This window comes from Bifidobacterium santillanense (genome assembly GCF_018555385.1).
GTDB classification, from domain to species: Bacteria; Actinomycetota; Actinomycetes; order Actinomycetales; family Bifidobacteriaceae; genus Bifidobacterium; species Bifidobacterium santillanense.
Genome location: NZ_JAFEJS010000005.1, coordinates 115,343 through 172,465, shown reverse-complemented (window position 1 = coordinate 172,465; position 57,123 = coordinate 115,343). Strand labels below are relative to the sequence as shown.

The window sequence follows — 57,123 nt, the reverse complement described above, 5'->3', positions numbered from 1 at the left end:
GGTTTGCCGGGCATTAACAGTATCCGGCTCCCACGACGTGGCGTCCGCCGGGGCCTGATCGCCGGTGACGATGTTCTTGACCTCGTCGCCCGCGCCCTCCTGACCGGGGAACCACACGTAGGGGATGCCGAGCTTGTCGGCGTACTTGATCTGCTTGCCGAGCTTGGCCGCGGTGGGGGCCACGTCGGCCGCGATGCCGCGCGAGCGCAGCGCGGCGGCGATGCGGTTGGAGCCCGCGCGGTCCTCCTCGTTCCACACGGCGACCAGGACGGACGCCGGGGAGACGCGGTTGGCGTGCGCGCCGGCGGTGTGCAGCATGTAGCTCACCAGTCGGCTCAGGCCGATGGACAGGCCGACGCCCGGGTACTTGCGGTTGCCCTGCGAGGCGAGGTTGTCGTAGCGTCCGCCGGAGCAGATCGAGCCGAGCGACGCGGCGCCGTCGAGGAACGTCTCGTACACGGAGCCGGTGTAGTAGTCGAGTCCGCGCGCGATCTTGAGGTCGGCGATCACCGAGCCGGGGCGGATGGCGGCGGCCTCGTCGACGATCATCGCGAGCGTGTCGAGGCCCTGGCGGGCCAGCGTGTACGCCTCGGAGTCCTTCGCGATGCCGTGCGCGGCGCACAGGGCGTCGAACTTGGAGGCCAGCTCCGCGCCGTCGGCGGCGGTCAGCTCGGCGAGCTCGAGGCAGGCCTTGGCCTGCGCCTCGTCGGCACCGCAGTTCTCGACGAGCAGTCGGGACACCTCGTCGGCGCCGATCTTGTCGAGCTTGTCGATCTCGCGCAGCACGCCCTCGACGTCGGTCAGACCGAGCCCGCGGTAGAAGCCCTCGGACAGCTTGCGGTTGTTCGCGTGCACGGTGGCCTTGGGCAGGCCGAACCCGCGCAGGCGCTCGAGGGCGGAGACCATGACCAGCGGCAGCTCGACCTCGTAGTGGTCGGGGAGCTCGCCCTGGCCGATCACGTCGATGTCGGCCTGGACGAACTCGCGGAAGCGGCCTTCCTGCGGACGCTCGCCGCGCCAGACCTTCTGGATCTGCCAACGCTTGAACGGGAAGGCGAGCTGGCCGGAATGCTCGACCACGTACCGGCTCAGCGGCACGGTCAGGTCGAAGTGCAGGCCGAGCCGCTCCTCGATCGGGGTGTCGGACTCATGACCGACCTCCTGCAGACGGGACAGCAGGTAGATCTCCTTGCTGGTCTCGCCCTTCTTCAGCAGGGATGCACCGGTCTCGACGGCACGGGTCTCGATGCCGAGGAAGCCGTTGAGCTCGAAAACTTCACGGAGCGTGTCGATGACACGCTGCTCCACAACGCGTTCAGAGGGGAGCCACTCTGGAAATCCTGATATTGATGCGCCTTTAGCCACGAAATCAATATAATAGGTGAGGGTTGCGTCAACATCGCGGAATTCTCCATGATGTTGGGCGCACACCGCACATACTTCCAAGCTGTAAGGAGCTGGCCATGGCCGACGAAAACGCCACCGAACCCGTGAACACCACCGAGACGACCGAGCAGGCAGCGAAGCCCGCTGCCCCCAAGCCGAGCGCGATGCCGAAACCGCACGCGCCCTCCCCGGCCGCCTTCGCGAAGAAGGCTCCGGCCGCGCGTGTCGCCGCCCCCTCCCCCGCCGGATTCTCCGAGGCCGACGTCAAGCAGGCCGAGTCCTTCGGCCGCGTGGACGACAACGGCACCGTCTTCGTCAAGGACGGCGAGGGCGAGCGCGAGGTCGGCCAGTTCCCGGACGTCTCCAAGGAGGAGGCGCTGGCCCTGTACGCGCGCCGCTATCTGGACCTCAAGGCGAAGCTCGACACGCTCGAGTCCCGTCTGAAGTCCCGCAGCATCAAGCCGCGCGAGATCGACGACTCGCTCAAGATGCTCGCCGAGGAGACCGCCTCGCCGGCCGTCGTGGGCGACCTCGCCGCCCTCAAGGCCCAGTTCGAGGCCCTGCAGGCCGCCGGCGCCGCGAAGAAGGGCGAGATCGCCGAGGCGCGCAAAGCCGCCATGGCCAAGGCCATCGAGGGCCGCACCGCGATCGTCGAGAAGGCCGAGGCGCTGGCCGCCTCCCTGGGCGAGAACACGAACTGGCGTTCCACCGCCGACAAGTTCCGCGCCCTGTTCGACGAGTGGCAGGCCCACCAGCGCAACAACGTGCGCATCGACAAGAAGGACGCCGACGAGCTGTGGAAGCGCTTCTCCGCCGCTCGCACCACCTTCAACCAGGGCCGCCGCAAGTGGGCCCAGGCGCGCGACAACGAGCGCAAGGAGGCCAAGACCATCAAGGAGGAGATCATCAAGGAGGCGAACGAGCTCAAGGACTCGACCGCCTGGGGTGAGACCTCCCACAAGTTCAACGAACTGATGGACCGCTGGAAGCAGGCGGGCCGCGCCGGCCGCAACGAGGACGACGCCCTGTGGGCGCAGTTCCGCGAGGCCGCCGACGCCTTCTTCAACGCGCGTCAGGCCGACCGCGACCAGATCTCCGCCGACGAGAAGCAGAACCTCGCCGCCAAGGAGGAGCTGCTCAAGAAGGCCGAGGCGCTGGTTCCGGTCTCCGACGAGAAGGCCGCCAAGCACGCCCGTCAGGAGCTGGCGAAGATCCAGGAGGAGTGGGATCAGATCGGCTACGTGCCGCGCGACGACATGCGCCGCATCGAGGGCCGTCTCGACGCCGTCGACAAGCAGATCAAGGCCGTCGAGGACGCCGCCTGGAAGCAGTCCGATCCGGAGGCCGACGCCCGCAAGTCCAGCTTCGAGGAGCAGCTCAACGCCCAGCTGGCCGAGCTCGACCAGAGGATCGCCGCCGAGTCCGACCCGAAGAAGAAGGCCAAGCTCGAGGCCGAGAAGGCCACCAAGGAGCAGTGGCTCAACGCGGTGAAGTGACGAACTGACGCCGCATCGTCGCGCCCCGGCGGCGTGACGGCACACGCGAAGGACCCCGACCCATCCCCATCGGATTGGTCGGGGTCCTCCCGTATCACGGCCGCTCCGCGCGCCCCGCGCGGGTCACACCAGCACGGTGCCGGTCACGGGCGCCGCGATGTCGATCTTCGGATGCCGACCGAGATAGTCGACGAGCGCCTGCCCGTATCCCTCGTCGAGTTCGACGTAGTCGGCGCCCGCGCGGAACGCGGTGTAGCGGTCGCCTCCCTGCAGCAGGAAGGAGTTGGACGCGGCGATCACCAGATCGTCGTCGTCGATCGCCCGTCCATCGATCCGCAGGTCGACGATCGACACGTGGCCGGCGTCCGCGCGCCGCTCCCCCGTGACGAGCGGCGCCCCACCCCCGGCCACGTACCGGTAGGAGACGTTCGACGACACGCCGAGCCTGTTCACGGCGAGTCGGCCTCCGTGCGACCGCCACTGCTGGGCGAGCACGGCCTTGAGCTGGCGGCCGGTGAGCACGCGCTTGGCGACCTTGAACTGCAGCGCCATCATGCTGTCGACCTCGCGCACGGTGATCCTGCCGTCGCCGTTCGCGTCGAGCGATCTCGTGCGCAGACTGCCGTCATTGGAGAAGCCGACCACCGGGATGCGCTCCCCCGCGTAGAACGCGCGTCGCACGGCGTCGCGTTCGGCGTCGGCGACCAGCATGCCGAGCGCGCTTTCGACGCCGTGCGACGGCACCTTGCCGAAGTACGCGTCCCTGGCGACCGTGCCGACGACGCGCGAGCCGACGCGCCGGGCCCGGGCCGAGGCGGTGCGGTAGATGTCCCGCGTGCGCGTGACGACGGGCGCGGTCTCGCCGGCGCCGGCCGACCGCCACGCGGCCTGTCCGACGTGCGCCCCCTCGAGCCCGGCGAGGTCGTACACGCCCGCGGCGTTCGCGTTCTCGACCATGCCGTTGCCGAGGTCCACGTCGCGCACGTCGACCTTCGCCCGACGTCCCGTTCCGGTGATGACGAGGTCCTGCACGGCCATCTGCCGCCCGAACGATCCGGCCTCGATGACCGGCGCGCCGGCGGCGGTGCGCCCGCGTTTGACGGCGTGGCTGTGCCCGGTGTAGACGAGGTCGACGTTGCGGTCGAGCGCCTCGCCGGGTTCGAGCCCCTCGGCCGCCGAGGCGTCGGCGTGCAGCAGAGCGACCACGGCGTCGGCCTCGCCGTTGGATTCGTCGCCGTCGCTCAGGGCGTCGGCCACGCGGTTGATGGCGTGGACGGCGCTCTCCCCCAGATCGGCGTCGCGCGTGATCGCCGGCGTCGCGACCGCGCCGAGCGCGTCGGTCAGCGCGCCGACGAACGCGACGCGCTTGCCGTTGACCTCGCGGATCACGTAGTCCCTCACATGGCTGAGCCGTCCGCCCTTGGCTTTGTTGGCGGCGGCGACGTTCGCGCACAGCCAGTCGATGCCGTTGGCGGGGTCGGCGATGCGCCTGTTGAAGTCCCGCACTCCCCTGTCGAGCTCGTGGTTGCCCATCGCGGAGACGGTCAGTCCCCAGGCGCGCGCCATCGCGAGCGTCGGACGGTCCTGTTCGAAGGCCGATTCGTACGGACTGCCGCCGACCAGATCGCCGGCGGACACCGGCACGACGTTGCCGGGATTGTGCGCGTCGGCGAGCGCGAAGGCGGCCGCGTTGGCCTCGCCGCGTTCGACGTGGCCGTGGAAGTCGGTGATGCCGGCGACGGTCACGGTGCGTGTGTCCTGCGCGCCGACGCCGGAGAAGGGGACGGCTCCCGGGTTCGTCGCCGAGGCGACGGGAACCGCGAAAGCCGTTGCGATGATCGCGATCATGATCGAGATGGCGGCACCCGGCCGCCCGCCGGCCATCGTGCGCCGGCTCGTCTTCATCCTGCTCACGCCTCCCACGCTATGCCCGCCGGTTGAACGCACACGGTGGCGCATGCGGCCCTGAGGTGAACTTCCGCCGACGCGTCGGTGCCCGGAAGATGTGGGACGCAACATACGGCCGTAACATTGTCCGTTTACATTCCCACCCGTGAACGAAACAACTCTCAAGAAGGAACACATCCGCACCGTCGCCGACCTGTTCGTCGAATGTCTGGTCAACGAGGGCGTGGAGACGATGTACGGCATCCCGGGCGAGGAGAACATCCCGCTGATGGAGGCGATCGAACGAGACGGGCGCATCCGCTTCGTCCTGACGCGTCACGAGCAGGGCGCGGGCTTCATGGCGGCCACGCAGGGCCACCTGACCGGCAAGCCGGGCGTGTGTCTGGCGACGCTCGGCCCGGGCGCGCTGAACCTGACGCTGCCGGTCGCGCAGGCGAACGCGAGCACGGTGCCGCTGGTCGCGATCTGCGCGCAGGGCAATGTGACGCGACTGTACAAGGAGTCGCATCAGATCGTGGATCTGGTCTCCGTGTTCCGTCCGCTCACCCAGTGGACGTCGATGGTGATGGAGCCGGCGTCGGTGCCGGAGATGGTGCGCAAGGCGTTCTCGATCGCGCAGCGCAACCGTCCGGGCGCGACCTGTCTGATCCTGCCGGAGGACGTGGCGGAGATGCCGGCGCCCGAGGGTGCGCGTCCGCTGCCGCTGCCGCATCCGATGAGCTTCGCCCCGACCGAGGACACGATCGCCCGCGCGGTGGACATCATCCGCGGCGCCGAGCATCCGATCATCCTCGCGGGCAACGGCGTGGCGCGTGGGCACGCGGAGAATCGTCTGCTCGCGCTGGCCGAGCAGCTGAACGTGCCGGTGGCCACGACGTTCGAGGGCAAGGGCGTGATCTCCGACCGCATCCCGCTGGCGCTCGGCGTGGTCGGCTTCATGCGGCACGACTACGAGAACTTCGCGTTCGACGAAGCGGACCTCATCATCGCGGTGGGCTTCTCGATCCAGCAGTTCGATCCGAAGAAGATCAACCCGAACGACGACAAGACGATCATCCACATCAACACGTTCATCGAGGACACGGACGCGCACTATTCGACCGCCCTCAACATCATGGGCGACATCGACGCGACGCTGAAGGCCCTCATCGCCGCGCTGGAGCGCGACCACGTCACGTTCGGCGTGTCGCATCCGAAGATCCACGAGCTGCTGGAGGGCGAGTACCAGTCCTACGCGGACGACGACTCGTTCCCGCTCAAGCCGCAGCGCATCGTCGCGGACACGCGTCGCGCGATGGAGATGGACACCGACATCGCGCTGGTGGACACGGGCGCGCTCAAGATGTGGATGGCGCGCCTCTACCCCACCTACTATTCGAACACGTGCGTGATCGACAACTCCCTGTCGACGATGGCGTGGACGCTGCCCGGCGCGGTGGCCGCCTCGCTCGAGAACCCGGGACGCCCGGTGCTCGCGGTGATGGGCGACGGCTCGTTCATGATGAACGTGCAGGAGATCGAGACCGCGGTGCGCGTGGGCGCCCGCATCGTGATCCTCGTGTGGGTGGACGAGGCGTACGGCCTGATCAAGTGGAAGATGGACATCCACGACGGCTCCCACGAGTACGTGGACTTCAACAACCCGGACGTGGTGGCGCTCGGCATGAGCTTCGGCGCGAAGGGCCACCTCATCGAGTCGGCCGACGAGCTGTACCCGACGCTGCGCGCGGCGCTGCGCTCCGGATCGGGCATCGACATCATCGCCTGCCCGGTCGACTACTCCGAGAACATGAAGCTCATCGAGAAACTCGGCGAAGTGGACTTCTCCGCCTGAGCCGCCAAACAAACGAAAGGGCCTTACGATTCATGCGAATCGTAAGGCCCTTCATCGTCCTATCGGTGGCCCGGCGGTCACTCCTGCGGGGAGTCGCCCTCCGCCGGAGCGTCGCCGGACGCGTCCGCGCCGACCAGCTCGGGCTTGTCGCCCTCGCCGGAGTCATCGGCCTTGGCCGGCTCCTCGAACGTCTCGCCCTTGAAGGTGAACTCGCCGAGGATGCCCTCGCCCTCCGCGTCGACGACCACGCGCTGACCGTCCTTGAGGTCGCCCATCAGGATCTTCTCCGAGATGGCGTCCTCGATGTCGCGCTGGATCACGCGGCGCAGCGGACGGGCGCCGAGCAGCGGGTCGAAGCCCTTCTGCGCGAGCAGGTCCTTGGCGGCGTCGGTGAGCTCGAGCGACATGTGGCGGTCGAACAGGCGGTCGTTGAGCTGGCGCACGTCGAGGTCGACGATCTGGCGCACCTGCGGCTCGGTGAGCTGCTTGAACACGATGATGTCGTCCAGGCGGTTGAGGAACTCCGGGCGGAACTGCTGCTTGAGCTCGCTGGAGACCTGATCCTTCATGCGCTGGTAGCTGGACTCGGTGTTCGCGCCGAGGTTGAAGCCGGTGTTGGCGGCCTTGGCGATGTCGCGCGTGCCCAGGTTGGTGGTCAGGATGATGATGGTGTTCTTGAAGTCCACCTTGCGGCCCTGGCCGTCGGTCAGATGGCCGTCGTCGAGCACCTGCAGCAGCGTGTTGAAGATGTCCGGGTGGGCCTTCTCGATCTCGTCGAACAGGACGACGGAGAACGGCTTGCGGCGCACCTTCTCGGTGAGCTCGCCGCCCTCCTCGTAGCCGACGTATCCCGGGGGCGCACCGAAGAGGCGCGACGCGGCGTACTTCTCGGAGAACTCGGACATGTCGACGCGGATCAGCGCGTCCTCGTCGTCGAACAGGAACTCGGCGAGGGTCTTGGCCAGCTCGGTCTTGCCCACGCCAGTCGGGCCGGCGAAGATGAACGAGCCGGACGGGCGCTTCGGGTCCTTGAGGCCCACACGCGTGCGGCGGATCGAACGGGACAGGGCGGAGACCGCCTCGTCCTGACCGATGATGCGCTTGTGCAGCTCGGCCTCCATGTTGAGCAGCTTCTTCGACTCGGCCTGGGTGAGCTTGAACACCGGGATGCCGGTGGTCGAGGAGATGACCTCGGCGATCACGTCCTCGTCCACGACCATCTTGGCGTCGGTCTCGCCCTCGTGCCATGCGGTCTGCTTGGCCTTGAGGTCGGCCTGCATCTTCTCGAGGCTGTCGCGCAGCGAGGCGGCCTTCTCGAAGTCCTGGTCCTTGACGGCCTGCTCCTTCTCGGCGGAGACCTTGGCGACCTTGTCCTCGAGCTCCTTGAGCTCCGGCGGCGTGGTCAGACGCTTGATGCGCAGACGCGCGCCGGCCTCGTCGATCAGGTCGATGGCCTTGTCCGGCAGGTTGCGGTCCTGGATGTAGCGCGCCGACAGTTCGGCGGCCGACTGCAGGGCGCCGTCGGTGATGGTGACGTGGTGGTGGTTCTCGTAGCGGCCGCGCAGACCCTTGAGGATCTCGATGGTCTCGGCGACGGTCGGCTCGTGCACCTGGATCGGCTGGAAGCGGCGTTCGAGGGCCGCGTCCTTCTCGATGTACTTGCGGTACTCGTCGGTGGTGGTCGCGCCGATGGTCTGGAGCTCGCCGCGCGCGAGCATCGGCTTGAGCATATCGGACGCGCCGAGCGCGCCGTCGGCCGAGCCGGCGCCGACGATCGTGTGGATCTCGTCGATGAACAGCACGATGTCGCCGCGGGTCTTGATCTCCTTGAGGACCTTCTTGAGGCGCTCCTCGAAGTCGCCGCGGTAGCGGGAGCCGGCCACCATGGAGCCGAGGTCCAGCGAGTAGACCTGCTTGCCCTTGAGGGTCTCCGGCACGTCGCCGGCCTGGATCTTCTGCGCGAGACCCTCGACGACGGCGGTCTTGCCGACGCCGGGCTCGCCGATCAGCACCGGGTTGTTCTTCGTGCGGCGCGACAGGACCACCATCACGCGCTCGATCTCCTTGGAGCGGCCGATGACCGGGTCGAGCTTGCCCTCGGCGGCCTCCTGCGTGAGGTTGCGGCCGAACTGATCGAGGATGGCGGAGCCGGTCTTGTTGGCCTTGTCCGCCACGCCGCCGGCGTTCGCCAGATCGCCCTTGGCGTCGGCGGTGCCGGAGTTGCCGCGGATCATGTCGATGGTGGTCGAGCGCAGCTCGCCCAGATCGACGTCCATCTTGATGAGCACCTGGGTGCCCACGCCCTCGCCCTCGCGGATCAGGCCGAGCAGGATGTGCTCGGTGCCGATGTAGCTGTGGCCGAGCTGCAGCGCCTCACGCAGGCTCAGCTCGAGCACCTGCTTGGCGTGCGTGGTGAAGGGGATGTGGCCGTTGGACGTCGCGTTGCCCTTGCCGATCATCTCCTCGACCTGCTTGCGGGTGGCGTCGAGCTCGACGCCCTTCGCGGCGAGCGCCTTGGCCGCCACGCCCTCACCCTCGCGGATCAGGCCGAGCAGGAGATGTTCGGTGCCGATGTAGTTGTGCTGAAGGGATCTGGCCTCTTCCTGCGCCAACACGATCACGCGCCGAGCACGGTCGGTAAACCGTTCGAACATACTTGTCCTTCCTCAATTGACACTGCCCGCAAGTCTAGCGATTCGCGGTGACGTTGGCGACTTCGGCGCCCATATTCCGCTCAAAACGTAGATGGGCCGTTATGCTGGAGGTACATGCAGTCACACGCATATCCAAAGGAGGCATATGATGACCGCACTTGAGTTCGGCGCAGACATCGTGGTCGGCGTCGATGGGTCCGACGAGTCGTTCGCCGCGCTGAAGTGGGCGATGCGCGAGGCGGCGCTCACCGGGCAGACCGTCAACGCGGTGTTCGGCTGGACGCATTCATGGGACATGGGCGCCGAGCCCGACAGCGAGGAGGGCTGGGCGGAGGTCCGCCGCGGCATCGCCGAGCAGCTGCGCCGCTGGGTCGACGAGGCGAGCGAGGGCATCGACTTCGATCCCGAGCGTCTCAAGCTCACGTCGGTGAAGGCGTCGGGCACGGCCGCGCTGCTGCAGATCGGCAAGGACGCGCAGCAGATCGTCGTCGGCCGTCGTTCGCTCGGCCGCGTGGCCCGCTGGTTCCTGGGCTCGCTCTCCGCCTCGCTCGCCGAGGCCGCGGAGGCGCCGGTGACCGTGGTCAGGCTCGCCGGCGGCGAGGACGAGACCGTGACCGACGACATCGCCAACGCCCTGACGCCGGTCGACGAGAAGATCCACTACGTGCCCAGCGAGGGCGTGGTCGAGGAGTCGCGCCGTCCGGTCGTGGTCGGCGTGGACGGTTCGGAGACCTCGAAGCGCGCGCTGGCGTTCGCGATGCACGAGGCGCAGGTGCACGACTCCCCGCTGCACGTGCTGTTCTGCTGGCAGTTGAAGGATCTGGGCCCGGTGCCCGGATACGAGAACTCGGTGGCGCCGATCGAAGTGGGCCAGCGCCGCGCCGAGGAGCTGCTCGCCGGGCTCATGGCCTCCACCGCCGTGCCGGAGGGGCTCGCCGTGCAGTCGCACGCGTTCCACATCCCGGCCTCGAAGGGCCTGATCGCCGCGTCGCGCTACGCGAGCCATCTGGTGGTCGGTTCGCGCGGCCTGAGCGGTCTCGACGCGCACTTCCTCGGCTCGGTCTCCCGTCAGATCGTCAACTTCGCCGAGTCGACCGTCACCGTCGTCCACTGACGGGACAGTCATGGGACGGTGCGGGGCGCCGCCGGCGCGGGCACCCGCACCGATGCCCGATACGGAAAAATCCCCCATCCGAACCCGGATGGGGGATTTCCTTTGCCTCAGGCGTCAGTCCGCGCTCGGCGGGACCGGCTCATCGCGACGAACGAATCAGTCGCAGGCGCCCACGGTGTGGACGTAGATGGAGTCGGTGCTGCCCGGCTGGTGCTCGCCCTGGGCGGAGCTCAGGATGACGATCTTGTCGCCGTTGACGACCTTGCCGGCGTCGCGCAGGATCTTGTCGGTGAAGATCATCAGGTCCTTGCGGGACTTGTCGTGGTAGTCCTCGTTGAGCAGGAACGCCTCGGTGCCCCAGGACAGAGCCAGCCAGTGGTAGGTGTGCTCGTTGCTGGTGATGCCGTAGATCGGGGCGGCCGGACGCTCGCGGGAGACGCGGTGCACGGTGTTGCCGGTCTGGGTGTAGGCGACGATGGCCTTGGCGTTGAGCTTGTCGGCCAGATCGACGGCGGCGGAGGAGACGGCGCCGGTGGAGGACATGTCGAGGTTCTTCAGGTCCGGGATGCGGTCGAAGCCGTGCTCGGTGGCGAAGCCGGAGATGCGGGACATGGTGGCGACGGTGACGGCCGGGTACTCGCCGACGGCGGTCTCGTTGGAGGTCATGGTGGCGTCGGCGCCGTCGAGGACGGCGTTGGCGCAGTCGGAGGCCTCGGCGCGGGACGGGACCGGGGAGTGGACCATGGAGCCCAGGACCTCGGTGGCCACGATGACCGGCTTGGCGTACTGGCGGGACAGCTCGATGATGCGCTTGGTGGCCAGCGGGACCTCCTCGAGCGGGCACTCGACGGCCATGTCACCACGGGCGGCCATGATGCCGTCGAAGGTCTTGACGATGTCCTCGAGGTTCTCGAGGGCCTGCGGCTTCTCGATCTTGGCGACGATCGGAATGCGGCGGCCTTCCTCGTCCATGATCTCGTGGGCGCGGTCGATGTCGGTGGCGAAACGCACGAAGGACATGGCGATGATGTCGGCGCCGGTGCGGATGGCCCAGCGCAGGTCCTCCTCGTCCTTCTCGGTCAGGGCCGGCAGGGAGACGGCGACGCCCGGCAGGTTGATGCCCTTGTGGGAGGACACGGGGCCGGCGACGACGACCTTGGTGTGGACGTTGTTGCCCTCGACCTTGGTGACCTCGAGACGGACCTTGCCGTCGTCGATGAGGATCGGGTCGCCCGGGTGGCAGTCGCCCGGCAGACCCTTGAAGGTGGTGGAGGTGATGTGCTCGTCGCCCTCGATGTCGTCGGTGGTGATGACGAACTCCTGGCCCTCCTTCAGGATGACCTTGTCCTCGCCCTCGGCGTTCTTCTTGAACCAACCGCAGCGGATCTTCGGGCCCTGAAGGTCGACCAGCACGGCCACGTTGCGGCCGGCGGCCTTGGAGGCCTCGCGAACGTTGTTGTACACGCGGAGGTGGTCCTCCGGGGTGCCGTGGGAACGGTTCAGACGGGCCACGTCCATGCCGGCCTCGACGAGGCTGGTGATGCCTTCGAGGGACTCGGAGGCGGGGCCGATGGTGTCGACGATCTTGGCTTTGCGCATGTTGCCTATTCCTAACTATTGCAACGGACGGAACCGGAATGGCTCCGTTTTCCATGACACAGTGTACTAGCTTCGAACCGTTCGTTCCAGTTTTTTCACCGGTGTGTTGTTAGCGCTCACAATCCAATGGCGCCAATAATGAGAACGCTCACGGCCCCTCCGGTGTACGGAAGGTTCCGTGAGCGTTCTCATACCGTTCACATGACGTCGGCTCACTCGGCCGACTTGGCGGCCTCCAGCTGCTTCATCTTGACGACGGAGGCGAGCGCCGCACCGCCGATCGCGACGACGATGACCGCCAGCGACAGCCAGGTCGGCACCTCGGGCACCCAGTGGACGCCCTCGCCGCCATTGATGAACGGCAGGGTGTTGCCGTGCAGCGCCTCCATGACGAGCTTGACGCCGATGAAGCCGAGCACGATCGACAGACCGACGGGCAGGTAGACGAGCTTGTCGAGCAGGGCGCCGAGCAGGAAGTACAGCTGCTGCAGACCCAGCAGCGCGAACACGTTGGACGTGAACACGAGGAACGGGTCCTTGGTCAGTCCGAAGATCGCGGGGATCGAGTCGAACGCGAACATCACGTCGGTGGTGCCGATGGTGAGGAACACGATGAGCATCGGCGTCCAGTAGCGCACGCCGTTCCTCGTGGTCCTGAGCTTCTCACCGTCGTATTCGTTGGAGATGCGGATCACCTTGCGCAGGGCGCGGATGATGCCGTTCTCCTTGTACTCCTCGTCCTCGTCGCCGCCGATCACGAGCTTGACGGCTGTGTAGATGAGGAACGCGCCGAAGAGGAAGAACACCCACGTGAACCGGCTGATGAGCGCGGCGCCGATGAGGATGAAGCAGCCGCGGAAGATCAGCGCGATCGTGATGCCGACGGACAGCACGTACTTCTGGATCTGCTTGGGCACGGCGAAGTTCGACATGATGATGACGAACACGAACAGGTTGTCGATGGACAGCGAGTACTCGGTGAGCCATCCGGAGTAGAACTCGATGGCGGGCTTGGAGCCGGCGAAGTACCAGATGCAGCCGCCGAAGATCAACGCCATCACCACGAAGAAGGCGATGTGCTGCACGCACTCCTTGGTGGAGGGCACGTGCGGTCGACGACCGATGACGAACAGGTCGACGATGAAGAACAGGGCAAGCACCACGAACGTGGCGATTTCAAATGCAAGAGGGGTTTCGGCCATGATTCCCTACCCTAACCCATCAGCATGACCGGTGCCTGCCCAGTCACTCCCGTCCCCTATTTGTTCGCCTGGGTCATCTGCCGCAGTTCCTTCTTCAGGTCGCGGATCTCGTCGCGTAGGCGGGCGGCGAGCTCGAACTGGAGCTGCTCGGCGGCGGTGTGCATCTGCTCGCTCAGTTGCCTGATGAGGTCGGCGAGGTCCTGCGCGGGCAGGCCCGCCTTGAGGATCTCCTCGTGACGCTTGTCCGCCTCGGTCGGGTCGTAGACCGGCACGCCGAGGTGCGCGTTGCCGGCCTTGCCGGCGTTGCGGTAGCCGCCCTCGAGCAGGGTCTGCGTGTCGACGTCCTCCTTGGCGAGCATGTCGTTGACGTCGCTGATCTTCTTGATGAGGGGCTTGGGGTCGATGTGGTGCGCCTTGTTGTAGGCGATCTGCTTCTCGCGGCGACGCTCGGTCTCGTCGATGGCCTTGCGCATCGCGTCGGTGGTCTCGTCGGCGTACATGATGACGGTGCCGGACACGTTGCGGGCGGCGCGGCCGATCGTCTGGATGAGCGAACGGTAGGAGCGCAGGAAGCCCTCCTTATCGGCGTCGAGGATCGCGACGAGCGACACCTCGGGCAGGTCGAGGCCCTCGCGCAGCAGGTTGATGCCGACGATCACGTCGATCTTGCCCTCGCGCAGCATGCGCAGCAGCTCGACGCGGCGCAGCGTGTCCACGTCGGAGTGCAGGTATTCGACCTTGATGCCGCGTTCGAGCAGGTATCCGGTCAGGTCCTCGGCCATCTTCTTGGTGAGCGTGGTGACCAGGGCCCGCTCCCCCTTGGCGACGCGGTCCTTGATCTCGGCGAGCAGGTCGTCGATCTGCCCCTCGGTCGGGCGCACCTCGACCTTCGGGTCCAGCAGGCCCGTCGGGCGGATGATCTGCTCGACCACGCCGTCGGACAGGCCCAGCTCGTAGTCGCCGGGCGTCGCGGACAGGTACACGGTCTGGCCGACGCGTTCGAGGAACTCGGGCCACTTGAGCGGACGGTTGTCCATCGCGGAGGGCAGGCGGAAGCCGTGCTCGACGAGCGTGCGCTTGCGCGAGGCGTCGCCCTCGTACATCGCGCCGATCTGAGGGACCGTCACGTGCGACTCGTCGATGACGAGCAGGAAGTCGTCGGGGAAGAAGTCGAGCAGCGTGTGCGGCGGCGTGCCGGGCGCGCGGCCGTCGAAGTGCCGCGAGTAGTTCTCGATGCCGGAGCACACGCCCACCTGCGTGAGCATCTCGAGGTCGTAGGTCGTGCGCATCGTGAGTCTCTGCGCCTCGAGGTCCTTGCCCTGCTTCTTCAGTTCCGCGACGCGCTGGTCGAGCTCCTCGCGGATGGTCTTCAGGGCCCGCTCCATGCGCTCGGGGCCGGCCACGTAGTGCGAGGCCGGGAAGATGTGGACCTGGCTTTCGTGCGCGATGACGTCGCCGGTCAGCGGGTGGAGCGTGGAGATGCGGTCGATCTCGTCGCCGAAGAACTCGATGCGCACGGCGAGCTCCTCGTACACGGGGATGATCTCGACGGTGTCGCCGCGCACGCGGAACGTGCCGCGCGTGAACGCGATGTCGTTGCGCTTGTACTGCATCGCGACGAATTTGCGCAGCAGCTGGTCGCGGTCGATCTGCATGCCCTCCTTCAGGAGCAGCATGCGCCCGGCGTACTCCTCGGGCGTGCCGAGGCCGTAGATGCACGAGACGGTGGCGACGACCACGCAGTCGCGCCTCGTGAGCAGGTTCGCGGTGGCGGCGTGGCGCAGACGCTCCACGTCGTCGTTGATGTTGGAGTCCTTCTCTATATAGGTGTCCGTCTGAGGAATGTACGCCTCGGGCTGGTAGTAGTCGTAGTAGGAGACGAAGTAGCTCACGGCGTTGTCCGACATGAGCTCGCGGAACTCCGCGCACAGCTGCGCGGCGAGCGTCTTGTTCGGCTCGATGATGAGCGTGGGGCGCTGGAGGCGTTCGATGAGCCACGCGGTGGTGGCGGTCTTGCCGGTGCCGGTCGCGCCCATGAGCACGACGTCGTTCTCGCCGTTCTCGATGCGCTCCGCGAGCTCCTCGATGGCCTGCGGCTGGTCGCCGGACGGCTTGTACGGCGACTTGACGACGAACGGTCTGTCCGTGCGTTCGATGTTGAATCCCATCACTGCCCCTTCCGACCGGTCCAATCCGCATACAGCCTATCAACCTCGTCGAACATACGTTCGACAGGCCGGGTGGAGTCGATGACGATGTCGGCGATCGCCTCGCGTTCGGCGCACGTCGACTGGTGGCGGATGCGCGCCTCGGCCTGCCCGCGCGTCATGCCGCGCGTGGCGATCATGCGCGCGATGCGCGTTTCGACCGGCGCCTCGACGGTGACGATGCAGTCGAAGCGGAACGGGATCGAGCCGATCACCTCGGCGAGCAGCGGTACGTCGTGCACGACGACGGCCGCGTCCGGATGTCCGCATTCGAGCCGCGCAGCCTCGGCGTAGATCAGCGGATGCTCGATGGCGTCGAGCCGTTCACGCGCGCCCGGCGCCGCATCGCGTCCGAAGACGTGGTCCGCGATCCACGCTCGGTTCATCGTGCCGTCGGGGTTGAGCGAGTCTGGACCGAACTCGCGCGCGATCGCCGGCAACGCCGCTCCCCCGGGCTCGACGACCCGACGCGCCAGCGCGTCGTAGTCGATGTGCAACGCCCCCAGTTCGGCGAGCCGCGCCGCCACCGTGCTCTTCCCCGCGGCGATCCCGCCCGTCAGTCCGATTCGTATCACTCCGAATCTCCCATCACGTCCAGCCATCGTAGACCTTTAGCCTACATCACCTTGTGCGTAAGCCCCGGAACGCCTACATTCTGCACACGAGGAGGTAACAACATGAAAATCATGAGCACGATATGCGCCATTGCATTGGCCCTCAGCCCCAGCACCATAGGCAATACTCCGATAGCATCAGTCGCCACTCCGCAGACCGCGAACTTCAAACCATGTCCGCCTCCCCTGGAATGGCTCTGCGGCCACAAGAAGTAAGGGGAATCCTTGCATACAACATCCAAGCCCCATCCTCACGCGCATACCTAAGTTCACCATTCAGCATTCCAATACACTCAGCATGCAGCCGCAGCCCCATGCCAAGACCCAAGGAAACACCGTTTGATGACCTGCGCACACAATTGTTCTGAACAACAGTGAAACACTCATCAACATCGACAATTAAATCATAGCTCTCTGTGCTATCGCCGTAACGTTCAATGTTGGTAAAAATTTCATCCAGCAATGACAGGCATTCACCCATGACCTCGGAGGAACATTCACGCACCACATTGAAATTGAAATCCACATCACCATGGAAACCTTTTGAAGCCAAATCACTTGATCGACTACCAATCATTTCTCCGATGGATTTCTCGAAAGAGTAGTTATCATCCACAGAGACACCCAAATCACGATACCCACCGGTAGACGCAATCACGGTACGCACATTTTCCAAGGCCTGGCCACAGAGCTCTTCAATCTGCAGCAACACATCACGATAGTCCTTCAATTCTCTATCATGATCGCGATCAGCAAGCAAAAGCAATGCGGAAGACAAATCGGATGATACAGAATCATGCAATCGCCTCGACAGCAGAAGAGACCTCTCCCTATTGTCCAACTCATTATCCTTAAGCTTTTGACGATATCTTTCTTCAAGAACCTCTTTGCTATCATCATACAACCTGAATGACATTCCGATACAGTATACAATACAGTTAATTGAAATCATGGCTACAGCAGCCAATGCATTCGGATCGGAGACATTCCAATCATACGAAATCTCATTACAAAGAAAAGCCAGACAAGCCGATACCAATACCCAAAACGAGAACTTGAAAGCATAGGTATATGCTATTAGGCCAACGGAAAGCCAAACGCCAAAATACAACACATAATTGGCATCAAAATATACAACAGGAATTAAGATACAGTACAGGACAATCTCGGCAAGTCTGAACACCAAAGGATTGATCATCATTACGGACATCAATGCAAGGTGAACGGACAGTACTCCCCATTGCCATATCTCCGCCGGCGGAGAAGACGCAACACAGCATACCGAAACAGCGATACCGATAATCAACCAAATCTGTGCCCCGTATTTGGATGCATATCTCAATACGGATGACCTGACATGCGGATACGCCGAGCTCATATCCCAACCTTCCGAGCCCACAAGGCAATCGCCTCTCTCTTGTTGGCAACGCCGAACTTCGAGACGATGCGAGCAACATAGGTCTTGACCGCGGACTCCGAAATGTTCAATGCCCCGGCCACCTGTTCTGCTGAATATCCACGCACACTCATTTCCATGATCTCCCTCTCGCGTTCGGACAACAGCAGTATGAACGGCTTTCCTCCATGCACCATACGACGATGGGCATCCACCGGACTCTCAAAAACATCATCCAAAACGAACTTCGAACTCAACAGCCTTACATAGTCACTCATTTCCGCAATGCATTCCTTTGCCACGATCCCCTGCATGCCGGCCCTGATCCCCTCCTCTTTATAGGAGGCGGGATCATACGAAGTGATACCCAGAAGAATCACCTCGCCATTCTCATAACGGACAGCCTCGCACAAATCGATACCCGACATGCCCCGCATCGACATATCAACAAGCAGGATATCGGGAACCGCATCGATGGAAGACATATTACGCCTAAAGTGATCAAAGGCAGCTTGACCACTTCGCTCCATCCAATAGACAGATACGCCGTCTATCCTACCGACGACCGACGTAAGACAACGCAAAGACAGGATATCGTTATCGACAATTGCGATCCTTTTTTCACGCACGGCATCACGATGCAAAACCCGTTTTCCACGAAAACTCATAACGTCGTCCTTTAGCCTACACCCAATATATCTTGTATGCATAAGTTTATTACAATGAATCCGACGTTGCAACAGCGTCACAAACACCAACCCACTATACGAAGGAAATATTTCACACATGATTAATCTTAAACAAAAAAGCACTGGAACAGCATTCGCAATATTATTCAGCATAATCACCATTCTATGCATTACTTCAATCGCTCAGGCATACGGAACAGCGTTCACATATAATGGAACAAGAATTCAATTCAAATACTCCATAGGATCAACATCCGTCAATGCAGGGCAAACAATTACCGTCAATCATCACCAGAAAAGAGACTATCCAGCAAACTATGGAATGACTGTATCCGTGATGAGGAATACTGGATGGGGATATAAATCGGTCGGATCCAAAACTTTTCAAAACGACAATGGAGGCGTATTTAGCGTAAAGGCACCAATATCAGGAACATACAAGCTGTACTTTGAATCTACCTATACACATGGATACACTTTCCATGTGTATGGAACGGTACTCAAATAAATTCAATACATCAGCTGGGAGGCTGATGTGCATCTAAACCACCAACCTCCCAGCGGGAATTCTCACAAAGAACATCAATGAGCAATACAGTCAAGAACATTATCATTTCCGGTATCGCGGGGATTGCGACCTTTCTGATTCTTCGATTCCTTATCGTCGATGTCACTTCCGTATGGGCAACCTTGACCATACTCCTCGGACGATATGAGTTTCTATTGCAATATCCTCTCGTCATCATCTCATTTCTGACACTCAACGCACTACTGGTGGCACTGTTCACATATCAGCTCTTGAGCAAACATATCCTTAAGCCGTATATCCACGGACTTTTTGCATACTATTGTCTGATCCTCATCGTCATCGTGATGTTCAAAAGTCCAGGAATCAGCGGATACAACTTCAATCCATTGAGTATATGGGATCAGATCGGCAACGACTGCTCCGCGGTCTTGTTCAACATTCTGTTGTTCATTCCACTGGGATGTTTCCTGCGGTTCTATACGGCAAATACCACAACGAGCTCCCTGTGCTGCCTCGGCCTGATTCTCGCGTGCGAGATCCTTCAGCCTCTGCTGCATCTCGGCATTTTCGACGTCGTCGACATCATCTGCAATCTCGTCGGCTCCGTAGCCGGGTGTCTCCTCATTGAGCTGATTCGTTCCCATAGGAACCCACGGAACAACTGATCCGAACGACGTATCCACCGGATGAACCGTTCGATGCGCGCGACGGAAACAGATGAGCCCGACCGCAAGGTCGGGCTCATCTGTTTCAGATCAACGAAGAGACAAAGCTAGTCGCCGATCCAAGGGAACTCACTTGCCAAGCAGCTGGTCGCGCAGGGCGGCGAGCTGATCGGAGTCGGCGAGAGTGCCGTTGGAGGTGGACTCGGAGGAGTAGTTGGACACCTCTTCGACCTTCTCTTCCTTCGGGCCCTGGCCGTCGGCGGCAGCGGACTCCTCCGCGTGCTCGAGCTCCTTGGCCACGAACTCCTTGTGCTCCTCCCACAGCTGGTGGGCGGCCGCGTACTGGGACTCCCACTCCTCGCGCTGCTTCTCGTAGCCGGCGATCCACTCGTTGGTGTTCGGGTCGAAGCCCTCCGGGTACTTGTAGTTGCCCTGCTCGTCGTACTCGGCCGGCATGCCGTAGATGGCCGGATCGAAGTCCTCGGAGTTCGGGTCGACGGAGTCGTTGGCCTGCTTGAGGGACAGGGAGATGCGGCGACGATCGAGATCGACGTCGATCACCTTGACGAAGACGATCTCGCCCGGCTTGACGACGGTCTCCGGGTTCTCGACGTGACGGTTGGCGAGCTCGGAGATGTGCACCAGACCCTCGATGCCGTCCTCGACGGAGATGAACACGCCGAACTGGACGATCTTGGTGACCTTGCCCTTGACGATCTGGCCGGGGACGTGGGTGCGGGCGAAGCGCTGCCACGGATCCTCCTGGGTGGCCTTGAGCGACAGGGAGATGCGCTCGCGGTCCAGATCGACGTCGAGGACCTCGACGGTGACCTTGTCACCGACCTTGACGACCTCGGACGGGTGGTCGATGTGCTTCCAGGACAGCTCGGAGACGTGGATGAGGCCGTCGACACCGCCGAGATCGACGAAGGCGCCGAAGTTGACGATGGAGGACACGACACCCTCGCGGATCTGGCCCTTCTTGAGCTGGGACAGGAAGGTCTCGCGAACCTCGGACTGGGTCTCCTCGAGGTACTGGCGACGGGACAGGACCACGTTGTTGCGGTTCTTGTCGAGCTCCAGGATCTTGGCCTGGATCTTCTGGCCGATGTACGGGGACAGGTCGCGCACGCGACGCATCTCGACCAGGGAGGCCGGCAGGAAGCCACGCAGACCGATGTCGACGATGAGGCCGCCCTTGACGGCTTCGATGACGGTGCCCTCGACAACGCCGTCGGCTTCCTTGATCTTCTCGATGTCGCCCCAGGCGCGCTCGTACTGGGCGCGCTTCTTGGACAGGATCAGACGGCCTTCCTTGTCTTCCTTGGTGACGACAAGGGCCTCGACGGTGTCGCCGACCTTGACGACCTCGTCGGGATCGACGTCCTTCTTGATGGAAAGCTCGCGGGAGGGGATGACGCCCTCGGTCTTGTAGCCGATATCCAGGAGGACCTCGTCGTGATCGATCTTGACGACGGTACCCTCGACCAGATCACCATCATCGAAGTTCTTGATGGTGGAATCGACTGCCTTGATGAAGTCCTCTTCGGTGCCGATGTCGTTGATGGCGACCTTGGTGACCTCAGTGTTGTTCTCTGCCATGTAAATATATGGTTTCTAATAGATGGATGGATAATTACTCGGTATTCAGTTATGCGCGCGTGCCCCTTCAGGCATACAAATAGCCACTGTACCGCCCCCCATGCCCAAAATATCCGGCGTGTCGCGCGTCCGGTTCCGCCCTCGGCGTTGCGGGAGGACGTCGGGGATTGCGGGGTGGCCGCGGGGGTCGTCGATGCGCATGTCGAGACACGCTCCGGGCCGCTCTGGCCAAGTCTTCACGGTCTCGACATGCGCATCGACGACCCCCGCTCATTTGCGTACGTACGTCACGTGACGTCAGAGACCAAGTGAGCGGGGAGTCGGGATATTCGTTTCGCGACCGTAGGCTTGGCCGAACGGCCTTGAGTGTGTCGCGAAACGAATATCCCGACTCCCCGCGGCCGCAGGCGCAAAAAGAGGAACCGAACCCGAACGTCAGTGGAGCTGGCGTTCGGCCATCTCGACGACGTTGGCCAGGAGCATGGCGCGGGTCATCGGGCCGACGCCGCCGGGGTTCGGCGAGTAGGCGGAGGCCTTCTCGTGGCAGGCCTTGTCGATGTCGCCCCTGACGCGCCAGCGGCCGGCCTCCTCGTCGAAGACGCGCGAGACGCCGACGTCGAGCAGGATCGCGCCGTCCTTGATCATGTCGGGCTTGACGAAGCCGGCGGAGCCCATCGCGGCGATGATCACGTCGGCGCGGCGCATGTGGTCGACGACGTCGCGCGTGCCGGTGTGGCACAGCGTTACGGTGGCGTTGACGGCGCGGCGGGTGAGCATCAGGCCGACGGTGCGGCCGATGGTGATGCCGCGGCCGAGCACGCACACCTCCTTGCCGTCGAGGTCGATGTCGTAGGCCCCGAGCAGCTCGATGCAGCCGCGCGGGGTGCACGGCAGCGGGGTCGTGACGTCCTCGCGCACGTGCAGGACGAGCTCGCCCAAGTTGTACGGGTGCATGCCGTCGGCGTCCTTGGCCGGGTCGATCAGGTCGATGATCGCGTTCTCGTCGATGCCCTTGGGCAGCGGCAGCTGGACGATGTAGCCGGTGCAGGCCGGGTCCTCGTTCATCTCGCGCACGACGGCGGCGATGTCCTCGAAGCTCGCGTCGGCGGGCAGCTCGTGCTTGATCGAGCGGATGCCGACCTCGGCGCAGTCGGCGTGCTTGCCGGCCACGTACTTGACCGAGCCGGGGTCCGATCCCACCAGCAGTGTGCCCAGTCCGGGCTCGATGCCGGCGGCCCTGAGCCGCTCCACACGCTCCCTGAGCTCGCCCTTGATCTTCGCGGAGACCGCCTTGCCGTCGAGTTTCGTGGCCATGTTCTCATTCACCTCTTGTCGGGTTGGTTCGGATTCTTCGGCAGGGCCTGCCGAATATGGAGTCGGATGCTATTACGATTAAGTATCGAATCGGTTTCGTCGAGGCGGGCGGTGGACGAAGGACGTCCGCGCCCGGCCGCGCGCGTCGGAGAAAGGGCGGCATCATGACCACGGATCATCGCACCAGGGCTTTGAGGGGCGGCCTCGCCGCGCTGCTCGCGTCGGCGCTGCTGCTGGCGGCGGGCGCGTGCGGCGTCACGAACGACACGGACGATCAGCAGGACTCCCAGACGAAGGTCCAGACCAAGACCGGCGTGATCACGGTGGTCTCGTCGGTCAACCAGTGGGGTTCGCTCGCCGAGGAGATCGGCGGGTCGGACGTGAAGGTCACCTCGATCCTGAGCTCCACCGGCGTGGACGCGCACGACTTCGAGCCGAAGACCTCGGACCTCGCCACGCTCTCCAAGGCGGAGATCGTCGTGGCGAACGGCGCCGGGTACGACACGTGGGCCACGAAGTCGCGCTCCGCCGACTCCACGCTCGTCTCGGCCGCGCAGATCGTCGGCGCGATGGACGGCGACAACCCGCACCTGTGGTTCTCGAAGGACGCGCGCAGCGGCATGGCCAAGGAGCTGGCCGACGCGTTCTCGAAGGCCCGCCCCAAGAAGAGGAAGGCCTTCGCCAAGCGCCTCAAGGAGTGGCAGGCCAACGAGGACGAGCTCGACGCGGCGATGACGAAGTTCGCCAAGGCCCATCCGGACGCGACCTATGGGGCGACCGAGGCGGTGGCCTACTACCTGATGAGCGACATGTCGCTCGAGGACGTGACGCCGAAGGGCTACGCGCAGGCGGTGGCCAACGGCGGCGAGATCGCGCCGGCCGATCTGCAGACCTTCCAGAAGCTCATCGAGGGCAGGAAGCTGGACGTGCTGGTCAACAACACGCAGGAGGCCACGGACGCGACGAACATGCTCACCGGTGCCGCCGGACGCTCCGACGTGCCGGTCGTGGACGTCAGCGAGCAGATGCCGTCGAAGTACGACTCCCTCGACGACTGGATCGAGGCGCTGGCCGAGCAGATCTTCGAGGCCGTCGATCCGGACTACGACGACGACTCCAATGACGGGCAGACCGATCCGGACGCCCCCGACGCCGATGCGACGGGCGACGACGCGTCGGCCGACCAGTCGGACCAGTCGGCGGACTCGGGCGACGCGACGACCGGCTGCTCGAACGGCGACGGCACGGGCGACTGCACCGGCGCCAACGACGGCTCCAACGCGGGCCAGCAGGATCCGGGCAAGTGACCGTCCGCGCGGTCACGCGCAATCGATATTGAGAACGGTTGTCAACATCATTTGCGATAATCCCCTCCGGTAACAGGCACGGGGCCGCGCACGAGCCGTGACGCGATCCCCCTCACCCGTACGGGAAGGAATCGGCATGGGCGCACAGACGCAGGACCCGCAGGACGGGCGCGACGCCATCGTGTTCCGCGACGCCGCGGTCAGACGCGGGGAGAAGGTGATCTGGCAGCACGGCAACTTCGCCATCCCCGCCGGGTCGGTCACCGCGATCGTCGGCACGAACGGCACGGGCAAGACCACGATGATGAAGGCGGAGCTGGGACTACTGCCGCTCGCCTCGGGCTCGGTCACGGTGCTCGGACGCCCGGCCGGCGAGGCGAACCGGCTCATCGGCTACGTGCCGCAGAGCTACACGTCGGACATCGATTCAAACCTCACGGCCGAGCAGTCGGTGCTGCTGGGACTGACCGGCACGCGCTTCGGCATCCATCCGATCACCAGGGCGCAGCGGGAACGCGCGACGCAGGCCATGTCCTTCGTCGGCATCGCCGACAAGGCGAGGTACCGCCTGTCCGAGCTCTCCGGCGGTCTGCGCCAGCGCGTCGCCATCGCCCAGGCCATCGTCTCCGATCCCAAGCTCCTCATGCTCGACGAGCCGCTGGCCAATCTCGACCTCGCCTCCCAACGCTCGGTGGCGCATCTGCTCGCCCGCCTCAACCAGGAACTCGGCATGACCATCCAGGTCGTGGCGCACGACCTCAACATGCTGCTGCCGATCCTCACGGGCGCGGTGTATCTGCTGGACGGCCACCCGCACTACGCGGACATGCGCAAGGTCCTCGACTCGAAGCTGCTCACCCACCTGTACGGCACGAACGTGCAGGTCGTGACCACGCCGCAGGGCGACATGTTCGTCACCCCCTCGCTCGACGAGCCGGAGGGCCAGCCGATGGACATGCACACGGCCGCCGAGGTGGCCGAGCTGCACCATCACGCGCACACGCCCTCGATGCACCACACGGACCACGCGGCCCCCACGGACCGCAGCCACAAGGAGTGACGATGAGCCACATCGATTTCAGCTTCGACCCCAACTGGATGGACACGCTCACCGCGCCGTTCATGACCAACGCGTTCCTCGCGGGCCTGTGCATCGCGTTCGCGGCCGGCGTGATGGGCTACTTCACCATCGCCCGACATTCGACGTTCGCCGCGCACGCGCTGGCGCACATCGGCCTGCCGGGGGCGACCGGCGCGGTGCTGCTGGGACTGCCGGTGTCGCTGGGACTGGGCGCGTTCGCGCTCGGCGGCGCGCTCGTCATCGGCGCGCTCGGCAAACGCGTCTCCGAACGCGAGATCGCCACGGGCACCGTGCTCGCGTTCGCCACGGGTCTGGGCCTGTTCTTCGCCAGGCTCTCCTCGTCCGCCTCGCAGCAGATGCAGTCGATCCTGTTCGGCTCGATCCTGACGATCACCGACGCGCAGATCGTCGGATTCGCGATCTTCGACGCGGTCCTGCTCGCCGTGCTCGCGGTCATCTACCGTCCGCTGCTGTTCAGCTCGCTCGACGAGCAGGTGGCGCAGGCCAAGGGCGTGCCGATCGGATGGATGAACGTCGCGTTCATGGCGATCATGGCCGGCGTCATCACCATCGCGGTGCCGGCGGTGGGCACGCTGCTGATCTTCGCGCTGGTCATCACGCCGGCCGCCGCCGCGAACATCCTCGCCGCCTCGCCGCTGAAGGCGATGGTCGTCTCCGGCGTGATCTGCCTGGTCTCGATCTGGGGAGGCCTCCTGCTCGCCTCGATGTTCCCCGCTCCCCCGAGCTTCGTCATCGTGACGATCTCCACCCTGATCTGGGCCGGGGCGAGGGCGTTCGACGCACTGCGCAGGCGCTGAGGGGCACTCCGCCTCTACCGCTCCTCGACGAGGGCGTTGGCGACGGCGGCGATGCCCTCGCCGCGCCCGGTGAAGCCCATGCGATCCGTGGTGGTGGCGGTCACGGAGACCGGGCAGCCGACCGCCGCGGTCAGGGCCTCGCACGCCTCCGCGCGGCGCGGACCGATCTTGGGGCGGTTGCCGACGATCGCGACCGAGGCGGAGACCGGCTCGAACCCGTGATCGCGCAGGTGCGCGACGGTCTCGCGCAGCATGGCCGAGCCGTGCATGCCGGCGCCGTGCGCGTCCGCGCCGACGCCGAACAGCGAGCCGATGTCGCCCAGCCCCGCGGCGGCGAGCAGGGCGTCGATCAGCGCGTGGGCGGCGACGTCGCCGTCCGAATCGCCCTCGATGCCCGGGCCGGAGTCCGGCCAGACGAGACCGGCGAGCCAGAGCTCCCGACGCGAGGCGTCCCCGGCGAAGCGATGGGCGTCGAATCCCTGTCCTATGCGCATGGATGTCCCCCTGATGCGAAGATGCGAAATGCGAACGATACGGAAAAAGCCCCCGGTCGTTCGGGGGCTTGGGGCGCGCGACGGCTCAGCGCTTGCGCGTCTTCTTCTTCTCGGCGTCGAGGCGGGCCATCGTATCGGCGGCGGCCTCCTCGGGGGCCTTGGTGTGGTGCTTCTCGTCGCCCGGCTTCGGCTCGCTGTAGCCGAGGTTCACGTCGAGCAGGCGCTGGGCCTCGTCCTCGTCGATCTTCTCGGACAGGGCGATCTCCGAGGTGAGGATGGAGCGCGCCTTGGTCAGCATGCGCTTCTCGCCGGCGGACAGGCCGTGCTCGTCCACGTCGCGCTGGGCGAGGTCGCGCACGACCTCGGCGATCTTGTTGACGTCGCCGGTGGCGATCTTCTCGACGTTGAGCTTGTAACGCCGGGACCAGTTCATTTCCTTCTCGACGATGGGGGTACGCAGGATGTCGAACACCGTGGCGACCTCGTTCGCGTCGACGATGTCTCGCACGCCGACCTTCTTCGCGTTCTCGACGGGAACGTTGATCACCAGGCCATCGGAGGACAGCACCGACAGCTGCAGGTATTCGCGGGTGACCCCTCTCACGGTTCGTTCGGTGACCGCCTCGACCCTCGCCGCGCCATGACGCGGATAGACGACCATATCGCCGACCTTGTAACCCATGAAACCTCCGCTGGAGCAGACTCACAAAAAACCTGAAAAAGTATGCCACAGACCGTGGACCGGCGATATGAGCGAGAAATGTCCACGATGCGACGCGCCAAAGCCGCGATGAGAACGTTTGTAGCCGTACACTATGGGCATGGCTAATAACACAAACATCAATGACGATACATTTGCCGTGCCTGTCGACCAGGGCGCACTCACCCAGGTCAGCAACGCGGAGTTCTACAACCCCCACGAGGTCCTCGGCGGACATCTGGGCGAGGACAAGTTCGCCGCCTACACGACGGTCCGCGTCCTGTGCCCGATGGCCGAGTCGGTCTCCGTACTGACTCAGAACGACGAGTTCCCCGCGGTCCACGAATACAACGGCGTGTTCGTGGCGGTGGTCCCGTCCATCAGGACGGACGACGGCTACGGCGTGCCCACCTACCGCATCAAGTACTCCTACAAGGACGGCGTCGAGCACGTCGAGGACGATCCGTACCGCTACCTGCCCACGGTCGGCGATATGGACCTGTACCTGTTCGGCGAGGGCCGCCACGAGCGTCTGTGGGAGGCGCTCGGCGCCCACGTGCGCCGCTACTCCGATCCGATGGGCGACGTCGAGGGCACCTCCTTCGCCGTGTGGGCGCCGAACGCCCACGCCGTGCGCGTGATCGGCAACTTCAACGGCTGGGACGGCCGCCGCCACGCGATGCGCGAGCTCGGCTCCTCCGGCGTGTGGGAGATCTTCATCCCGGGCGTCAAGGCCGGCGAGGTGTACAAGTACCAGATCCTCAACGCCAACCACGAGTGGGTCGAGAAGGCCGACCCGATGGAGCGCTCCCACGAGGTCCCGCCGGCGACCGGCTCGATCGTCGTCGAATCCAAGCACGAGTGGGGCGACGACGAGTGGATGGACCACCGCCGCAGCACCAACCCGATGGACCGCCCGGTCGCGATCTACGAGATGAACGCGCACAGCTGGCGCAAGGACGTCAAGAACTACCGCGAGCTCGCGGACAAGCTGGTCCCCTACGTCACCAAGATGGGCTTCACCCACGTGGAGTTCATGCCGCTGACGCAGTACCCGTTCACCGGCTCCTGGGGCTATCAGGTCACCGGCTACTACGCGGTCGACTCGCGCCTCGGCTCCCCGGACGACTTCAAGTACCTCGTCGACAAGCTGCACGAGGCCGGCGTCGGCGTCATCATGGACTGGGTCCCGGCCCACTTCCCGAAGGACTCGTTCGCGCTGGGCCGCTTCGACGGCACCCCGCTGTACGAGGATCCGGACCCGACCCGCGGCGAGCACCCGGACTGGGGCACCTACATCTTCAACTTCGGCCGCAACGAGGTGAAGAACTTCCTCGTGGCCGACGCCTGCTTCTGGCTCGGCGAGTACCACGTGGACGCCCTGCGCGTCGACGCGGTCAGCTCGATGCTCTACCTCGACTACAGCCGCGAGCCCGGCCAGTGGCACCCGAACATCTACGGCGGCCGCGAGAACCTCGAGGCCATCGAGTTCCTCAAGGAGGCCAACGCCACCGCGTACAAGAACAACCCGGGCATCATGATGATCGCCGAGGAGTCCACCGCCTACGCGGGCATCACCGCCCCGACCGACGCCGGCGGCGTCGGCTTCGGCCTCAAGTGGAACATGGGCTGGATGCACGACACGCTCGAGTACCTGCACGAGTCCCCGATCAACCGCAAGTGGCACCACAACGAGATCACCTTCTCGATGGTGTACGCCTACTCCGAGCACTACGTGCTGCCGCTGAGCCACGACGAGGTCGTGTACGGCAAGGGCTCGCTGTACGGCAAGATGCCGGGCAACGGCTGGGACAAGTACGCGGGCGTGCGTTCGCTGTTCGCCTACCAGTGGGCCCACCCGGGCAAGAAGCTCACCTTCATGGGCAACGAGCTCGCGCAGTGGGGCGAATGGGACTACAACAACTCCATCGACTGGGCGTGCCTCGACTGGCAGGACCACGTCGGCGTGCAGGAGCTCGTGGCCGACCTCAACGCGTTCTACAAGGCCAACCCGGCCCTGTGGAGCCAGGACTTCACGCCCGACGGCTTCCAGTGGCTCACCAGCGACGACGCCGACCACAACACGCTGAGCTTCCTGCGCATCGGCTCGAACGGCGAGGAGCTCGCGGTCGTCGTGAACTTCGCCGGCGAGGCGTGGCAGGACTACCAGGTCGCGCTGCCCAAGGGCGGCAAGTGGACCGAGGTGCTCACCACCGACAACGCGAAGTACGGCGGCTCGGGCATCTCCAACGGCACGTTCGAGGCCGACGCGGGCGAATACCACTCGCGTCCGGCATCGGCGAAAATCACCGTCCCCGCGCTCGGAGTTGTATTCTTGAAGCCAGAAGACTGATCGAACACAGTCGAAAGGCGGAACAAGGAACATGCTCAATACCACGGCACGTCAGCAGACCGCGCCGCGCACCGTACTGGTCGTCGAGGACGAGCCGACGCTGGCGACCGCCATCGCGCAACGCATCACCGCCGAAGGGTGGACCGCACGCGTTGCCGGTGACGGCGCCAGCGCCGTCCAGGCGGCCAATCAGCTCAAGCCCGATCTGGTGATCATGGACATCATGCTGCCGGTGATGGACGGTCTCGAGGCCACCAAGCGCATCGTGGCCGCCCGTCCGGTGCCGGTGCTGATCCTCACCGCCCGCGACGACGAGGCGGACAAGGTCATCGGACTCGGTGCCGGCGCGGACGACTACATGACCAAGCCGTTCTCGATGCGCGAGCTCATCGCCCGATGCAAGGCGCTGCTGCGCCGCGTGGAGCGCGCCAAGGTCATCGCCAAGAACGCCGAGAACGAGAAGATCCTCGACTTCGGCTCCCTGGTCATCGACCCGGCGCAGCGCACGGTGAGCGTCAACGGCGAGTTCGTGCATCTGACCCCCACCGAGTTCGACCTGCTCGCGACCCTCGCGCGCAAGCCCAAGTCGGTGCTCACGCGCGAGAAGCTGCTCGAGGAGGTGTGGGACTGGGTCGACGCCTCGGGCACCCGCACCGTCGACAGCCATGTCAAGGCCCTGCGCCACAAGCTCGGGCCCAACATGATCCGCACCGTGCACGGCGTCGGCTACGCCTTCGAGCCTCCGTCGCCCGCGCATGCGGACGGCGAGTGAGCCGGCGCGCATGGCCGCATCACGCACATCAACGCCCCCGAAGCCGATTTCGGGGGCCGCCCCACGAGCGGGCGCACGTGGCAGTCGCCGCGGGCGCCCGCTCGGCGTGTTCTCCTCGCTCAAGCTCGAATTGGGCGCCCTGATCGTCATCGCCACCTCCATCGCGTTCGCGATGTGCTGGTTCCTGCTCAAATTCGGATGGAGCGGCTGGATCGCCATGCCGCTCGCCCTCGCGGTGGCGCTGTGCATCACCTACTACTTCTCGCGCGGCCTGACCGCGCGTCTGCGCCAGCTGCGCGACGCCGCCGAGGCGATGGCCGACGGCGACTACACCGTGCGCGTGCCGATGGACGAGTCCAGCCACGACGAGGTGGGCCAGCTGGCCCGTTCGTTCAACGAGATGGCCGCAGAGCTCCAGCACGCCGACCAGACGCGCCGCGACCTCATCGCCAACGTCAGCCACGAGCTGCGCACGCCGGTCTCCGCGCTGCGGGCGCAGGTCGAGAACATGGCCGACGGCGTCACCGATCCCACGCCCGCAAACCTCGAGGGCATCCTCGACCAGACGCAGAGGCTGACCGACCTCATCGCGTTCCTGCTTGATCTGAGCCGCATGGAGGCGGGCGCCGCGAGCCTCGAGATCGAACGGTTCAACTTCGCCGACTTCCTCGACGACACGATCGAGCCGCTGGAGCTCGCGGACGGCGGGCATGCGCACGACATCCACGTGCAGGTCGCCGACGACATCGTGATGGAGGGCGATCAGGACCGTCTGCGCCAGCTGTTCACCAACATCATCGGCAACGCCCTCAAGCACTCCCCCGACGGCACCACGGTCCTCGTCGAGGTGCACGAGGACCTCGACGAGGGCACGATCGTGACGAACGTCGTCAACTTCGGCTCGCAGATCGCCCCCGAGGCCCGCACCGACATCTTCCGCCGGTTCGTCAAGGGCAAGTCGGGCCCCGGCACCGAGTCCGGCGGCACCGGTCTGGGGCTGTCGATCGCGCGCTGGGCCGCCCAGCTGCACGGCGGCACCGTGCGGGTGGTCGACGACGTGCGCGGCGCCGATTTCGAGATCATCCTGCCGAAGTACCATACCGAGGCGTAGCGGCCAGCGCGAGGCCGCACACGACCCGCGCGCCTGCGTCGCGCAACGCGTCGGCGCAGGCGCGCATCGTCGCGCCGGTGGTGACGATGTCGTCGACGATGACGACGTCTCTCCCCGCACACGCGTTCCCATGCCCGGGCGCACCCTCAGACGCCCTCCCATGCGCGAGGCGCGCTGATCGGCGCCGGCCGTCTCGACGGCCTTGCCCGCGGCCGCGACGCTCTCCAACGCCCACGTGACGCGGGCCTCGATGCCGCGGGAGGCGCAGACACGCGCCACGGCACGGGCCAGGGGCGCCAGATGCCGCCGTCCGCGGGCGGCGGTCGAACGCGCCGACGACGGCGCGGGCACGATCAGCAGCGGTCCGGCGCAGGACGGGATCCGCCCCGCGAGCGCGCCGATCACCGCGGCGAACTCACGGTCGCACTCCTCGTCGCCGTGATCCTTCCACGCGAGGATCGCGCGGCGGGCACGACCGCCGTACGAGGCGCATGCGTAGGCGTGGCCGGTCGTCGTATCGGCAAGCGGCAGTTCGATGCCGAGGCCGAACAACCGCCGGCACGACGGGCACAGGACGGCATCGGGCGCGTCGCATCCCGCGCATCCGCGCGGCAGGACGACGCCGATCAGACCGGCGAGGAACTCATTGCGAGACGGGTTGCGCGACATCATCGCCGCCGTCCGGCTCCGGCAGCCGCGCGAGCAGTCCGTCGACGAACAGGATCGTGTCGGCGGGGTTCGAGACGGCGACGCCCATCGTGCCGGCCTGCGCGGCCGGGTAGTCGTTGCCTCCGGGGGCCATGCGGTCGCCGACGAAGACCATGTCGGCCACGTCGATGCCGGTGAGCGAGGCGAGCTCGCGGACCGCGAACGCCTTGTCGATGCCGCGGCCGGCCACGTCGATGCTGGTGTAGCCGCCCGCATGCACCTTGAGATCGGGCAGATCGGCGGCCACGGCCCGCGCCATGCGCTCCTTGAGCTCGCCGGTCGGGTCGAAGGCCTGCTTGGCCTCGAGCGGCGCCTGCTGGCCGAGGACGGAGAACGTGATCTGCGAGCCGCGGTCCTCGATGCGCTCGCCCCAGACCTCCTCGACCCACAGCCCCTGCTCGCGGGCCCTGCGCTCCAGGCTGGCGAAGGCGCGGGCGCGCTGGTCGTCGTCGAGATCATGGCTGAAGACGGTCCTCCAGGCCCCGCCCTCCCAGCGCAGGTACCGGGTGCCGCTGGTGGGCATCAGGTGCAGGTTGGACAGGTCCGCCCCGGGACCGAGCACGTCGAGGATCTGGCTGACGACCAGCGAGTAGCGGCCGCCGGTGATGACGGCCACCGGGATGCGGCGGGTGAGCTCGGTGAAGCGTTCCGCCATCGGCGGCCTCATCGGCAGCTTGGAGTTGGCGAGCGTGTTGTCGAGGTCGAATCCGACGAGCCGTGCGCGTGCGCACAGGAGGTCAAGATCCCACTGGTTCCACGGCTTGATCATCGCCCGTCCTCCATCCGATTCGCGGCCAACGCCTTTTGTCATGTATCCTAGCGCGCCGGCGGCGGCGCGCGGGTGTGAACTCGCTGCCTTGACCTACAGTGGAAGGCATGCTTGAAGCCCCTTGGAATGAACGAGTCTACCGCAACCGGCACGGCCGCGGCATGCGGACCCCGATGTTCGGCACACGTTTGCCACGATACCGCACCCGTTCCGGCATGTTCGACGATCTGGTGGCGGCCCATATCCGCAGACTGGCCGAGGCGTGGCCGGAGCTCATCAAACCGGTGCAGTTCGCGGTGGAGGACGTGCCGCCGTCCGATCCGGTGCCGTGGGAGACCGAGCCGAGCCTCAACTCGCGTGCGTTCCCCGCCGATCACGGCGTGCCCGCGCGCATCGTGCTGTACCGCATGCCGCTGCAGTCGCGCACGCGCGGCCGCGAGGAGCTGCAGTGGGCGATCCGCGACGAGCTGGTCATCAGGGTGTCCGAGCTGTATGGCCGCCGGCCCGAGGAGATCGATCCCGACTTCGAGTGGTGAGCCGGCTCAGCGCACGATGGTGTTGTCCTGCGAGGAGCGGATGGTCTCCTCGCGCACGGTGAGCGCGGTCGGCTCCGTGGCGGACAGCCCCGCCACCTTGGCCGGGTCGAGTCCGCCGCCGCCGAGCCGCACGCCCCAGGCGACGGCCTTGCCGCGGTCCTCGACGAGGACCGCCGTGCCCTCGCCCTTGACGGAGACGGCGCTGTTGGCCTTGATCGTCACCTCGTCGGCGGAGCCGGCCTTGCCGGTGTCGTCCATCGCCGTCAGGGAGACCGTGACCTCCTCGTTGGTGGTGTTGACGAGCGTGACCGTCGCGTCGAGTCCGGAGGGCAGGGCCGCCCCCGACGACGAGGCCGGGGTCACGGCGGCCAGGGAGGCGAAGTCCTCCTGACCGCTCGCGCCCGAGCGCACGGCGCGCGCCGCGGCGACGAAGTCGTCGGAACCGGTGGCGAGGATGCCGTGCGCCCCCTTGGGCGCCTGCCCCAGATCGAACACGGCGACCTGATCCGCCTTGACCCGCTTTCTGCCGATCGAGGACAGGCCGTCCTCGGTGATCCACGACAGGGTCACGTCGCCGGCCGTGCGGGAGTAGGCGTAGAGACTGATCTTGTCCCCCTCGCTCACGGAGGGGATCGCGTTGAGCGTGGATGCGGCGCCCACGGGCATCGTGAAGTCGGAGCCCTTGGGCGTCAGTCCGTCGGCGCTCACGGAGCTCACGTACGCGGCCACGGGCATCACGTCGCTGGTGATCGTGACGTACAGGCCCTGCTGGTCGGGGGCCGCGGCGGACAGGTCCACCGTGGTCTCGCCGCCGGCGGCGACGGTGGCGGTGCCCGAGGTGGACAGGCTCATCGAGCCGGCGGACGAGGTGCCGACCACCGTGATCGTGACGGTGGTGGCCTTGGACGAGGGGTTGGCGAGCGTCATGCGCTGGCTGGAGCCGGTGGCGGTGCCCGACAGGAGGAACGACTGCGTCATCGCCGGGACCGTGCAGGTGGCGGCGGAGATGCCGCGCAGGTCGCCCGAGGAGGCGTGCGAGGCGATGACGCCGGCGTGGCCGGAGCCGTCGGACGCCTCGAGCAGGTTGGCGTTGAACAGACGGGACGAGCCGCTCTCGTCGCGGCCGACCATCGCGTCGGCGTTGCGCGGGTTGTCCGGCGCCTTGAGCGAGAGGGCCTCGCCGCCGGCGCTCATGTCGAACGGGGCGACGGTGGAGGCGTACACGGAGCCGAACGCCGCGAACGAGGCGGACGTGGCGATGTCGCCCTCGGAGGCGCGGTATTCGCTGTCCCCCCAGTCGCCGGAGTCGGGCAGCGCCATGCGGGCCGGGCAATAGGATTCGAGCAGCTGCTGGACGACGCGGTGCGAGGCCGTGGCCTCGCCGGAGGCGCGGTCGACGAACCACTGCGGCATCGTCGTGACGGACAGCAGTGCGAACGCGGCGACCAGCGCCACGCTGGTGATGATCGCGAGGACGACGCGCAGGACGCGCGCGAGGGTCGACGGACGGTTCATGCCTCTTCCTCCTGACGTTCCTGCCGCATCAGGGCCTCCGGATGGCGGCGCGGCGCGGCGACCAGCACGTACAGCAGCGTGACGACGCCGAGGCTGGCCAGCCATGCGGCGCGCCACGGGCTGCGGCGCATCGCGTTGAGGTGCGTGGCGTCGATGCCCACGGTGTTGCCCTCGGCGGCGGTCAGACGGTAGTAGGTGCCGTCCGTGTCGGTCACGACGGTCTGCGTGCCGTTCGAGGCGGTGATGTTGGTGGCGAGCTGGTCGGCGCCGGCGCCGCCGGTGACGACGAACAGGCCGCCGAAGCCCATCGCGGCCAGCTCGTCGATCGCGTCGGAGTCGCTGTTCGACAGCAGACGCGCGGCGAGCTCGCCGATGGCGACGTCGTCGGCGTCACGCTGTCCGACGACCTGACGGGCGCGCCATGCGGGCGAGGAGTCGACCAGATCGCCGCGCGAGGTGTGCATCACGGCGTAGCTCACGTCGGTGTGCGACTCGGCGTCGAGCGCGAGGACGCGCTGGTCCGGGGTGCGTTCGAGCGAATCCATCGCGACCATCGGCAGACCGGAGTCGCTCACGGTGACCGATCCGGCGATGTGACGGGCGGTCGAGTATCCGGTCCACGAGACCACGCCGGCGGCCAGCACGAGGCACAGCAGCGTACGTCCAGCGACGATGAATCCGTGGCGGACCCGCGCGACGGCCCTCCTGCGGGTCTCCACGCGGGTCAGATCGGCCGACGCCGCGGCGGATTCCTGCAGCTCGACGAAACGGCGCACCGCGCCGCCGGCGACGAGGCACACGCAGGACAGGGCGCCGAGCATCGCGAAGACAAGACCGGGCATCACCGATCCGGCGACGGAGCCGCTGGCGTCCACGGCGATGGCGACGCGCGAGGAGACGAGGCTGAGCGCGCCGCCGGCAACGATCACGACCCACATCATGCGCGAGGCGCGCAGCGCGAACGGCAGCACCAGCGAGACGATGGCGAGCAGTGTGACGGTGGCGACGACCGCGAGCGTGGCGGCCGCGAATCCGTCGGCGAGCAGGCCGGCCAGGTCGGTCCCCTCCGTGAGGCCGAAGGCGCGCACGATCACGTCGACGAGGTTGAGCGCGGCCGGATGGCGGTTCACCTGCGCCAGGGGCAGCGTCATGTCGCCGAACAGCTGGCGCCACTCGCCCCTGTCCATGTAGCGCACCGCGTTGACGAGCGTGGGCGCGATGAGCAGGGCGGCCGGCAGCGGCATGAGCAGCAGCATCGCGCGGTGGCGCGGCACGAAGACGAGGAAGACGAGGAAGACGAGGACCAGCGGCAGCAGCAGCTGCGGCTCGGCGGCGACCGTCGGCATGTAGCACAGCGCGGCCGCGGCGGCGGCCTGCACGGAACGGTGCGGATGAATCCGGTCCTCGGTGTGGTAGAGGCCGACGGCGCGGAAGGTGAACGCGAACGCGGCCGGCAGGAAGACCATCACGGTGAGCATCGGCAGGTTGGCCGACGAGTACAGGCCGAGCGCCAGACCGAGCGACATCCACATCAGGCCCGTGATGACGCGCACGGCGTCCGAACGGGTGAACACGCCCGCCAGCGCCCAGAAGGCGAGCGCGGCCGCGGGCGCGGCGGCGAAGAAGATCAGGCTGGTGGCGGCGGCCACATGCCCGCCGGTGAGCAGCGAGGCGACGAGCAGCACCCACAGCCAGGGCGCGGGGGGCGCGGCCACTCCGGTGCCGACGCCCCACACCCACTGCGTGGTGGCGGCCTCGGCGAGCGCGCCCAGGGAGACGTTGGTGGGCAGCCACTGGGCCGACCGCAGGGAGCCGCCGCCCAGCGCGGCGCGGAACATCGACCAGTCGAGCGTGAGCACGACGACGAACGCGGCCACGGCCATCGCGATGGCGAGTCCCCAGCGACGGGTCAGACGCATGCGCAGGTGGGAGCGGACCAGCGGACTCAGCAGCACGGTGTCGCACTGCTCCTCCAGCGCCTGCTCGCGTTCGCGCCATCGGGCGAGCTGGTCGCGGGTGACGGAGAGCATCGCGAGCTGCGAGCGCGTCACGACGGTCTGCGAGGTGACGGCGCGGCGGGCCTTGAACGCTCCGGCGGAGCCGATCAGCGCGCGCCAGGGCAGGGCCAGCTCGCAACCGGCCTCGAAGGGCTGCTTGCCGGCGAAGCGCCTGAGCGCCGAGCCGATCGCGGCGATGAGCGACCACAGCCATACGAGCGGCCACAGCGGTGCCGGGATGTCGGTGTAGCGGTAGCGCTGCCAGGCGTCGAGCACGCCCATCGACGGGTTGACGGCCCCCTCGGCGGCGGGTTCGCCGCCACGGGTGCGCATGCCCTCGAAGCGGGCGCGGCGGTGGGCGATGCGGGCGCGGGGCGCGACCACGACGCGGCCTCCGCCGCGGCAGATCCTGCGGCACAGGTCGGCGCCCTGCGCATAGGTGCCGAACCAGTTGGAGATGCCCCGGGAGGAGCGGACGGTGTCCAGCGGGACCAGCGCGCCGGCCAGCGAGACGGCGAACACGTCGGAGCGGGTGTCGTACTGCTCCTGATCCGGTTCGCCGTCGACCACGAGCGTGTGGATGCCGTGCCCGGAGGCGTACGCGCCGACGTTGTGGAGGTTCGTTCCCTCCCAGTCGAGCTGCTTGGCGCCGATCAGCGAGGCGCCGGGCGTGTTGCGCCACGATTCGACCAGCTGCTCGAGGCAGCGGTCGTCCGCGGGGCGCGAGTCGTCGTGCAGGAGCCAGAGCATCTGCACGCAGTAGTCGAGGTGCGCCTGGTCGAGCGCGCGGGAGACGGCCTCGCCGAAGGAGCGGGCGCCCTGCGCGCGCACCAGCTGCACGGAGATGCCCGTGGCCTCGGGGAATCGCTCGAGCGGTTCGGAGCCGGCCGCGACCACCTCGAAGGAGAGCTCCACCGGCTGGGTGGTCTGCCCGCTGCAGTCGGCGATGATGATGGCGCCGGGCAGGACGCTCTGGCGCAGCAGCGCCGAGAGCGTGGACGGCAGGAACCGCAGGTCCCTCTCGACCGCGATCACCGCCGCCACGGCGCGTTCGACGTTCTGGCTGTGCGAATAGGGACGGGCGGCCAATGCGTCGTTCACGATCTGACGCACGCCGCCCGTGATCGAAGGCAGTGGCTCGATGGCAAGTGCTCCGCTCACGCCTGCTCCTTATGCATCTTCTTGTACCTGCGACGTTCACGCTCGCTCATGCCGCCCCAGATGCCGAAGCGCTCGTCATGGTCGATGGCCCACTTGAGGCACTGCTCGCGCACCTCGCACTGCGAGCACACGCGCTTGGCGTCACGGGTGGAACCGCCCTTCTCGGGGAAGAACGCCTCGGGATCGGTCTGCGAGCACAGGGCCTTGTGCTGCCAGGAGATGTCGCCGTCCGGCGCGAACAGCCCCCACAGCAGCTCGCTCAACGGCTCATCGGCGGAATCGTCGGCAATCCCCCACATGCGCATCATCCTCCCTTGCCCGTTCGATTCCGTTTTCACGCCTCTAAATTACACACATGCGATTTCGCTTTTGTCAAGTGTGGGCCGTGTTATTCCGCTCGTTCGGGATTTGTTGTGGTATAAGCCGCGTTTCCCAGCCCATCGGGCGGCGATCCGCACCAGATCCCCACCGGATTCCCAGCCCCGGACAAGGTCCGTGGGCTATTCCCAGCATTCTTTTCGGTTGCGTGCCGTACAATCGAGAGGATTTGACCCCGATAGGAAGGTTTGCAGCGTGAGCTCGAGACGATCCGACGCAGGCGTGCCCAATCTCAACGGATGGAACGACGACTCGCCGCGCCACAGCGGCACGGCGTTCCGCGTGCACCACAAGCTGCGCAACGCGATCGTGTGCGTCGTCGTCGCCCTGCTCACGTTCGTCGGCACCGCCGCGGCCGCGACGTACGTCAACATCGGCGGCATCATCGACGGCCAGAGCGTCGATTTCATCGGCGCGAACGGCAAGGCGGTCGCCACCTCGATCGTCGACCCGAACGCCGGCAAGCCGCTCGACATCCTCATCCTCGGGCAGGACACGCGCTCGGGCGAGGACAATCTCTCGATCGGCGGCAGCGACAAGACGCTCGAATCGAACCACAACTCGGACACCGCGATGGTGATGCACATCTCCGCGGACCGCAAGTTCATCGACCTCATGTCCATCCCGCGCGACTCGATCGTCGACGTGCCCGCCTGCACGACCACCAAGGGCGTGGTCAAGGCGCAGTACGACGTGATGTTCAACTCGATCTTCGCCAACGCGTACTCCAAGGGCGACGACCTCGCCTCCGCGGCCAGCTGCACCGTGAACGCCGTGAACTCCCTGACCGGCCTCGACATCCAGAACTTCATCGTCGTCGACTTCGCGGGCCTCAAGTCGATGATCGACGCGATCGGCGGCGTGGACGTGTGTCTGCCGAGCCACGTGTTCGACGGCTACACCGGCATCAACCTCGACGCCGGCTGGCAGCACCTCGACGGCCTGACCGCCACGCAGTACGCGCGCCGCCGCCACGGCGCCGACACCGACGGCACCGACATGGAGCGCACCGCCCGCCAGCAGTACCTCATCAAGCAGCTGATCGCGCAGGCGCTGTCCAAGAACATGCTCACGCAGTCCAGCCAGCTCTACCAGCTCGCCAAGGCGGCCCTGAAGTCGCTCAACATCTCCTCCGGTCTGGCCAACACGACCACGCTGGCGGGACTGGCGATGAGCATGAAGGACTTCGACACCTCTCACCTGTACACGCGCACCGTGCCGGTGACCGACTGGCCGACCAACAGGAACCACGTCATGTGGACCGCCGAGGCCGACACCTATTGGGCCAAGATGCGCAACGACAAGCCGCTCTTCGACGAGTCCGGCTCGTCGTCGTCCGACTCGAGCTCCGCCTCGTCGGACTCGTCGTCCTCGGATTCGTCGGACTCCTCCGACTCCTCCACCGACCAGTCGAACCAGTCCGACCAGTCGACCACCGACCAGCAGGGCTCGGACGCCACGCAGTCCGACCAGTCCGGCTCCTCCTCCGAGCAGACGCAGACCAAGCCGAACACCAAGGTCGCCGACGGCGTCGAGAAGACCGCCGACGGCCAGTACATCGACACCGCCACCGGCGGCGTCATCGACGAGAAGACCGGCATCATCCACAACGCCACCACCAACGTGGTCATGGGCATCTCCGAGTCCTACCTCAACAACGTGGTATGCAAGGTCAAGTGACGTCCGCATGACGTTCCGGGCCTTCGGGCGGGCCCCGTCCGGAGGCCCGCTTGTGCCGGAAATGAGAAAATACCCATCGCCCCGCCCTCCCATGCGGCGCGATGTGCAACAGTGACAGAAGTCCAGATTCGTTACGGGGAGGCATAGCGTGCAGCAAGGCGACGGGGTGAACCCTCAGGAGATTCCGCCGAGTTTCATACCCTCGGGCTCCCGTCGCCGCTCCCAGCCCACCGGTCCGATCATCGATTCCGGCTCGCTGAACTCCTCGTCCGGCCGTCACGCCGGTGAGGCGGAGGACGAGCCCGCCCCGATCACGTCGAATCCGCCGAGCTTCAATCCCAACGCCCATCGCAGACGCGGCGGCAAGCACGCCATCGCGCAGCACGAGGAGTCCGACGCCGCCCCGGCCGCGCCGTCCCCGTCCCCGCGCACGACGGGCGGGGACGCGCCCGCGCCCACGACGGCGTCATCCCGATCATCGGCGGACGCGATGCCGGCGTCCTTCGCGCCGCGCCGGCGATCCACCCGACGCTCCTCCTCCCCCGCCCCGCGCACGTCGGGGCGTTCGTCCGTCTCGTCCGCACGCACGTCGGCCGCGGCCGCATCCGAGCCGCGTCGCTTCGAGCCGTCGCGTGCGCCGCGCCGCTCCTCCGGTTCGACCAGCGAGGCCTCGGCCGCACGCAGGGGCACGACCGCACCGGTATCGTCGTTCCGCTCCCCCGCCCCATCCGTCAGACGTGCACCGTCGTTGCGCATGCCCCGCCTGAGCGCCATGAGCGTGCGCAAGGGCGTGGGCATGACGCTCGCGGTCATCGCCGTCCTGCTGATGCTCGCCGTGTTCGGCGCGTGGCACTGGGTCGACGCGCGCCTGAACAAGGAGAGCGGCTGGCTGACGACCTCGGCGAACGCGTCGGCGGAGTCGTGGCTCATCCTCGGTTCGGACGAGCGCGACGGCACCGCCGGCGGATCGGCCGACGACACGCCGGGCTTCCGCACCGACACGATCCTCGTGCTCACCAGACCGAACCACGGCGCGAGCTCACTGATCTCCATCCCGCGCGACTCGCTCACGCAGGTGGACGGCACCTACATGAAGATCAACGCCGTGGCCCAGATCAAGGGCTACAAGGCGCTGGTCGGCGAGGTCGAGCAGATCACCGGCCAGCACATCGACCACATCGCCAAGATCAAGTTCGGCGGCCTCAAGAACGTGGTCGACGCGATCGGCGGCGTGAACCTGTGCTACGACCAGACCGTGAACGACGCCGACTCCGGTCTCAACTGGACGGCCGGATGCCATGTGGCGGACGGCGGCACCGCGCTGGCGTTCTCGCGCATGCGCTACTCCGACGCGAACGGCGACTTCGGCCGCGCCCAACGCCAACGCCAGGTCATCGCGGCGATCGTGAAGAAGGCCTCCTCCAAGGAGGTGATCGCAAACCCGGCCAAGGCCATGAAGGTCGCCGACGCGGGGCTCACGGCCCTGACGGTGGACGACAAGACCTCGCCGTTCACACTCGTGCAGATGGCGTTCGCGTTCAGGGCCGCCACCGGCTCCAAGGGTGTCACCGGCAGCGTGTACTGGACCAACCCGGACTATCAGGTCTCCGGCGTGGGCTCCTCGGTGCTGCTCGACGACAGCCGCAACACCGAGCTGTTCGCGCAGCTCGCCAAGGGCAGCCACAAGGCGGGGACCGTGGGCACTCTGGCGGAGGGCACGTCCTCGAACTCGTGAGCGACGCGCCCGGGCAGGGCCCGCGGGAATGCTCTTTTGACGAAAAGTCTTGAAAAAAGCATACGGACGTGCTTAGGTAGTACGTACTGGATGCGAACGTTCAGGGCTCGAACAGGAAAGGAAACGACGATGAGCAGTGCTTTCGATTGGCGTGCCAAGGCTGCGTGCCGTGACAAGGATCCGGAATTGTTCTTCCCGGTCGGCAACACCGGCGCGGCCTATCAGCAGATCGAGGAGGCCAAGGCCGTGTGCCGCACCTGCAAGGTGATCGACGCGTGCCTCAAATGCGCGCTCGACACGAATCAGGACTACGGCGTGTGGGGCGGTCTGAGCGAGGACGAGCGTCGTCAGCTCAAGCGCAAGGCGATGCGTCTGCGCCGCTCCCAGGCCATGCAGATGCAGATCTGATCGTCCTCTTATACCGACATCGAGAAGCCCCGGTCCGTGATGGACCGGGGCTTCTGTCGTTGTGATATATCTACGGGGAACTGCTCGCCTGTCGTCTCGCCTTCGCCTACGAACGGCCCGCCGGACCGTTCGTTTTACGGCTCAGCTACTCGGCCTGGGCGGCTCGGAGGATCATGTGCAGGACCACGCGGGTGCCGCCGCCCTCGCGCGGTTCCCAGTTGACGGTGCCGCCGAAGTCGTTGGTCACGAAGGTGTTGATGATCTGCGTGCCGAGACCGGAGCCGGAGGATCTGGCCATGCCGCCCTGCGCCTCGTCGCCGAGGCCGGTGCCATCGTCCTCGACCACCACGTCGAGGTCCGAGCCGGAGCGCTTGACCGAGATCGTGATGTGACCCTCGGTGCGGCCCTCGAAGCCGTGCTCGACCGAATTGGTGATGAGCTCGGTGAGCACCAGCGACAGGGGCGTCGCGTCCTGGGCGGGCATCATGCCGAATTTGCCGACGAAGTCGATGCCGATGTGCTGGTCGCGCATCGTGGCGACGTCCACGGCCATCTTGAGCAGGCCCGCGATGACCTTGTCGAAGTCCACGATCTCGTCGACGGTCTGGCTCAGGCCCTCGTGCACCATCGCGATGGTCTGCACGCGGCGCTGCGCCTCCTTGAGCTCCTTGCGCACCTCCTCGGACTTGGTCTTGCGCGCCTGCAGACGCAACAGGGCGGAGACGGCCTGGAGGTTGTTCTTCACGCGGTGGTGGATCTCGGAGATCGCCGCGTTCTTGGTCTGCAGCTCCTGCTCGCGGCGGCGCAGCTCGGTGACGTCGCGGCACAGCACGATGCTGCCGACCCGGCCGTTCATGTCGTACAGCGGCAGCGAGCGCACGGAGACGGCGGAGCGCTGCGTGGTGATCTCGGAGTCGACGGCCGCCTTGCCGCTCAGCACGAGCGGCAGCTGCTCGTCGACCTGCTCCTTCTGCTCCTGCAGCAGGTCGGTGCCGAGCTCGCTCAGGTAGTGGCCCTGCATCGTGGTCAGGAGGCCGAGTCTGCGGAAGCAGCTGATGGCGTTGGGCGAGGCGTAGCGCACCACGCCGTCCATGGTCAGGACGATGAAGCCGTCGGCCACGCGCGCGACGTGGCGCTGGCTCATCACGGAGTCGGAGTACGGGAACTGGCCGCGCGGGATCATCTCGTACAGCTGCTTGCCGGCGTTGATGCTCTCGGATTCGTAGCGGCCGTTCGACTCCCGGGTGGCCATGTTGGTCTCGCGCACGACCAGACCCAGGGTCTTGCCGTTGTGGCGCACGGGCGCGTAGACGTTGCACACGGTGGACTTGCCGACGGTGCGCAGCACGGTGGAGCGGAAGACGACCGCCGACTCCATCGCGGCGTCGAGCTCGCCGGACATCGATTCGGGCATGACGTCGCCGACGACGTCGTCCGTGCGCAGGGTCATCACCGTGGAGGGACGGCACTGCTCCGCCACGACGTACCGGCCGTCGCCGTTCTGCATGATGAGCAGGAGGTCGGCGAAGCTCAGATCGGCGATCACCTGCCAGTCGGCGACCAGCTGATGCAGCCATTCACGATCCCTGTCGTCGAGGTCAGGCCGCGTTGCGAGTATCTGTGAGAAATCTGCCATGCGTCCATCATACGCACGCCGTGCGCACGTCCCCCGGGTTTCCCGGACGGCGTGCGGACTGCCCGATCGGGTCTTGACTTTCCCGTAACCTACGCTATCGTAGGTTACGCTAACGTAAGTTGGAAAAACGTCAACAACATCACCGTCGGGCGAATCGTCGACACCCGACCGTTACGATGGCGTACATCACGACGAGGCCGGAGGCGACGCATACGATGATGACCGACGAGGAGATCGAGACGAGGCGCAGGGCCGTCGCCGCGGCGGACGAGCAGGCCGTGCAGGCCCGGGCCAAGGCGGCACGCACGAAGGCCGAGCTCAAGGCCGAGCAGATCAGGCTCAAGGCGGAGGCCAAGGCACGGTACGTCATCGCCAAGGGCGAGGCCAAGGCCGCGAAGATCGAGGGCGTCGAGCCGGTCAAGGTCAGGCGTCCGCGCAGGATCCGCCTCGACGTGCACGGCCGCGAGAAGCCGGCGATGCGCGGCTGGATCCACGCGGTGGCCTCCCCCCTGTCGCTGGCGGCCGGCATCGTGCTCATCTGTCTGGCGCAGGGCGCGGGCCTCAAATGGGCGTGCGCCGTGTTCATGACGAGCTCGCTGGTGCTGTTCACCAACTCGGCCTGCTACCATCTGGGCGATTGGAGCCCGCGCGTCACGGACGTGCTGCGCCGCATCGACCACGTGAACATCTTCCTGCTCATCGCCGGCACGTACACGCCGGTCTCGTTCGCGCTGGCGCCGTTCTGGCGCAATGTCATCATCATCTCGATGTGGGCGTGCACCGCGGTCGCGATCGTCATCCACGTGATCTGGATCAACGCGCCGCGCTGGCTGTACACGCTGGTGTACATCGTCTTCGGTATCTACGGGCTGGCGTTCATGGCGCTGTTCTGGACCTCGCCGTACGCGGGCCCGGCGGTGGTGATCCTGCTGTGCGCGGGCGGCGCGTGCTACATCCTCGGCGCGATCGTCTACGCGCTGCGCAGACCGGACCCCTGGCCGAAGGTGTTCGGCTTTCACGAGATCTTCCACTGCGGCACGGTGGCCGGATACGCCTGCCACATGGTGGCGATCTACATGGTGATCGTGGCGCTGTGGGCGTGAGCGCGGGATAGCGGCCGCGCGCCCCGGCATGCGCGTCGCGCCCACGGCGCCGCATACGCGAAGACCCCTCGTTCCCATACGGCCATGCGACCGTGCGGGAGCGAGGGGTCTCGTCGTTCCGAGGCTCAGACCAGCGGCTTGGAGGCCTTGATGGTCACGGAGATCTCGCGGCCGTTGGGGGCCTTGTAGCTCACGGTGTCGCCGGCGCTCGCGCCGTTGATGGCGGCGCCGATCGGGGACTCCGGGCTGATGATGTCGTGGTCGGTGGCGATGGAGAGGTCGCGCGTGCCGAGCACGAAGACCTTCTCGCGGCCCATCACGTCGAGCGTGACCAGCGAGCCGTCGCCGACCTTGCCCTCCGGCGGGGCGGTCAGGATCTTCGCGTTGCGCAGCTTGACGGTCAGCTCGTCGATGCGGCCCTGGTTGACGCGCTGGGCCTCGCGGGCGGCCTGGTAGCCGCCGTTCTCGCTCAGATCGCCCTCGGCGCGCGCCGCGGACACCTTGGCCAGGATCTCGTCGCGGTACTCGCCCTCGCGCCAGGCGAGCTCCTCCTTCATCTTGTCGTAGGCCTCCTGCGTCAGCAGCAGCGTCTTTTCCTCGCTCATGACGGTTTCCCTTTCGTTGTGGTTGCGTTTGATTGCGTTCGATTGTGCGATTGCTCGGATGTCCCGCATACGGGCGCACGAACGACGACGCCCATATACGAGGAAAGCGCCGGATGCGATTCCCGGCGCTCCCTCGAAGGTTCCTGATGATCCCGGTTGCGGATCGTACGCGGTTTCAGCGCGTGGAGATGATGTCGATGACGAACACGAGGGTGTCGCCGCCGCCGATGCCGGCCTGCGGGACGCCACGGGAGCCGTAGCCGTACTCCGGCGGGATGGACACGACCAGACGGGAGCCGACGTTGTGGCCCGGCACGGTCTGGTCCCAGCCCTTGATGACCTGGCCGACGCCGATGCCGAAGCTGGCCGGCTGGTGGCGGTCGAAGCTGGAGTCGAACGGCTTGTCGCCGCCCCACACGACGCCGTGGTAGTTCACGGTGACGGTGTCGCCGCGGCGGACCATCGGGCCGTCGCCCTCGACGATCTCGACGGCCTTGAGGCCTGCCGGCGGCTCGGCGGACGGGAACTCGATGACGGGCGTGGTGCCGAACTCGGCCTGCACGGAAGGCATATCAGCCATGTGTTTCCTCCTTGGGATGACGTCCTCGACTGGACACAATGCCGCTCATATTAGCACCGAACGGCGCGGCGCGCACCGGACGGGACCACGGATTCGCGCTCGGCGTGCCCGGCGCGGCCCGACCCGCCCGACCGGTCCGACCGGCTCAGCATTCGACGACGTTGACCGCGAGGCCTCCCTTGGAGGTCTCCTTGTACTTGGCCATCATGTCCTCGCCGGTCTCGCGCATCGTCTCGATGGCCTGGTCGAGCGTGACGATGTGCGATCCGTCGCCGAGCATGGCCATGCGCACCGCGTTGATGGCGGTGTTCGCGGCCATCGCGTTGCGTTCGATGCACGGGATCTGCACGAGGCCGCCGACCGGATCGCAGGTGAGGCCGAGGTTGTGCTCGATGCCGATCTCGGCCGCGTTCTCGACCTGTTCGGGCGTGCCGCCCAGCACGGCGGCAAGTCCGGCGGCGGCCATCGAGCAGGCCGAGCCGACCTCGCCCTGGCAGCCGACCTCCGCGCCGGAGATCGACGCGTTGCGCTTGAACAGGTAGCCGATCGCGCCGGCCGTGAGCAGGAACGTGACGACGCCCTCCTCGTTGGCGTCGTCCATGAAGTGCCAGTAGTAGTGGAGCACGGCGGGGATGATGCCGGCCGAGCCGTTGGTCGGCGCGGTCACGATGCGCCCTCCCCCGGCGTTCTCCTCGGAGACGGCGAGCGCGAACAGGTTCACCCACGCGGCGTCGGAGGATTCGAGGACGGCGTCGCGGCGGGAGCGGCCGCGCTTGAGCACGTCGGAGTTGGAGGCGAGGCGCTCGTACATGCGCGGGGCGCGGCGGGGCACGTCGAGGCCGCCGGGCAGGACGGTCTCGGTGGAGGTGCAGCCGTGGTCGACGCATTCGCGCATGACGCGCCACACCTTGTCGATGTCGGTCCTGACCTGCACGGCCGATCGGGTGGCGGTCTCGTTGGCCCACACGAGTTCGGCGATGCTCAGATGGTGTTCGCGGCACAGGGCCACGAGCTCGGAGCCGGAGGAGAACGGGTACGGCGCCTCGGGGCCGAAGTCGGTGCCCGAGTCGCCGCCGTCCTCGTCGGCGAACGAGCTGCCCTCCGGCGGGCGCTCGTGGATGCCGATCATCAGGTCGTCCGGGGCGCCCCTGCGGATGAATCCGCCGCCGATCGAGTACCAGACCTGCTCGTCGACGAGGTTGCCGTCGGCGTCGAACGCCTGGAAGCGCATGCCGTTGGGGTGCGCGGCCATGCGGCGCCATTTGTCGAAGACCATGTCGCGGTCGTAGTCGAAGCCGATGCGCCTGACGCCGGCGAGGTTGAGCGTGTCGTCGAGGGCGCAGGTCTCGCGGATGCGCAGCATGTGCTGCGTGTCGACGGTGGCGGGCACGTTGCCCTCGAGCCCGGCCATGACGGCGCGGTCGGTGCCGTGGCCGAGGCCCGTCAGGGACAGGGAGCCGTAGAGGGTCACCCTGACGCGGTCCGTGCGCTCGACGAGGCCGGCGTCGCGCATCGAGGCGACGAAGGCGTGGGCCGCGACCATCGGGCCCACGGTGTGCGACGAGCTGGGGCCCACGCCGATGGTGAACATGTCGAGGACGCTGAACATCTTGGAATACCTCGTTTCCCTTGCGGATGGCGGCTGATGACGGGACCGGGCTAGCGGCCCAGGGCGGAGAACATCATGACGCCGACGACGAGACCGAGCACGGCGAGGACGATCTGCGCGGCGAGCAGTCCGATCGCGAGTCCCCTGCGCGCGGCGAGCCGCTTGGCGTACGTCTGGCCGAGCAGGTAGGCGACGAAGCCGAACACCGCGTAGTTGACGGTGAGCGCGGCGATCTCGCCGTTGGACAGCACGACGCCGTTGAGCGGCTGGTCGAGCGAGTTCATGAGGCTGCTCATGACGAACAGGCCCCACACGCCGTAGCCGATCGCGCCGACCACGCCGTAGGCGACGGGCCTGAATCGTTCGCGCATGCGCAGCGTGAACGATTCGACGCACCACAGCAGCGCGAAGCCGACGACGTAGGTGAAGGCGACGGCCACGAGGACGACCATGAGCGCCCACGGCACCAGCGAGGCCACGTTGCCGATCATCGACAGGTAGAAGCCGGAGCAGGCGATGGCCCCGACGCTCAGCGCGGTGCCGATGATGACGTTCTGCGCGAGCATGGTCGGCAGGCCGTCGGCGGTGTCCTTCTCGACGTCGGTCCAGCTGGAAGGCATGGCGTGTCTCTCCTTGGTCGTGTACCGGATATGAAACTCGCCACAGGTTATCCGCCGATTGTTTCGGCGATGTGCCGTCGTCGGACGGATGAGGTGCCCCCGGTGGGACTCGAACCCACAAGCCGAAGCGATCGATTTTAAGTCGACTGCGTATACCATTTCGCCACGGGGGCGGCGACCATTGCATTATACGTGATGACGCGTCGTCGCAATGCCGCGGTCGGGACGCGTCATCACGGGGGGCTATGCCGCGAGCAGGCGGCGGCCGTAGTCGAGGACGATGCCGTCGAGCAGGCCGTGCTCGCTGGCCACGTACGAGTCGATGGTCTGGCCGTGGGTCGCCTCGGCGGCCTCGGCGACCTTGGCGAGCACGCGGTTCCATACGAGCGCGCCGCCGCCGACCACGTCGATGCGGCCGGGGTGGATCGTCCTGTACTCGCGGCGCTGCTCGCGCGTCATCAGCAGGAACCGGTTGTCGACGTCGTACGCGTCCTGCAGCGGCAGACGGTAGCCGTCGACGGCGGTGTGGTCGTACTCGCGAAGTCCCATGGCGAGCGCGGTCATCGTCGTGACGGTGCCGGACACGCCGATGATGGTGCGGGTGAGGCCGGCGGGGACGGTGCGGAACGCCTCGTCGATGTGCTCGTCGATGTCCGCGATGGCGGCGTCGATCTCCTCCTGCGTGGGCGGATCGGTCCGCAGGTGGCGTTCGGTCATGCGCACGGAGCCGATGTTCATCGAGAACGCGGCCCTGACCTGCGTGGCCGGCGTCTCCACGCCGTCGCCGCCCAGCACCAGCTCGGTGGAGCCGCCGCCCAGGTCGACGACGAGGTAGGGCGCGGGCAGCTCGCCGCGGTCCACGACGCTCGTGGCGCCGAGGAAGCTCAGGTCGGCCTCCTCGGTGCCGGGGATGACCTCGGGGCGCACGCCGAGGATCGACTCGATGCCGTCCTCGAACTCCTCGCGGTTCTCGGCGTCGCGCGTGGCGGACGTGGCGACGAACCGGATGCCGTCGACCGGGTGCTCGGCGAGGATGGCGGCGAACTCGCGGGCGGCGGCGTAGGCGCGTTCGAGCGCCTCGTCGGCGAACCGGTGGGTCTTGTCGACGTCCTGGCCGAGGCGGATGACGCGCAGCTGGCGCGGCACGATCTCGTGCATGCCGCGCTCGTCGACGCGGGCCACCTTGAGTCGGATGGAATTGGTGCCGCAGTCGATACCCGCGACGGTCACCGCCTTGCCCATGGGGATGCTCCTTTGCTGATGCTGATTGGTGTCCTGGTTGATCGCTATTCCACGCTGCAGCGGCACACGGCCGGATCGAACTCGTCCCTGACGCGTTCGAGGACCATGTCGCCGATCGGGTTGGCGCCGGGGCCCATCACCAGGGACTGGGCGATCAGCGCGTGCAGGCACTTGACGCGCACGGGCATGCCGCCGGCGGAGGTGCCCTCGATGTGCTCCTCGGAGTCGCCGAGTCTGACCGCGATCTCGTGGCGGAAGGCGAGGTAGAGCCTGTGGGCTTCGGCGTACGCGGCCCTGACGTCCTCGTCCTGCTCGACCAGCTCGGTGTAGTCGCGCATCGCGCCGTCCGCCTCGACGTGGGAGGCGGCCTTGACGGCCTCGGGGCTGGTCAGGTAGCAGGTGGTCGGGAACGGCACGCCGCCGGGCAGCAGCGGGCGGGTGACGACGGCGAGCGGCCGGCCGCACGCGCAGCGCGCGCCCACGGCGACCATGCCGCGCGGGTAGCGTCCCAGCTGTCGTTCGACGATGGCGTAGTCCTCGTCGGTGGCCGGGTGTTCGAGGATGGCGTCGGCGAGGGCCGACGGATCGATGTGGGTCACTGCTGTCCCTTCGTGTTCTGGGTGGTGGTGTTCTTCTGTTCGGCCGGTTCGTCGGCCTTCTTGAACGCGTACGAGAGCTCACTGTACCAAGGCAGCTGCTTCGACGTGTCCGTGCCGTCGGCCGAGCCCGTCGTCTGTTCGCCGGTCGTGCCGCCGGTCACGGCCTGCGGGTTCTGCACGAGGACCGACTGCTCGCCGGGGAAGACGAAGCCGAGCCGCTCGCGGGCCTGCGCGGCCACGTAGTTCTTGTCGTTCCAGCGGGAGATGTCGTTCTCGAGCTCCTGCTTCTGGGCGATGAGCGCCGCCTCCTCGCGCTTGAGGCTGTTGAGGTGCGCCAGATCGGTGGCGTAGGTGTTGAACGTGGAGACGAGCTGGATCGTGCCGACCGCCACGATGAAGAGCGAGACGAAGAAGGCGATGGGTCCGAAGTTGCCGGAACGCTGACGTTTCTTGACGTTCGAGGCCTTGGCTCCTGTCGATGTGGTCCGGTTCCGTGTGCTCATGGCATACAAAACTACCCGCCGCATTCGACGGGGCGAACGCGACGGGTAGCGATGCGCGATGACCTATGCGGTCAATCGGTCAGCCGGAGTACGGCAGGCCGTGGGCGATGCTCACTTGGCCAGGTACTTCTTGCAGGCCTTGAAGGCGCTGTAGCCGGCGTACTGAGCGGTGGAGCCGAGCTCCTCCTCGATCTCGAGCAGGCGGTTGTACTTGGCAACGCGCTCGCCACGGGCCGGGGCGCCGGTCTTGATCTGGCGGGTGTTCTTGGCGACCGCGAGATCGGAGATGGTGGTGTCCGGGGTCTCGCCGGAACGGTGGGAGACCATGGAGGTGTAGCCGTTGGCGGTGGCCAGCTCGATGGCGTCGAGGGTCTCGGTGACGGTGCCGATCTGGTTGAGCTTGACCAGCAGGGAGTTGGCGGCGCCGAGCTCGATGGCCTTGGCCAGGCGAGCCGGGTTGGTCACCAGCAGGTCGTCGCCGACGAACTGCAGACGATCGCCGAGCTTGGCGGTGATGGCGGTCCAGTCGGACCAGCCCTCCTCCTGGAACGGATCCTCGATGGAGACGATCGGGTACTCCTCGATGAGCTGCTCGTAGAAGTCGAGCATGTAGCCGGACTCGCGGTCGTCGCCCTCGAAGTGGTACTTGCCGGTCTCCTTGTTGTAGAACTCGGAGGAGGCGACGTCCAGGGAGATGCCGATCTGCTTGCCCGGCTCGTAGCCGGCGGCGGAGATGGCGTCCATGATGTAGTTCAGGGAGTCCTTGTTAGACTTCATCTTCGGCGCGAAGCCGCCCTCGTCGCCGAGGCCGGTGTTCAGGCCTTCCTTCTTCAGGACGTTCTTGAGGGTGTGGTAGACCTCGACGCCGGCCTGCAGGGCCTCGGAGTAGGTGTCGAAGCCGTACGGGGAGATCATGTACTCCTGGATGTCGGTGGCGAAGTCCGCGTGGGCGCCGCCGTTCATGATGTTCATGTTCGGGACCGGCAGGATGTGGCCGTTGGTGCCGCCGATGTAGCGGTACAGCGGCAGGTCCGCGGACTCGGCGGAGGCGTACAGGGCGGCCAGGGAGACGCCCAGGATGGCGTTGGCGCCGAGGCGGCCCTTGTTCGGGGTGCCGTCGAGCTCGATCATCAGGTCGTCGAGGGCGCGCTGGTCGGTGGCGTCCATGCCGATGACCTTCGGGGCGATCTCCTCGTTGACGGCCTTGACCGCGTTGAGGACGCCCTTGCCGCCGTAGACGGACTTGTCGCCGTCACGACGCTCCCAGGCCTCGGCCTCGCCGGTGGAGGCGCCGGACGGGACCAGACCCAGACCACGGGCGCCGTCCTCGGTGTCCAGGACGACCTGGACGGTCGGGTTGCCGCGGGAATCGAGAATCTGACGCGCGTACACGCTTTCAATAGCTGCCACAACTGCTCCTTTAACGTTATGTTGTGATGACAACGTCAAGAATAGTGCGATTTGTGGACTACGCGCAAGAGGCTCGCAAAGCGTGTTGTGAGCGCTCACAGTCATTGGAAATACACTGAAACCACGCCTTCGGTTCCATCATCGTTCCCTCGGCGTTCACCCGCATGTGTCCGCCGGACCCGCCCTCGCGGGGCCGCCGTCTGCGCGCGTCGATTGTGCGATTGTGCCACGCGGGCGCGGCACGCGTTCAGGTTTTGTCCAGCATATGAGTTCCAATGGCTCATGACACGGGGTGCCCGGGCCGAACGCCTTAAACACGCTGGACCGCCGCGCGCGACGTACGCGAACCACGTATGCAACGGACGCGAAAGCGGGTCGGCTGGGCTGAGATCATACTCGTCGAACCTGATGTAGTTAGCACTAACGAAGGAAATGTCACGATGCACGATTCTTCCGTGCGTCCGTCCGGCAATCCATCGCCATCGACTCATCAGCACACCATCCGGGGCGGAGCCGTATCTTCGCGCCCGGGGACGGCGTCCGCCGAGGCGGGGTTCGCGAGCATGCGGACCCGACGCGCGGGCGGCGCGACGCGTGTGCTGAGGGGTCTGGGCGCATGGGCCTCGACGGTCGCCCTCTGTATATGGTGGTTCCTCGCCACCCTCTCCCCCGCGGATTCGCGGCCTCTGCCATCGCCGGCCGAGGTCATCGCCGCGTGGACCGACCTGAACGCCGAAGGCCTGCTGTGGCCGTCGATCGGCATGAGCCTGGCGCGCGTGCTGGCCGGCCTCGCCCTGGGCGTCGCGCTGGCCGTGCCGGCGGCGGTGCTCACCGGCGCGACGCGGCTCGGCTTCGCGATCATCGACAAGCCGGTGCACATGCTGCGCGCCATCCCCTTCCCCGCGCTCTCGCCGCTGCTGATCATCTGGCTCGGCATCGAGGAGACGATGAAGGTGGCGCTGATCGCCGTGGGCGTGTTCGGCCTGATCTACGTGAACCTGCGCGACGGCATCCGCGGGCTCGACCCGAAGCTGATCGAGCTGGCCCGCGCCTACCATCTGCCGCGCGCGCTGGTGTTCCGCCGCATCCTGTTCCGCGGCGCGCTGCCGAGCTTCATGACCGGTCTGCGGTTCGCGATCACCGTGTCGTGGATCGCCCTGGTCACCTGCGAGACGGTGAACTCCACCGTCGGCATCGGCTACATCCTCTCGCGCGCCCAGCAGTTCTCCCGCACCGACCAGATGGTGCTGTGCATCGTGCTGTACGCGATCCTCGGCCTCGGCTCCGAGGCGCTCGTCGGCGCGCTGGAGCGGGCGCTCACGCCGTGGCGCGGCCGCGCTGCCGCCTGACCGCATCCGCGCACGCGCCACCCGCACATTCCGCATATCACCCGCATACCCGTATATCAAGAAGAAGGAACAATCATCATGAACGTCATCACCAACCAGTCCCCCGCCCGTCGCCCCGGCGTGCGCGCCACCGTCCGCCGCGCCCTGACCGCCGTGTGCGCGGCCGCGGCAGTCGTCTCGCTCGCCGCCTGCGGCTCCTCCTCGCAGGGCTCCGCGTCCTCCTCGACGGACACGGACACGATCCGCGTGGCGTACCTGTCGACCGCCAACTACCTGACGACCATCAAGGACGAGAGCTTCGTCAAGTCCACGATGGAGCCGTACAAGGCCGAGTTCTCCGGCCCGTTCAACCCGCCGGACGACGCCTACAAGGTGATCCTCGCCGGCAAGGCCGACACGTCGAGCACCGGCACCGGCTACTTCATCAACCTCGCCGACCAGAAGGCGCCGTGGGTCGCGTACGCGATCGAGTACTACGACGGCGACTCGCAGGGCATCGTCGCGGCCCCCGGCTCCGGCGTGAACAGCCTCAAGGACCTGTACGGCAAGCGCGTCGGCATCGACAAGAAGGGCGCGACCGGCGACTACGTGCTCAAGGCCGCGTTCGAGCACGCCGGACTCGACTACTCGAAGGTCAACATCGTGCAGCTGGCCCAGACCGACTTCTCCGCCGCGTTCTCCTCCGGCAAGATCGACGCGCTGGCCACGTACGACCAGAACCTCGCCTCCGCGATCGCCACCCCGGGCGCGAAGCTCATCGTCACCGGCAAGGACTACGACTCGAAGAACGTGACCCTGCACATGGTCTCCCGCAAGTTCGCCACCGCGCACCCCGAGATCGTCAAGAAGCTCTACCAGGCGCTCGTCAAGGAGTCCGACAAGGCGGCCAAGGATCCGGAGTTCATCTACGACGCGTACAAGAAGTTCGGCGCGTCCGACAAGATCGTCGACCAGGTGCGCAAGTTCGACGTGCCGGAGATCCTCCCCGTCGACGCCAAGGGCCGCCAGATGCTCGAGGACATCGCCCAGCAGTACGTCGACTTCGGGTTCATCAAGTCCAAGCCGAACCTCGACGACTACGTGCTCGACTGCACGAAGTGAGCGGGACCGCGACGATCGGAAAGGAACACGGGAACATGACCAACGGACGATCCGGCGCGGACGCGCCCCTGATCGAGGCGGAGCGCATCGCCCTGTCCTTCGACGGCAGGCCGGTGCTGCGCGACGTCTCGTTCACGCTGCGCGCCGGCGAGTTCGTCTCGCTGATCGGCCGGTCGGGCTGCGGCAAGTCGACGCTGCTGCGCATCGTCTCGGGACTGCTCGAGCCGACCGGCGGCGACGTGCGCGCCACCGGCTCGCAGGCGATCGGATTCCAGGATTCCCGGCTCGTGCCGTGGATCCGCCTGTGGGACAACGTGACGCTGGGTCTGCCGGGCTCCAAGGCCGAACGGCGCGAGATCGCGCGTCGTGCCCTGGAGCAGGTGCAGCTCGCCGACCACATGGATGCGTGGCCGACGGCCCTGTCCGGCGGACAGGCGCAGCGGGCGTCGCTCGCGCGCGCCCTGGTGCGCGACCCCGAGCTCCTGCTGCTCGACGAGCCGTTCGGCGCGCTGGATTCGCTCACCCGCTACGACATGCAGGATCTGCTCGCCTCGCTCGAGGCGGAGCACGGCTGGGGCGTGCTCATGGTCACGCACGACATCGCCGAGGCCGTGCGCCTGTCCGATAGGGTGCTGGTGATGTCCGACGGCGTCATCGCGTCCGACATCGCGATCGACCGGTCGTCGCTCGACGCGGAGGGTCGCCCCGCGGACCATGCCGCGCTCGAGGACCGGCTGCGCGCGTCGCTGCGGTAGCCGCCCCCGCCGCCAACCGTCGATGGGCCTTGAGCCCTACAGGATCGTCTCCATGCCGACCTTGTAGGGCTTGAGGCCCATCGCTTCGTAGAACGCCTGTGCGCCGGGGTTGCACGACCACACGTTGAGGGTGACGTTGTAGCAGCCGTTCGTCCTGGCGAAGTCGATGACGTGACGGTAGACGGCGGTTCCCACATGCCTGCCGCGGGCCGCCTCGTCGACGCAGATGTCGTCGATGTACAGGGTGGTGATGTCCGTCAGGACGTGGTTGCCGGGGTGGCGCTGGAAGACGCAGAACGCGTAGCCGTACAGGGTCCTATCGTCGTCGGCGAACGCGCCGAACACGGGCGTCTCGTCGTCGGCGACGATGCCGGCGAGCTCGTCGTCGGTGTATTTCGTGGCGTTAGGCTTGAACAGGTCGGGCCGGCCGTCGTGGTGGACGTCGGCGACCTGCCGCAGCAGACGGTGGAGTTCGGGGATGTCGCGCTTCTCGGCGCGGCGGATGTGCATGTCGTTCATGGTCGCCCAGTCTACCCGCCGGCCGGCGGGGAGATCGGGATCTGCCCGAACGTATGAGCCGTACGGGCGGCGGCGGGCGCCGGACGGTGGGACAATGGAGACAACACGGGATCGACGATGATTCCGACATATTCCCGGAAGGGAGGAGCGCGATGAAGCGGATGGATGCAAGGACGATCGCCGCGGCGGTCGCCGGCGCGATGGCGGTCGCGGCGTCGGTCACGATGGGCGTGGTCGGGCTGGTCGGACCGAAATTGGAGAAACCCGCGGTCTCGTACGCGAGCACGAAGTGCGTCGGACGGCAATCGGACGCACGGTACGACTGGCCGTCGTACGACTCGCTGGACGAGCTGGAGGAGGCGTCGGACGCCGTCGTGGTCGCCACGATCACCGGCTGCACGGCGCCGGAGGATGAGAACGCCGGCTACGACACATGGATCAACGCGAAGGTGCTCGGGGCGATCCCCGGCGGCGGCATGGAGGCGGCGAACCGCATGGAACCGCCGCCCACGGGCGAGATCCTCCTGTTCAACGGCTACACGTCCGCATCGTCCGGCGCGGGCAGGCTCGACGTCGGCAAGACCTACGTGTTCTTCCTCGGCGCGTCCGGCGCGGCCGACGACGGGAGCGGCGTGACCTACCACGAGATGACGCCGGCGCTGAGCGTGTTCCCCGTGACGGCGGAGACGAAGAAGAATCCGTATTCGTCAAGGAACACGGAGGGCTCGTTCAGCCTCACCGGCCAGATGGCGGTGCGGCTCGGCATCACCGGGAAGGTCACTTCCTAGAGGGTGTCCGGCAATGTCCGACGGCCTCGGCCGGCTCATCATCGGCCCGGCTGTCGCCGGGCACACCGCCTACAAACGGCTCTGCCGTTTGCTTGACGGCGGTGGTCCGGCAATGCTGGACGGCCTGACGGCCGGCTCATCGTTGGCTCGACTGTCGTCTCGCACACCGCCTACAAACGGCTCTGCCGTTTGCTTGACGGCGGTGTCCATGCAAGGTCGTTGAGCAGGTCGCTGACCCAGTCCATGACCTGCTCGCCGGGCATGGGCTTGCCGCCGAGCGTGCCCGCGAACGGGGTGGGGATGATCATCTGGTGGGTGACCGGACGGTACTGGAAGCCCTTGTAGATGCGCGACATGCGCATCAGGATGGACTCCGGCGGGTCGACGCGTCCGACGCGCAGACGGTTCGACTGCGCGAGGATCTCCGAGATGCCGAGCTTGCGGGCCTTGAACTTGAGGCGCGCCACGCCGAAGAGCATCTCGAACTCCTCGGGCAGCGGGCCGTAGCGGTCGACGAGTTCCTCGGCGAGGTCCTTGAGGTCCTGTTCGCCGCGCGCGGAGGCGAGCTTGCGGTACGCCTCGAGGCGCAGCTTGTCCGAGTCGATGTAGGAGACCGGGATCGACGCCTCGACCGGCAGGTCGATGGACACGTTCTCCGGCTCCAACGCCTTGTCCGGCTCCTTGTACGCCTCGACGGCCTCGGAGACCATGCGCACATACAGGTCGAAGCCGACGCCCTCGATGTGGCCGGACTGCTGGTCGCCGAGCAGGTTGCCGGTGCCCCTCAATTCCAGATCCTTCATCGCCACGTCGAAGCCGCTTCCCAGCGCCGTGTTCTGCGCGATGGTCGCGAGCCTGTCGTGCGACTGCTGGGTCATCGTCTTGCTCGGGTCGTACAAGAAGTACGCGTACGCGCGTTCGCGGCCGCGGCCGACGCGGCCCCTCAGCTGGTGGAGCTGGCTCAGGCCGAAG

At 66.5% G+C, this 57,123-nt stretch carries 49 protein-coding genes and 1 tRNA gene (2 of these 50 only partly in view); 20 read left to right on the top strand and 30 right to left on the bottom strand.

Annotation, left to right across the window (positions count from 1 at the left end):
* Positions 1–1,365, bottom strand: the 5' portion of a protein-coding gene (gene hisS, locus JS528_RS06425; RefSeq protein ID WP_214358257.1) for a histidine--tRNA ligase. 15 nt of this gene lie to the left of the window's left edge; only the first 1,365 of its 1,380 coding nucleotides appear in the window; it begins with the start codon at positions 1,363–1,365; its stop codon lies off the left edge, out of view.
* A gap of 98 nt (positions 1,366–1,463) precedes the next feature.
* On the opposite strand from hisS, the gene JS528_RS06420 reads away from it, so the two are divergent.
* The gene (locus JS528_RS06420) at positions 1,464–2,882 is read left to right on the top strand and encodes a DUF349 domain-containing protein (RefSeq protein ID WP_214358256.1); all 1,419 of its coding nucleotides are present in this window, start codon (positions 1,464–1,466) and stop codon (positions 2,880–2,882) included.
* 123 nt (positions 2,883–3,005) lie between these two features.
* On the opposite strand, the gene JS528_RS06415 is transcribed toward JS528_RS06420, so the two are convergent.
* Entirely contained in the window at positions 3,006–4,787 is a 1,782-nt protein-coding gene (locus JS528_RS06415) for a bifunctional metallophosphatase/5'-nucleotidase (RefSeq protein WP_214358297.1), read from the bottom strand.
* Positions 4,788–4,935: 148 nt separating this feature from the next.
* Here JS528_RS06415 and JS528_RS06410 point away from each other — a divergent pair, with 148 nt between their 5' ends.
* On the top strand, positions 4,936–6,624 hold the full coding sequence (locus JS528_RS06410) for an acetolactate synthase large subunit (protein WP_214358255.1): 1,689 nt from the start codon (positions 4,936–4,938) through the stop codon (positions 6,622–6,624).
* Positions 6,625–6,701: 77 nt separating this feature from the next.
* Here JS528_RS06410 and JS528_RS06405 read toward each other — a convergent pair whose 3' ends face one another.
* Complete coding sequence (locus tag JS528_RS06405) at positions 6,702–9,278, bottom strand: ATP-dependent Clp protease ATP-binding subunit (protein ID WP_214358254.1); 2,577 nt, start codon at positions 9,276–9,278, stop codon at positions 6,702–6,704.
* A 148-nt stretch (positions 9,279–9,426) separates the two neighbouring features.
* Between JS528_RS06405 and JS528_RS06400 the strand changes: the two genes are divergently transcribed.
* Positions 9,427–10,392 carry a universal stress protein gene (locus JS528_RS06400; protein ID WP_214358296.1) on the top strand — a complete coding sequence of 322 codons (966 nt, stop codon included), beginning with the start codon at positions 9,427–9,429 and terminating at the stop codon, positions 10,390–10,392.
* Between the two features lie 156 nt (positions 10,393–10,548).
* On the opposite strand, the gene pyk is transcribed toward JS528_RS06400, so the two are convergent.
* The 6 genes from pyk to JS528_RS06370 form a co-directional block, all read right to left on the bottom strand.
* Positions 10,549–11,991 carry a pyruvate kinase gene (pyk, locus tag JS528_RS06395; protein WP_214358253.1) on the bottom strand — a complete coding sequence of 481 codons (1,443 nt, stop codon included), beginning with the start codon at positions 11,989–11,991 and terminating at the stop codon, positions 10,549–10,551.
* A 212-nt stretch (positions 11,992–12,203) separates the two neighbouring features.
* Complete coding sequence (locus tag JS528_RS06390) at positions 12,204–13,193, bottom strand: TerC family protein (protein ID WP_214358252.1); 990 nt, start codon at positions 13,191–13,193, stop codon at positions 12,204–12,206.
* A gap of 56 nt (positions 13,194–13,249) precedes the next feature.
* Entirely contained in the window at positions 13,250–15,361 is a 2,112-nt protein-coding gene (gene uvrB / locus JS528_RS06385) for an excinuclease ABC subunit UvrB (protein WP_214358251.1), read from the bottom strand.
* Positions 15,361–16,002, bottom strand: a complete 642-nt coding sequence (gene coaE, locus JS528_RS06380) for a dephospho-CoA kinase (protein WP_214358250.1) — start codon at positions 16,000–16,002, stop codon at positions 15,361–15,363. Before coaE ends, uvrB begins: the two co-directional genes overlap by 1 nt.
* Positions 16,003–16,180: 178 nt before the next feature.
* Entirely contained in the window at positions 16,181–17,392 is a 1,212-nt protein-coding gene (locus JS528_RS06375) for a sensor histidine kinase (protein ID WP_214358249.1), read from the bottom strand.
* Entirely contained in the window at positions 17,389–18,078 is a 690-nt protein-coding gene (locus JS528_RS06370; protein ID WP_214358248.1) for a response regulator transcription factor, read from the bottom strand. Before JS528_RS06370 ends, JS528_RS06375 begins: the two co-directional genes overlap by 4 nt.
* Positions 18,079–18,196: 118 nt before the next feature.
* Between JS528_RS06370 and JS528_RS06365 the strand changes: the two genes are divergently transcribed.
* On the top strand, positions 18,197–18,607 hold the full coding sequence (locus JS528_RS06365) for a hypothetical protein (protein ID WP_214358247.1): 411 nt from the start codon (positions 18,197–18,199) through the stop codon (positions 18,605–18,607).
* A 77-nt stretch (positions 18,608–18,684) separates the two neighbouring features.
* On the top strand, positions 18,685–19,293 hold the full coding sequence (locus JS528_RS11890) for a VanZ family protein (RefSeq protein ID WP_214358246.1): 609 nt from the start codon (positions 18,685–18,687) through the stop codon (positions 19,291–19,293).
* Positions 19,294–19,422: 129 nt separating this feature from the next.
* On the opposite strand, the gene rpsA is transcribed toward JS528_RS11890, so the two are convergent.
* Both rpsA and JS528_RS06350 read right to left on the bottom strand, forming a co-directional pair.
* On the bottom strand, positions 19,423–20,895 hold the full coding sequence (gene rpsA, locus JS528_RS06355) for a 30S ribosomal protein S1 (protein ID WP_214358245.1): 1,473 nt from the start codon (positions 20,893–20,895) through the stop codon (positions 19,423–19,425).
* Positions 20,896–21,330: 435 nt separating this feature from the next.
* Positions 21,331–22,209 (bottom strand): bifunctional methylenetetrahydrofolate dehydrogenase/methenyltetrahydrofolate cyclohydrolase, encoded by an 879-nt coding sequence (locus JS528_RS06350; RefSeq protein ID WP_214358244.1) that lies wholly within the window; start codon positions 22,207–22,209, stop codon positions 21,331–21,333.
* 164 nt (positions 22,210–22,373) lie between these two features.
* Here JS528_RS06350 and JS528_RS06345 point away from each other — a divergent pair, with 164 nt between their 5' ends.
* The 3 genes from JS528_RS06345 to JS528_RS06335 all read left to right on the top strand — a co-directional run bounded on the left by JS528_RS06345 (position 22,374) and on the right by JS528_RS06335 (position 25,415).
* Positions 22,374–23,516 carry a metal ABC transporter solute-binding protein, Zn/Mn family gene (locus JS528_RS06345; protein WP_214358243.1) on the top strand — a complete coding sequence of 381 codons (1,143 nt, stop codon included), beginning with the start codon at positions 22,374–22,376 and terminating at the stop codon, positions 23,514–23,516.
* A 136-nt stretch (positions 23,517–23,652) separates the two neighbouring features.
* The gene (locus tag JS528_RS06340) at positions 23,653–24,576 is read left to right on the top strand and encodes an ABC transporter ATP-binding protein (protein ID WP_214358242.1); all 924 of its coding nucleotides are present in this window, start codon (positions 23,653–23,655) and stop codon (positions 24,574–24,576) included.
* 2 nt (positions 24,577–24,578) lie between these two features.
* Entirely contained in the window at positions 24,579–25,415 is an 837-nt protein-coding gene (locus JS528_RS06335; RefSeq protein WP_214358241.1) for a metal ABC transporter permease, read from the top strand.
* A 14-nt stretch (positions 25,416–25,429) separates the two neighbouring features.
* Here the strand turns inward: JS528_RS06335 and ispF are convergent, their stop codons facing one another.
* Together ispF and JS528_RS06325 are read right to left on the bottom strand one after the other, a co-directional pair.
* A complete protein-coding gene (gene ispF, locus JS528_RS06330; protein ID WP_214358240.1) occupies positions 25,430–25,909 on the bottom strand; it encodes a 2-C-methyl-D-erythritol 2,4-cyclodiphosphate synthase in 480 nt (159 codons plus the stop codon).
* A gap of 85 nt (positions 25,910–25,994) precedes the next feature.
* Entirely contained in the window at positions 25,995–26,591 is a 597-nt protein-coding gene (locus JS528_RS06325; RefSeq protein ID WP_214358239.1) for a CarD family transcriptional regulator, read from the bottom strand.
* A gap of 139 nt (positions 26,592–26,730) precedes the next feature.
* Here JS528_RS06325 and glgB point away from each other — a divergent pair, with 139 nt between their 5' ends.
* Genes glgB through JS528_RS06310 form a run of 3 tightly spaced genes read left to right on the top strand, consistent with a single transcriptional unit; the run spans position 26,731 to position 30,845 of the window.
* Entirely contained in the window at positions 26,731–28,962 is a 2,232-nt protein-coding gene (glgB, locus tag JS528_RS06320; RefSeq protein ID WP_214358238.1) for a 1,4-alpha-glucan branching protein GlgB, read from the top strand.
* Between the two features lie 31 nt (positions 28,963–28,993).
* On the top strand, positions 28,994–29,734 hold the full coding sequence (locus JS528_RS06315) for a response regulator transcription factor (RefSeq protein WP_214358237.1): 741 nt from the start codon (positions 28,994–28,996) through the stop codon (positions 29,732–29,734).
* Positions 29,735–29,744: 10 nt separating this feature from the next.
* On the top strand, positions 29,745–30,845 hold the full coding sequence (locus JS528_RS06310) for a sensor histidine kinase (RefSeq protein ID WP_214358236.1): 1,101 nt from the start codon (positions 29,745–29,747) through the stop codon (positions 30,843–30,845).
* Here JS528_RS06310 and JS528_RS11575 read toward each other — a convergent pair.
* Positions 30,814–31,080 (bottom strand): ComF family protein, encoded by a 267-nt coding sequence (locus JS528_RS11575; protein ID WP_338069775.1) that lies wholly within the window; start codon positions 31,078–31,080, stop codon positions 30,814–30,816. The two genes, JS528_RS06310 and JS528_RS11575, sit on opposite strands and share 32 nt — an antisense overlap.
* 408 nt (positions 31,081–31,488) lie before the next feature.
* The gene (locus JS528_RS06300; protein ID WP_214358235.1) at positions 31,489–32,322 is read right to left on the bottom strand and encodes an HAD-IIB family hydrolase; all 834 of its coding nucleotides are present in this window, start codon (positions 32,320–32,322) and stop codon (positions 31,489–31,491) included.
* 107 nt (positions 32,323–32,429) lie between these two features.
* On the opposite strand from JS528_RS06300, the gene JS528_RS06295 reads away from it, so the two are divergent.
* A complete protein-coding gene (locus JS528_RS06295; RefSeq protein ID WP_214358234.1) occupies positions 32,430–32,858 on the top strand; it encodes a metallopeptidase family protein in 429 nt (142 codons plus the stop codon).
* Between the two features lie 6 nt (positions 32,859–32,864).
* Here the strand turns inward: JS528_RS06295 and JS528_RS06290 are convergent, their stop codons facing one another.
* From JS528_RS06290 to JS528_RS06280, 3 genes are read right to left on the bottom strand one after another with little or no spacing between them, the layout of a single operon-like run.
* Positions 32,865–34,373, bottom strand: coding sequence for a DUF5719 family protein (locus JS528_RS06290; protein WP_214358233.1), 1,509 nt, complete (start codon positions 34,371–34,373; stop codon positions 32,865–32,867).
* Positions 34,370–37,531: a glycosyltransferase family 2 protein gene (locus tag JS528_RS06285; RefSeq protein ID WP_338069774.1), complete on the bottom strand. Its 3,162-nt coding sequence runs from the start codon at positions 37,529–37,531 to the stop codon at positions 34,370–34,372. Before JS528_RS06285 ends, JS528_RS06290 begins: the two co-directional genes overlap by 4 nt.
* Positions 37,528–37,830: a WhiB family transcriptional regulator gene (locus tag JS528_RS06280; RefSeq protein WP_214358232.1), complete on the bottom strand. Its 303-nt coding sequence runs from the start codon at positions 37,828–37,830 to the stop codon at positions 37,528–37,530. The genes JS528_RS06285 and JS528_RS06280 overlap by 4 nt, the downstream gene beginning before the upstream one ends.
* Before the next feature lie 274 nt (positions 37,831–38,104).
* Here JS528_RS06280 and JS528_RS06275 point away from each other — a divergent pair, with 274 nt between their 5' ends.
* The 3 genes from JS528_RS06275 (at position 38,105) to JS528_RS06265 (ending at position 41,732) form a co-directional block, all read left to right on the top strand.
* The gene (locus JS528_RS06275; protein ID WP_338069773.1) at positions 38,105–39,589 is read left to right on the top strand and encodes an LCP family protein; all 1,485 of its coding nucleotides are present in this window, start codon (positions 38,105–38,107) and stop codon (positions 39,587–39,589) included.
* 373 nt (positions 39,590–39,962) lie between these two features.
* Positions 39,963–41,324 carry an LCP family protein gene (locus JS528_RS11790; RefSeq protein WP_420838204.1) on the top strand — a complete coding sequence of 454 codons (1,362 nt, stop codon included), beginning with the start codon at positions 39,963–39,965 and terminating at the stop codon, positions 41,322–41,324.
* A gap of 129 nt (positions 41,325–41,453) precedes the next feature.
* Positions 41,454–41,732 carry a WhiB family transcriptional regulator gene (locus JS528_RS06265; RefSeq protein WP_003826822.1) on the top strand — a complete coding sequence of 93 codons (279 nt, stop codon included), beginning with the start codon at positions 41,454–41,456 and terminating at the stop codon, positions 41,730–41,732.
* Between the two features lie 145 nt (positions 41,733–41,877).
* Here the strand turns inward: JS528_RS06265 and JS528_RS06260 are convergent, their stop codons facing one another.
* Positions 41,878–43,368 (bottom strand): sensor histidine kinase, encoded by a 1,491-nt coding sequence (locus JS528_RS06260; protein ID WP_214358230.1) that lies wholly within the window; start codon positions 43,366–43,368, stop codon positions 41,878–41,880.
* Positions 43,369–43,586: 218 nt separating this feature from the next.
* Between JS528_RS06260 and trhA the strand changes: the two genes are divergently transcribed.
* Entirely contained in the window at positions 43,587–44,471 is an 885-nt protein-coding gene (gene trhA, locus JS528_RS06255) for a PAQR family membrane homeostasis protein TrhA (RefSeq protein ID WP_214358293.1), read from the top strand.
* A gap of 125 nt (positions 44,472–44,596) precedes the next feature.
* Here the strand turns inward: trhA and JS528_RS06250 are convergent, their stop codons facing one another.
* The 9 genes from JS528_RS06250 to eno form a co-directional block, all read right to left on the bottom strand.
* The gene (locus JS528_RS06250; protein ID WP_214358229.1) at positions 44,597–45,076 is read right to left on the bottom strand and encodes a GreA/GreB family elongation factor; all 480 of its coding nucleotides are present in this window, start codon (positions 45,074–45,076) and stop codon (positions 44,597–44,599) included.
* Between the two features lie 175 nt (positions 45,077–45,251).
* Entirely contained in the window at positions 45,252–45,656 is a 405-nt protein-coding gene (locus tag JS528_RS06245; RefSeq protein ID WP_214358228.1) for an FKBP-type peptidyl-prolyl cis-trans isomerase, read from the bottom strand.
* Between the two features lie 145 nt (positions 45,657–45,801).
* On the bottom strand, positions 45,802–47,265 hold the full coding sequence (locus tag JS528_RS06240; protein ID WP_214358227.1) for an L-serine ammonia-lyase: 1,464 nt from the start codon (positions 47,263–47,265) through the stop codon (positions 45,802–45,804).
* A gap of 50 nt (positions 47,266–47,315) precedes the next feature.
* Positions 47,316–47,885 carry a cadmium transporter gene (locus tag JS528_RS06235; RefSeq protein ID WP_214358226.1) on the bottom strand — a complete coding sequence of 190 codons (570 nt, stop codon included), beginning with the start codon at positions 47,883–47,885 and terminating at the stop codon, positions 47,316–47,318.
* A 94-nt stretch (positions 47,886–47,979) separates the two neighbouring features.
* A tRNA-Leu gene (locus JS528_RS06230) sits at positions 47,980–48,058 on the bottom strand.
* Between the two features lie 70 nt (positions 48,059–48,128).
* Positions 48,129–49,127, bottom strand: a complete 999-nt coding sequence (locus JS528_RS06225) for a Ppx/GppA phosphatase family protein (protein ID WP_214358225.1) — start codon at positions 49,125–49,127, stop codon at positions 48,129–48,131.
* A 44-nt stretch (positions 49,128–49,171) separates the two neighbouring features.
* Positions 49,172–49,726, bottom strand: coding sequence for a DUF501 domain-containing protein (locus JS528_RS06220; protein WP_420838200.1), 555 nt, complete (start codon positions 49,724–49,726; stop codon positions 49,172–49,174).
* Positions 49,723–50,229 (bottom strand): FtsB family cell division protein, encoded by a 507-nt coding sequence (locus tag JS528_RS06215; RefSeq protein ID WP_240541365.1) that lies wholly within the window; start codon positions 50,227–50,229, stop codon positions 49,723–49,725. The genes JS528_RS06220 and JS528_RS06215 overlap by 4 nt, the downstream gene beginning before the upstream one ends.
* Positions 50,230–50,340: 111 nt before the next feature.
* Entirely contained in the window at positions 50,341–51,639 is a 1,299-nt protein-coding gene (gene eno / locus JS528_RS06210; protein ID WP_214358223.1) for a phosphopyruvate hydratase, read from the bottom strand.
* A 563-nt stretch (positions 51,640–52,202) separates the two neighbouring features.
* On the opposite strand from eno, the gene JS528_RS06205 reads away from it, so the two are divergent.
* From JS528_RS06205 to JS528_RS06195, 3 genes are all read left to right on the top strand, one after another.
* Complete coding sequence (locus tag JS528_RS06205; protein ID WP_240541364.1) at positions 52,203–52,988, top strand: ABC transporter permease; 786 nt, start codon at positions 52,203–52,205, stop codon at positions 52,986–52,988.
* Between the two features lie 78 nt (positions 52,989–53,066).
* Complete coding sequence (locus JS528_RS06200; protein WP_214358221.1) at positions 53,067–54,089, top strand: ABC transporter substrate-binding protein; 1,023 nt, start codon at positions 53,067–53,069, stop codon at positions 54,087–54,089.
* A gap of 35 nt (positions 54,090–54,124) precedes the next feature.
* Positions 54,125–54,844 (top strand): ABC transporter ATP-binding protein, encoded by a 720-nt coding sequence (locus JS528_RS06195; RefSeq protein ID WP_214358220.1) that lies wholly within the window; start codon positions 54,125–54,127, stop codon positions 54,842–54,844.
* A gap of 36 nt (positions 54,845–54,880) precedes the next feature.
* Here the strand turns inward: JS528_RS06195 and JS528_RS06190 are convergent, their stop codons facing one another.
* A complete protein-coding gene (locus JS528_RS06190; protein ID WP_214358219.1) occupies positions 54,881–55,363 on the bottom strand; it encodes a GNAT family N-acetyltransferase in 483 nt (160 codons plus the stop codon).
* Between the two features lie 152 nt (positions 55,364–55,515).
* On the opposite strand from JS528_RS06190, the gene JS528_RS06185 reads away from it, so the two are divergent.
* Positions 55,516–56,151, top strand: coding sequence for a hypothetical protein (locus JS528_RS06185; RefSeq protein WP_214358218.1), 636 nt, complete (start codon positions 55,516–55,518; stop codon positions 56,149–56,151).
* A gap of 170 nt (positions 56,152–56,321) precedes the next feature.
* Here the strand turns inward: JS528_RS06185 and mfd are convergent, their stop codons facing one another.
* Positions 56,322–57,123, bottom strand: the 3' portion of a protein-coding gene (gene mfd / locus JS528_RS06180) for a transcription-repair coupling factor (protein WP_420838203.1). Its footprint extends 2,771 nt past the window's final position; 802 of the gene's 3,573 nt are visible here — the last part of the coding sequence; its start codon lies beyond the right edge, outside the window; it ends in the stop codon at positions 56,322–56,324.

What these genes read in the sequence shown, in the direction of transcription:
- JS528_RS06420 (WP_214358256.1), top strand. Translation starts at nt 1,464, where the DNA reads ATGGCCGACGAAAACGCCACCGAACCCGTGAACACCACCGAGACGACC.
- JS528_RS06415 (WP_214358297.1), bottom strand. Translation starts at nt 4,787, where the DNA reads ATGAAGACGAGCCGGCGCACGATGGCCGGCGGGCGGCCGGGTGCCGCC.
- JS528_RS06405 (WP_214358254.1), bottom strand. Translation starts at nt 9,278, where the DNA reads ATGTTCGAACGGTTTACCGACCGTGCTCGGCGCGTGATCGTGTTGGCG.
- JS528_RS06400 (WP_214358296.1), top strand. Translation starts at nt 9,427, where the DNA reads ATGACCGCACTTGAGTTCGGCGCAGACATCGTGGTCGGCGTCGATGGG.
- pyk (WP_214358253.1), bottom strand. Translation starts at nt 11,991, where the DNA reads ATGCGCAAAGCCAAGATCGTCGACACCATCGGCCCCGCCTCCGAGTCC.
- JS528_RS06390 (WP_214358252.1), bottom strand. Translation starts at nt 13,193, where the DNA reads ATGGCCGAAACCCCTCTTGCATTTGAAATCGCCACGTTCGTGGTGCTT.
- uvrB (WP_214358251.1), bottom strand. Translation starts at nt 15,361, where the DNA reads ATGGGATTCAACATCGAACGCACGGACAGACCGTTCGTCGTCAAGTCG.
- coaE (WP_214358250.1), bottom strand. Translation starts at nt 16,002, where the DNA reads ATGGCTGGACGTGATGGGAGATTCGGAGTGATACGAATCGGACTGACG.
- JS528_RS06375 (WP_214358249.1), bottom strand. Translation starts at nt 17,392, where the DNA reads ATGAGCTCGGCGTATCCGCATGTCAGGTCATCCGTATTGAGATATGCA.
- JS528_RS06370 (WP_214358248.1), bottom strand. Translation starts at nt 18,078, where the DNA reads ATGAGTTTTCGTGGAAAACGGGTTTTGCATCGTGATGCCGTGCGTGAA.
- JS528_RS06365 (WP_214358247.1), top strand. Translation starts at nt 18,197, where the DNA reads ATGATTAATCTTAAACAAAAAAGCACTGGAACAGCATTCGCAATATTA.
- JS528_RS11890 (WP_214358246.1), top strand. Translation starts at nt 18,685, where the DNA reads ATGAGCAATACAGTCAAGAACATTATCATTTCCGGTATCGCGGGGATT.
- rpsA (WP_214358245.1), bottom strand. Translation starts at nt 20,895, where the DNA reads ATGGCAGAGAACAACACTGAGGTCACCAAGGTCGCCATCAACGACATC.
- JS528_RS06350 (WP_214358244.1), bottom strand. Translation starts at nt 22,209, where the DNA reads ATGGCCACGAAACTCGACGGCAAGGCGGTCTCCGCGAAGATCAAGGGC.
- JS528_RS06345 (WP_214358243.1), top strand. Translation starts at nt 22,374, where the DNA reads ATGACCACGGATCATCGCACCAGGGCTTTGAGGGGCGGCCTCGCCGCG.
- JS528_RS06340 (WP_214358242.1), top strand. Translation starts at nt 23,653, where the DNA reads ATGGGCGCACAGACGCAGGACCCGCAGGACGGGCGCGACGCCATCGTG.
- JS528_RS06335 (WP_214358241.1), top strand. Translation starts at nt 24,579, where the DNA reads ATGAGCCACATCGATTTCAGCTTCGACCCCAACTGGATGGACACGCTC.
- ispF (WP_214358240.1), bottom strand. Translation starts at nt 25,909, where the DNA reads ATGCGCATAGGACAGGGATTCGACGCCCATCGCTTCGCCGGGGACGCC.
- JS528_RS06325 (WP_214358239.1), bottom strand. Translation starts at nt 26,591, where the DNA reads ATGGGTTACAAGGTCGGCGATATGGTCGTCTATCCGCGTCATGGCGCG.
- glgB (WP_214358238.1), top strand. Translation starts at nt 26,731, where the DNA reads ATGGCTAATAACACAAACATCAATGACGATACATTTGCCGTGCCTGTC.
- JS528_RS06315 (WP_214358237.1), top strand. Translation starts at nt 28,994, where the DNA reads ATGCTCAATACCACGGCACGTCAGCAGACCGCGCCGCGCACCGTACTG.
- JS528_RS06310 (WP_214358236.1), top strand. Translation starts at nt 29,745, where the DNA reads ATGGCCGCATCACGCACATCAACGCCCCCGAAGCCGATTTCGGGGGCC.
- JS528_RS06300 (WP_214358235.1), bottom strand. Translation starts at nt 32,322, where the DNA reads ATGATCAAGCCGTGGAACCAGTGGGATCTTGACCTCCTGTGCGCACGC.
- JS528_RS06295 (WP_214358234.1), top strand. Translation starts at nt 32,430, where the DNA reads ATGCTTGAAGCCCCTTGGAATGAACGAGTCTACCGCAACCGGCACGGC.
- JS528_RS06290 (WP_214358233.1), bottom strand. Translation starts at nt 34,373, where the DNA reads ATGAACCGTCCGTCGACCCTCGCGCGCGTCCTGCGCGTCGTCCTCGCG.
- JS528_RS06280 (WP_214358232.1), bottom strand. Translation starts at nt 37,830, where the DNA reads ATGTGGGGGATTGCCGACGATTCCGCCGATGAGCCGTTGAGCGAGCTG.
- JS528_RS06265 (WP_003826822.1), top strand. Translation starts at nt 41,454, where the DNA reads ATGAGCAGTGCTTTCGATTGGCGTGCCAAGGCTGCGTGCCGTGACAAG.
- JS528_RS06260 (WP_214358230.1), bottom strand. Translation starts at nt 43,368, where the DNA reads ATGGCAGATTTCTCACAGATACTCGCAACGCGGCCTGACCTCGACGAC.
- trhA (WP_214358293.1), top strand. Translation starts at nt 43,587, where the DNA reads ATGACCGACGAGGAGATCGAGACGAGGCGCAGGGCCGTCGCCGCGGCG.
- JS528_RS06250 (WP_214358229.1), bottom strand. Translation starts at nt 45,076, where the DNA reads ATGAGCGAGGAAAAGACGCTGCTGCTGACGCAGGAGGCCTACGACAAG.
- JS528_RS06245 (WP_214358228.1), bottom strand. Translation starts at nt 45,656, where the DNA reads ATGGCTGATATGCCTTCCGTGCAGGCCGAGTTCGGCACCACGCCCGTC.
- JS528_RS06240 (WP_214358227.1), bottom strand. Translation starts at nt 47,265, where the DNA reads ATGTTCAGCGTCCTCGACATGTTCACCATCGGCGTGGGCCCCAGCTCG.
- JS528_RS06235 (WP_214358226.1), bottom strand. Translation starts at nt 47,885, where the DNA reads ATGCCTTCCAGCTGGACCGACGTCGAGAAGGACACCGCCGACGGCCTG.
- JS528_RS06225 (WP_214358225.1), bottom strand. Translation starts at nt 49,127, where the DNA reads ATGGGCAAGGCGGTGACCGTCGCGGGTATCGACTGCGGCACCAATTCC.
- JS528_RS06215 (WP_240541365.1), bottom strand. Translation starts at nt 50,229, where the DNA reads ATGAGCACACGGAACCGGACCACATCGACAGGAGCCAAGGCCTCGAAC.
- JS528_RS06205 (WP_240541364.1), top strand. Translation starts at nt 52,203, where the DNA reads ATGCGGACCCGACGCGCGGGCGGCGCGACGCGTGTGCTGAGGGGTCTG.
- JS528_RS06200 (WP_214358221.1), top strand. Translation starts at nt 53,067, where the DNA reads ATGAACGTCATCACCAACCAGTCCCCCGCCCGTCGCCCCGGCGTGCGC.
- JS528_RS06195 (WP_214358220.1), top strand. Translation starts at nt 54,125, where the DNA reads ATGACCAACGGACGATCCGGCGCGGACGCGCCCCTGATCGAGGCGGAG.
- JS528_RS06190 (WP_214358219.1), bottom strand. Translation starts at nt 55,363, where the DNA reads ATGAACGACATGCACATCCGCCGCGCCGAGAAGCGCGACATCCCCGAA.
- JS528_RS06185 (WP_214358218.1), top strand. Translation starts at nt 55,516, where the DNA reads ATGAAGCGGATGGATGCAAGGACGATCGCCGCGGCGGTCGCCGGCGCG.